This is a genomic window from Mesorhizobium sp. M0106 (genome assembly GCF_040322715.1).
In the GTDB taxonomy this organism is placed as follows: domain Bacteria; phylum Pseudomonadota; class Alphaproteobacteria; order Rhizobiales; family Rhizobiaceae; genus Mesorhizobium.
On record NZ_JAMYUA010000007.1, the window covers coordinates 173,015 to 215,491 of the forward strand.

Below are 42,477 nucleotides of genomic sequence, written 5' to 3' on the forward strand. Positions count from 1 at the left end.
GATGGACCTGAGGCTTGTCCACCGTGCCGAGGTGGTTTGTGGTCATCATCCGCTGCAGTGTCGCAGCGAATGAGCGTTGCGGGTCCGACAGGAAGGTGGCGACACGGGCGAGTGTCTTTTCCTCTTCGGCGTAGAGCACGTGCAAGATGGCGCCAACTAGGAGTGAATGACTGGTCTTCTCCCAATGGTTCCGCCGCTCCAGCGCGCCTTCCGGATCGACGAGAATGTCTGCGATGTTCTGAACGTCCCGGACCTCATTCGGACCTTTGCGCACTTCCAGCAGCGGGTTGTAGTGCGCCGATCTCGGATCGGTAGGATTGAACAAAAGGCAGTACGAGAACTTCGACCTCCAGCCAGAGGTCAGCTGCCAGTTCTCGCCTTTGATGTCGTGAATGACGGCCGAGCCGGTCCAGGAAAGAAGGGTTGGAACAACGAGTCCGACGCCCTTGCCCGAACGTGTCGGCGCAAAGGCCATGACGTGTTCCGGTCCGTCATGGCGCAGATAGCGATAATTCAGTCCGCCAAGGAAAACGCCGGCCGGCTGAAACAGCCCCGCCTTCTCGATTTCCAGCTTCATGGCCCATCGTGAGGACCCATAGGTGGTGACCAACCCCCGCTGCCGTGCGCGCCAGAGGGACCCAGCTATCGCGGCGGCACAGCCCAGGAACCCACTGGCTCCGGCAAGTATGCCAGCCTTGTCAAAGACCTCAGGCGCATAGGCGTCAAATTGGAACCACCATTCGAACAGTTTCCACGGCTGGTAGATCGGCCAGCCGACTGTCACAAACCATGGCGCGCCGAGTGGCGGCTGATAGGAGAGCATGTGGGCGCACCATTGGGTTGCAGTCCACACGCCAAGAATGACAATTGCGAATACGACAGCGATCTGCCCAATCAGCAACTTCGTGGGTGTCAATGGCTTGCTCCGCTCTTCTGGCCAGACGGACCAAACATCGCGCCGAGCGATGAGAATTCGAACGGCCGCTACGTGCGACTAGGTGCGATGACAAGGTTGATAGGCATTGTTCAGCTGCGAACAGCGAAAATCCCCCGCAGCAACCGATCGGCGGTGCCAGGTACGCGGTTTGGTCGCAGAAGATGTTGGGGCTTCAGGCGCCGGCACATTGAAGATGTGCTGACAGACAAACCTTTGGAGCCGACGCGTTTGTGCGAGTAGCGAGCTCAAAGGCTCGGCGAGAAGTCGTCGTTCTCAATCGGGCGACGGGGGATACATCGGCGAAGACGGCATAAGGCAGGATGGGCCAGACCGAGCCGACAGCAACGTCGTAGCCAAGGCCTTGGAGCGCATAGCGCCTGGCCGGGAGGCCGCCGCCAGTCAGGCTTACGCGGCGCGTCGTTGAGCGAGGTGAAGACCCGAACGGGCTCGACGAGGGTCCACGGCGGTCACAATGTTGTGGTGGTGATCGCAGTAGACGCGATCCGGCGAAGTTGGCCCAGCACAAAAACGATAACCGCCAGGTACAGAAGCGTCTTCGCTCACCGGGAAGCGGCACTGATAGAGGCCTAGCTGAATGAGGGGGACGTCTCTCGAAGTTGGTCTGATATTTTCAGGCATGATGGTTTCCTAGTTCGTAGCAATTACCGGCTGACGGCCGCAGTGCGACCCGTCGGGACGAGCTTCTCTCGTTTTGGAGGGCTATGGGTCACCATATGGTGTTGGTAGCACCATCAATGAAGCCCTACGCCCTGCTTCTGAAGCCAATAGTTTGCGACTTAAGGCCACACGCGCGAACGCATTAGCAATCTACCATCGTGTCCCCGAGCACTCGCCCGCCGCGGTTTGCCAGCGGCGGGGTCGCACTGGCTTGTAGGCCCTAGGCCCACTCGCGGCGCTCGCACTCGATCTCGGTGCGGGTTTCCCGTGTCTCATCGCCGTGTCAGCGCCTTGCAAATGAGCGAAACCAAGCTGTCGCGCGCTCGCTCGTGGAGTGCGCCTTTCGGCCGCCATGCAAGGAAATCATCAACGCTCATCCAATCAGCCGGGTTTGTATCGGCGTCTGGCTGGCTGAATTCCACATACAAATGCAGTTCGTCCGGCACGAAGACGACCCTCCATAATCCTTTGATGTCATTGGCAAGGTTGTAGGCGAGGACGGTCATGGCGGGGCACTCCTTTCGCCGTGGAGCGTGCCTATCTCACGGGAAAATTCCATCACCAGAAGTTAGTATTGACGCTCGCGCTTTCTCAGAAATCCAACGTCCGCGTGATGCCGAAAGGTGCAGCCAGCTTTTTGTGTATCTCGATTCGGAACACGGGACCGCCGCGAAAGTTCGGTGCACGCAGCGAATCCTCCCCTCCAGGTATTGCTGCAGATCGGTATCCCGATCGGCCCGCGCTCCCCGCAAGGGCGCGGGCCTCGGCCTGTGGTGCTCATGCCCTCCACATGGATCCGCAAGATGGAATATGATCTGGATAGAAGGACCCTCTCGGTGTGGTTCGTCGCCAGCGGCAAGCGGTACGAATTTGAGGGGGTACCGCCGGAAACCTTTGCCGCGTTCCGGGCCGCGTTCGCCAAGGGCCGCTATTTCAACGACCACATCCGCAACAATTTCCGCTACCGTCTGGTTGCGAGCGATAGCGACCCGGGATGACCTGACCTGCCGGCGGCTCAATCGTCCTGTCGCTCCAACCGGCGGTTGGTGGACGCGTTGCCGCTGTGGCGCTTAGGGTTGGTTACGGTCCGCGCTCACTTGGCAAGCCACCCCCCCGCATCCCCCCGCCTGGTGCAAAGCGTTTGATCGGTCCCGCCGTTCTGGCAGTGCGGCGGGACTTTTTTGCGGTCCAGGTGGAGCATCGGCGCGCGGGGAAGGCGCGGTGCACGCAGCACCCTTTTCTCATCCAACGTACGTCGGTGGCGCGCTGAAGGGGCTCAATGACGGTCTGCCGCCGGAACTCAACTAGCTGGACTATTGCTCGACCGGAAGCGGCTCGTGCTGCGGCTCAGCGTGGTGGAAGACCTGTCCAAGATCGCGCGCGTCGAACGTTTGGCCGCAGACTGGGCAGTAGATAAAGTGCTTCGATTCGTCCTCTACCGGCCCGTCATGCGGCCTGCCCTTATAGCCTGTGGCGATGTTGTCGGTTCTAATCCGCGGCATCGACAAGTGCCTTCCGTCGGTTTGGCGGCCGATATTTCTCGCTTGTCACGGTCGACCGTGACTAGTGGCCCGAGGTCGATCGTCGCGGTGTCCTCGTCGATGCGCGTGACCTCGCCTTTCAGGTCAATTTGCTGGCCTCGGTTCACCTTGGTGTGGTCGATGATGGAATGTGGAAAGTCGTAACCTGGGATAGAGACGCTTACGCGGTCCTCTGTTATCCGCCTTCGAACCGTGGCAGTAATCGCCACCTGGTCACCAATGCCTATTGCCCGAGCCATGCCATGGATTCTGGTGCGGGCAGTGTCTTCTTCAAGAGGCTTCTAATATACGCCGGCCATCCTAAGGCTGACCTACGACCAGAGTTACAAAAATTGAACTTCATCGGGGAACACTCCTTCTGTCTGCCTGTTCGATTTGCCAGGCGCATCCCGCGCATTCAGACAGGAGAAAGAAGATGAAACGCATCCTTTTGGCTTCGGCCGTGCTGGCGGTGTCGGCCGGACTTTCCTTTGCCCAGACGACGAGCGGAACTTCGAGCGGAACCTCGACGAGCGGAACCTCGACCACGACAACCATGCCCAGCACGACGGATCAGGGCACCGGCACGACAAGCAGCGGCACCAACATGTCCGGCGATCAAGGCACCGACACGACCACGACCAGCGGCACCACAAATCCGAACTCGGCCAGAGACTGCGCGCCCGGCCAGCAGACTGGCAGCGCTCAGCAGGCGGCGCCTGGTCAGCAGGACACGACAGCCAAGACCGCCGCGCCGGGCCAGGTGAAAAAGACCGACCAAGGTTGCTGATTGGCACATCGGCAAAGGTTGGAATCACCAGGTGTTGCTGGCCAGTCTCCCCCCGACCACCGCCTGAACTCAACTCGGCTGGCGAGCAAGTTGCCGCCAGCCGAGCATCAGTCCAGGAACGTTTGCGCTTGCTTGTGCTTTCAGTGGGGCACGCCTAGCTTCTGTTTGCTTTCGGTCAGATAGCGTCGCTGGCGTCTTCGGACTACCGGTGAAGCAAGTCCGATGTGCGCCTATCGCGACCCCGCTTCACCTGCCGTCCAGCCGTTCGCGCATTCGCGATCGTCGCTCTCGGCAACAGGCGGCGCGCGCGGCCAGGACGTGTCGCATGTGCGCGCTGTCGAAGGAGGCGCCCAGCAACATTGCGCGTGAAGGCACGCGGGCATCCGATCGATCGTTAACCTTTCTCTGCAATGAGCGCCTTGTCGCCTCCGGCTCTTACGCATTATGGAGATCACATGTTGGTCCCGGCACCCGATGCCGGGAGCAGGTCTGCTTCGGAGTGTCGTGACAGAACTGGGCGACATGGTTGCGGTGGAGTAGGCGCCGTCGCCCTGGATGAACAACAACTGTCGCATGCGGTGCATACGTTGTCGAAGCTTTCGGTCGGCCGCGGCCGCATCGACGACGGCCAACGGCATCAAGTCGTTGCTGAAAGCCCGCAAGGTATCGTCAAGACATAGCGCGCCGGCGAAGATCCGCCCTCGCGACAGGGATTCGTCAAGCCGATCGGTCGGCAACGCGACCGGCCAGATGAGCGAGAGCTTACCCTCGGTGCTGGTCTCGACCCGGCTCGTATAGAGTCCTGAAGGGACATCTCCAAACGATCATCGACGGTCGTCGATCACTGCCGACTACGAGTCGAGGTCGTATGGCTCGTGGCCTAGCTCGTTGTGATGAAGCGCCTCTGCCATACATGTCGAACGCTTGGCCGCACGCCGGCCAGAGGACGAAATACTCCTCCTCACGAAGTGGCGATGCATCGTGGTTTTGGGGGATGACGATGTCATTGTATTCGTCGGGGATTGGGTCCTCCGGCAACGCCGCCCGTCATGCTGGAACGCCTGCCGGCAGGATTTGTTTCAAAGTTACTGCGCTTAAGAAGAGGGCCGGAACGGGTGAAGCACAATGTCGGTAAGCGCAAGGCGACGGCGCCCGAAACTCATCACGTGAGCTGAACGACTGCTTTTGCCAACTCGATGCTCGAAACCTGCCGATCTGCTTAGGCCGGTTCCGGACATTCGTGACCGGCCTCATAAGTCATAAGAAGCGCCCACCACCTACGGGACTCAAGCCGACATTCCCCGAGCCTTTCGCCAGGCACGGACTCTTTGCCAACCGCACATTTGAAGCCTATGCTTCCCACATCGGCCGCCAGCGCGTCGGACGCAGCCGCCAGTAAGAGGTACGTGCTCTTGCCCGCATGGGAGAGAGAGCCATGCCCCAATCCCTTCTTCGCAACCATGTATTGAAAACCCTCTCCTCGGAGGATTTCGCGCTTTTGAGGCCGTCACTGCATCACGTCGAACTCAACATCAAAGACCAGCTGGAAGTCTCTTATCAGCCGATCGAGCGTGTGTATTTTCCAGAGATGGGCATCGCGTCGGTGGTCGCTACGATGACCGGAGGGCGGCAAAGCGAGGTCGGCATCGTCGGCCACGACGGCATGACAGGAGTTGCCGTTATTCTCGGCCAGGACAAGTCGCCCAATGAAACCTATATCCAAGTCGCAGGTAATGGCTGGATCCTCCCGGTTGAAGCTCTTCGCTCTGCGATTGCGGAGAGCCAATCCCTTCGCGAGTCACTGCTTCGCTATGCCCACGCGTTCCTCATCCAGTCGTCCCGGACGGCACTGGTCAACGGCCACTCCAAAATCGAGGAGCGCTTGGCCCGCTGGTTGCTGATGGTCCAAGACCGCGTCGAAGGAAATAAGATCTACCTGACGCATGAATTCCTGGCGACAATGCTTGGTGCCCAGCGCCCCGGCGTTACCACGGCCCTCCAAATGCTTGAATATCGGGGGCTGGTTCACGCCAAGCGCGGCGAGATCACGATTATCGACCGCGTCGGAATGATACGACTCACGCATGGTGCTTACGGGGAGGAGGAGCAAAGTCACTTCGGCCTAGCCTCCGCGTAACGGTCCTAAATCAGACAAACCCTTGCAAGCTACCGAATTCGTGCCGTAAATCGTGTGGGTCAGGGTTCAGGGAGGAATTCTCGATGACCACCACTTTTGACACAGTCACGGTTGAAAGAGCCGCCGAAGCCTATGTTCTCTCCAAAGGCAAGGCCCACTTCCTTTCGATAGCACAGGCAATCCGCGCCATCCGAACACTCATGCCCGCATGCAGGGCCACCGACCGCGAGCTGGAGGAGCTCTTGGCGGCAGCATCCATTATTCACGGTGTGCCAGTCGCGTTCGACTTAAAAACAGCCGTGGCCGCAGAATCACGGCTCCATTCATAGGGCCGGTGATGCCTGCGCTCGCGCAGACGCCTACCTTATCGGACGTTCGCCAAGCGATTGTCCGCCACCTGATCGACAACATCGGCAGCCCGAGCATTTCGATATCCGAGGTTAGCCACACCGTGAGGAGAATGCTTCCCTTTTGCGAACTCACGGACTGGCAACTTGGCGATCTCATTGCGCGAAGCGCGATCGATGCGGGATTCGCGATTGAAACCGACGGGGTGGGTCCCGAAAACGCATGTCGAGGCTCAATAGCGGAACAGCCGCTTTAGCCATGTGGCTCCCAATCACGGACGGTCAGGTTGTGGCCCACGTACAGCCGCCAGGCGGCAACGCGCCTGATATCGCACTTCGAGATCAACTCGGCCGCTTCCTGTTAGCCGAAGTTGCAAGCGGCCCCGCTAACAATCGTGGTTGCGCCTTTAGGGCATCGTGGTTCAGACCGCTGGCGGATTAGAACTCATGTTGGCTTTGCGATCGGCTCATCGCTGCCGACAATCGGTGACCTATATAAAGGGGCATGTCCACGCGCCGAAAAATCAATGCAACAGCGAAGCTAATTGGAGAGTGGCCTTTAACCCCGGCTGCAACGTTTGGATCGTCCGTCAGAGCGAGGGGTATTTTTCTCGAAATACGCGCCCGGCTTCCAACGGAGTTCAGGAAACTGCTCCATATCGAGTCCCGCGTGCTTACCCTGCGCCTGTCTGAGGGCGCTGAGAATGATGTGCAAGTGGTATTCGGGATCGTATCCAAAGCACTGCAGAATATCGAAGACCTGCCCGTAATCCCCCGTGAAATCGAGGACATTCTGACGATCTCGACGGCCGAACGGCACCGCTGGCTGAAAGATGGTCGCTTGCAGAGCGCCGGGACGAAAACGGTGAAACTCCGCGGGCGGGCAAGGAACATCACCTTTCACGTGTTCGACCCGCAGCACGTGGAGGATGTGCTTGACCGCGACCTGGTTACGGTCTGGCGCGAACAGGACGCAGCGACAGCTGCAGACAATAGGCGGCGAGCCGCGGGCAAGGCCGCTATGAAACGTGCTCAAAGAAGCGGTCGCGGAACTGCAGCTTCAGCTGGCCATGGCCCCGATGAGAACTCGCACTCCAGTTTGCGCGGCTGGGGAGATTTTGAGAATGACGGACTCCTGCGCTGATAGGCCGGGCGCACAGGCAGGTTAACACGTTTGCCTGCGCCGTGCGAGATGCGCAAGGAGGGCCGTCAAACGCATCGCGTTCAGGACCCGCTTCGCAGGGACACCGCCCTTGCGCGCCATCTCGACACCCCAATGCATGTGATCGAGCTCGCGGATCGAATGAGCGTCCGGATTGATGCTGAATATGCAGCCCTGATCGAGTGCCTTTTGATGCCAGCGCCAGTCCAGGTCGAGTCGCCACGGATGTGCGTTGATTTCGACAGCGACGCCGTGTTTCGCACACGCTTTGAGGACTTTGTCGACGTCGAGATCATAACCGGGCCGGCGCAACAGCTGGCGACCGGTCATGTGCCCGATGATTGTCGTCCGAGGATTTCCGATCGCCTCAATGATACGCTCCGTCTGTTCCTTCTTGGGCAACTTGAAGCGGCTGTGCACGCTCGCGACGACGAAATCGAACTGCTCCAGGATATCATTCGGGTAATCGAGCGAGCCATCTGCCAGGATGTCCGCTTCGATGCCCTTCAGTATGCGAAATTTTCCATTGTATGCCTTGTTCAGCCGGTCAGCTTCGCGGTGCTGTTCAGCAATCTCCTGCAACGAAAGGCCGCCTGCGTAGTGAGCGGACTGCGAATGATCGGCGACACCATAGTATTCGAAACCGCGCTTGCGCGTGGCTTCAGCCATTGCCTCAAGCGTTTCGGTGCCATCGGATGCGGTCGTGTGAGAATGCAGGATGCCATGCAGATCTTCATCCCGAATGAGGGCGGGTAGCTTCTGCTTTGCCGCCCGCTCAATCTCGTCCCTGCCTTCGCGCAATTCAGGCTCGATAAACTGCAAGTCTAGAGCTTGGTAGATTTCTTCTTCTGTCGCTGACGCGATCAGCTTTCTCCCGCGATGAAGCCCGTCGGCGTTTAGGGTGAATCCCTTGTCGGCCGCGAACGTCTTCAGTTGCTCAAGGTGGTCTGCCGAACCGGTTGCTTCGAGCAGGCTCGCGCCAAAGTGCTTCCTGTCCGTGACAACAAGCCTGAGGGTCGTGTCCTCGATTCCAGTCGACTTTCTGCCCTGCGCTACCAGGGCGAAGTCGGAAACGAGCTCGCAACCGCGCCGGAAGTCGCCTGCAATTTCGACGCGCGAAAACCCTGGATGCTCTTGCTTCACCGATATGACCGCATGTTCGAGAAGAGCGGCGGCCTTGTGCAGGTGAAGTTGCGTTTCGCCGCTTCGCACGATGGCCAGGTTCTGCAGCAGCTTTGTCTGAAGCGCGGCGCCGAGGCCTTTGACTGGGCGGATGCGGTCTTCTCTCGCTGCGGCCTCGAGCTCCGCCCGCGAGTTCACGCCGAGCGCCTGATGAAGCTTCAGTATCTTATCAGGACGAAGCCCGGGTATGGCAAACAGCTCCATCACGCCCGCTGGAACATCCTCGCGCAGCTTTTCAAGGCTCGGGTGCGTGCCGGTTTGGTAAAGCTTGGTCACGATGCCTGCGATCGCGTCACCGATCCCCGGGATCTTGGTGAGCGCGCCGGCGGCGATGATCCGGTCAAGCGGCTGCGACAGCGCCGTCAGACTGTCTGCCGCGCGCAAGTATGCCTTTATGCGATAGGGATTGTCGCCGCGCATAGACGCCCGTTGTGCGTATTCCCTCAAAAGACTGGCGACGGTCCTCGGATTTATCTTTGCCATGGCTTCAGCCAAACGAGGCCGATCTCCGCAGGTTCCGATCAGGCAAGGCCATGAGAGCCGCGTTGCCGTTTAAATCCCGACTTTACTGCCTTCTTCCCGCGTCGGCCGCTACAGATTGGGCAAGGATTGGTCAGCGCGACCCCGCCCCAGCGATTCAAGGATAGCGCGGAACTGAAAGGCAGCGGCGCGGACGGCCTCAAAATCGAGGCCTTCATCGGGGTCGAGGTCGAACACGAGGCGGTCGGCCTTTTCGACATCCGTATCCGGTTTCTGACATCGGCTTTAGAAGCCTGACATTCCGGTTCCGGTCCCCTTACCTCGACGTGCCCCATAGACGCCAAGTACCTCGCCCAGAGCAAGCTCCGATGCCAGTTTCAAGAAGTGCAAAATGGCCCATAAATGCGCCGACCAGAGAGAACGCTTTCGGATCGGGGTCCATTTCGAGCAGTGCGGCCTTGGTCAGCATTCGGACAGCCTAGCGGGTCCGTCCCAACATACCCATGGGCACCGGCCGCTACTCACGGAGGCTCCCTCGACGTGGCTGACCCCATTGCGAATGCCCGGACGTTTCGTCTTCACGTAGACCGGGGGAGAGAACCAGAGGGGACCCATAAGAGGGAACTTAGAGCGGGAAGAGCCCGCTGACCAACCCCGCTTTAGCCGCAGCTAAGGAACGATGTAGGCCCTCGCGGGTTTAGAGCTTGCAGCGGTCGATCTTCGTGGATGTGCAGCCGCTGTGGGGGGGTCCGTCGCCTCTCCCTCACCGGCGGCGGGCTCCTTTCGCGAGGGCGGTGTTGGTCAGAGGCACCTAGAACCTTGTACCGCATCCAATTTAGCTACTTGTCATGGGGGAGTAATGTTCCTCTTTTGCAGCAGCCAGGAATGCCTTGCGGGCCTCCTCAGGTTCCATCTCGTCGAAAATCACGGCCATGCAAACGCGCACCGCGAGGTCCCAGCAAGGGCCACGCTTGGTCCACTTCATCAGCTCCTCGCCGGCTGTCTCGGCGTTGTTGACGTTGCGGATGATCCCGGGACGCTCGGTCTTGACCGGGACCGGAGGGTTGAACCAGTGGAGAGCCATACGTCACTGTTTGTCGGCCCGATCAAGTTCCTCCAGCAAATACTTTTGCTCAGCCCAGTTCCCGTTCTACAGGCAGATTTAGCAGCTTGCGACGGTAATTGCGGATTACCTCTGACTATTGAAAATGACGCAGGACTGCGCGCTTCCGTTGCGATGCCACAGTGACTGAAGTTGGCTGACAGCTACTCGCGACCGTCGAAAGCCACGCAGAGGCCCATGGCAGTTGCTGCCTCGATGATTGCCTCGGTTAGTTCTTCGTCGGAGGCCACCAAATAAGGCGCAGCCTCCCGCGCTTCGCGTAGTGCCGCTTTGATCGAGACCGTATCGCGACGGTCCGCCCTGTTGAGGAGTACAGTGATTGCTTGCTCTAGAAGCGGACCGACCCTTTGCGCGACGCTCATCCAGCCCTCCCCAGGGACACGCCGAAGGGGAATCTACTCACTTCCTGACGGACATCAACGCCATGTACAAATCGTACAAATTGGCACGGTGCTAGGCCGCGACAGTCAGGAATCTTTGTAGAATTTCTGTGGTGGGGATCGGACACCAGCTCGCGAAGACCCTCATGCTCCTCCTCGATCCTATTGACGCGCCTCGAGCCGCCTTTCTCCCACAATCCAGGTCGGTCTGTCCTGACGTACACCGCAGGCGAGAACCAATGGGTTGCCATGAGGCTATTCGCGAAGATCGAACCCGACGAACAGGCCAAAGGCTGGGGCAACATTGACAATAAACTTCACCAGCTCGCAGCCAGTTTCCGCCAGATGTGGCCCGTCTCGGCGCACCGCTGCGATAGTCTCTTTGACGGAGATGATTTGGCCGCGACGGGCTTGTAGGATCAGCTCGTGAACAAGGTGTTTGGCAGTCACTTTGTCGGGTCGGCAGTTCGTCCAAACGTTCATACAAGGCCTCCCACCTCAGCGAGAACCCAAGGGGACATTCATGATCCTCTGTCGGGAAAAATCAAGAAGAAATGTTTGCCGGAATTTCTGAGCGGGAACCAGAGAAACAAGTACGGAGCGAGCCTCTGTACTCTTCCGCTTTGGCGCTCAGCCAGCCGGCTAGGGACCTTCTTCCGTCGGCCCCTGTTTGGCCCCATCAATAGCCGCAAGTAATGACTGTAGGGTTGGCGGCAGTTCTGGTTCGATCTCCAGATTTAAGAACGTTTGTACGTGATGACGATAGCCTTCGGAACGGATCAGTTTCCGAAACGCTTCGGAGACAGACTGATGGTCTGCTTTGTTGCTCGTTGTCATATTCGGGAAGTCCGTCCCAATGAGCCGCAACTCGCCCGCAACGAATGGGTTCCATCAGGAGGTCGGAATATTTGGAGAAATTTCTGAGCGGGAGATCGGATGACTGGCTCGCGCGAAGCCCCCGGTGCCCCTTCGTTTGCCGCAGCATTAATCCTCGCTCTTTGAACTGAAGATTCGTGTCGGTCTGGGTCGGTGAACGTTGGAATGCTTCTGTCCGATGTTTGCTCACGCTGTGATGTAGGGCAGGCTCTTGCGGGACGGTGCCGCAAGGCCGCGAAACTGAAACGCCGGCCCAGTTCAACCCGCGCGACGTCATTCAAAGCTGGGTGGATCGATCTCCATCAAGCGGTCTGCGGCCTCGACCGCAGTTCGTATCCTGCTGCACAGCGCGAGATTTTCGGCCAGCATTTCTTCAGTGCGTTGAAGCGCGAGCTCAGTCCGGTGAATGCGCTGCCTGGTATTGGCAACTTCCGATATCAAAATATCGGCCACCATCCCGTGGCCATGGGGTTCCATAGTGTCCATGGGTTTCTAATACATGGGGGCCGATATCGTTCCGTGATGTCGGGCGAAACGGCGGGCCGCAGAAAAGCGCGATGGGCCGCATGACCAATGCGCTCCCTGTCAAAACAGCGCCAGAAACAGCCGAACGGCTTCGGCCGCTCTACATCCCACGGGAGGTACAACGCAAGCGACGACACACTCAGGCGGCTGGTGATCAAGCACCGTCTTCACAATCAGACAATGCCCGGCGCTCCGTCGAGAATAAGCGCTCCCGGTTTGGTTATGGTGCTCGCCGGCGATGACGACGCGGTTGAGGCAGGACGATCGCGAGCACCCGGACCTAACTCGGTATTTCAAGCGGCTCGGCATCCCGCGACCCTGACTTGCTATCAAAAGTTATGGTCGCGGCTACTGTCTAGAGTAGACATTAAGTAGATGTCGCGGCCCGACAGGGCCCCACACAAGAGCGAACCGTTGCTGCCTTGCGCGTCGCCCTCTAGGCCGCCGGCGTCGAGTTCATCCCGGAGAACGGCAGCCGCGCCGGCGTGAGGCTCCGCAAACCTTAGGCTGTAGACTCGTTACTGCGCAGCCACACACCTGCTTTTCGCCATCGGACGAAGCGGTGGTGCGCGGCCCATAGCGCTGAGGCAGGTCGCGCCATGGAGCACCGGAGCGCACCACCCAGAACATGCCGTTCAGCACGCGCCCATCATCAACACGCGGCACACCTATTGGCTTGTTGGGTAGACGCTTTATTCCATTGCTGACCATTGTCCAAAAGCGCTGTTAACCAAATTTTCTCACCCGCCAATGCTTATTCGCGCGACTGAAGGGGTGAGGTGATCGATGTGTGATTCAAACATTAGCGCGTTTCCGCTGCATCGGCGGCGGAAGTTGGTCGAAGGGATCGCCCGGGTCCTGGAATCCAAGAACGGGGAGGACGCGAACGCCTTCTGGCGCAACACCGCCAAGGCAATTCTCGTTCAACTGTCCGAATCAGGAATTGCACCCGGGGTCGCCGAACAGGAAGTTGGAACGCTTCTTCATGCTGTCTTGGGCGATATCGCCACCCGCAGTGCTGCGAAACTTGCACAATAGCATCGGCTCACGATGAGGGATTGCCGCATAGAGACGCCCCGGGGCTCCACAAGCGTAGCACCACTGCATCCGTCAAACGCAGGTTTCTCACAGCGGATGAAAAGATAGCCGCGTTCGTCGAAATCATGCGCGCGTTATGCGACTTTCGAAGCACAAAAGGCGAACATGTGCGTTTATCCCTGGCTCCGTTCCGCCGCTCCGGCGAGTACTATTGATGGCGACGATAGGGCAGGCAGCGGACCGAGCTTTCGGAAACGCGATCGGAAAGCCGCCATGTTCATGGCCGGTCTACTCGGAAGTGCCACTGAGACGAGAACGCAATGCGAAGGATTGATTCACATCGAGGCGATTTTGTCTGCCGATCGACCACTGTTAATTAAGGATCTGTTGCAATGACCATGTTGGGCCATTGCAGATGTTTACTTTTCGCCGACCAACCGCAGCGATGCAGATGATCTTGCTCAGGCAAACTTGACTTTAGTCGAATAGTTACTCCCTAAGATCGCGGTGCCAAACATCAAATTTTCCGTCGTCTCGTCATCAGAAGACGCCATAAATGGCTTTTGGAGGTAACATGCGATTCAGGTTCTCTCCTGCTTGGTTCGAAGCGCGCATCCACGTTGATGATGAGCAACCGACAATAGATGCGGAAATCGCGCGATAATGCGGTCTGTCCCGTTAACGCGCAAATTCACGATTATCCCCGAGCCTTACCAACGCGAGGACGTGCCACTCGACGAGGTCTTGCCAAGCCTTGGACAAGGTGATCGTAGCGGCTGGGATAGCCTTGTCGGTCAATACCGAGTTGTCATCCTCGCCGATGCCGGTGCTGGCAAAACCCATGAACTGAGGGCGTCGGCCGAGCGCCTTGCGGCCGACGGCAAACCCGCGTTCTTCATTCGCATCGAAGATATTGGCGAGACTTTTGGAAAAGCCTTCGAGGTTGGAACCGAGGAGGCATTCAATGCCTGGCTTGTCGACTCCGGCGAGGCTTGGTTTTTCCTCGATTCCGTCGACGAGATACGACTGTCGGAGCAGCGCGCGTTCGAGGTCGCCATACGCGCATTCGCGGCGAGAATCCGTAACGCGCGCCATCGCGCACACATTTACATATCGAGCCGACCCTATGCCTGGCGAGCCGTCGTTGATCGTGCGCTCATCGATGAAGTTCTGCCGTTTGAGGCACAGCGCCAAGAGAACACCGGTGAGGCCAGTCAAACTGACGAAAAAGCGCTGAAGGTCGAGACTCAAAGCAAGTCCGGTGACACACCAAATCCACCGGCCTTCCACCTCTACATCCTCGCGGCGCTCGACGACGCCGACATTCGCCAGTTCGCTGCGTATCTGGGGGTCGGCAACATCGATGCCTTCCTCGACACGCTCGAACGCGGGGGCCTGCTGCCGTTAGCGCGCTTGCCCTTCGACCTCCAGGATCTCATTGCGACATGGCTCGAGACCGGAGCCCTCGCCAGTCGGCTGGCGATCCTGCAAGGCGGGGTCCGTCGGCAGTTCTTGCGTGACTGGGCCGCAGTCGGTGCGCCGGCGCTCAATTTCGAACGAGCCTCCAGCGCCATCCGCCTTATCGCGATCGCCGCGATACTGACCGGCGTCCCCAATATCCGGCTGCCAAGGTCAACCGCAACAGGGGCGCTCGACGCCGAAGCCCTGCTGCCAAGTTGGGAAAAGCCGGAAATCGAAGCGCTACTGACGACCGGCGTATTCGGTGACCCAATCTACGGTGAAGTCCGCTTCCGACATCGTGAAGTCCGCGAATTGTTAGCCGCCGAATGGGCGGCTGACCTGTTTGGCCGCGTGGGTGGTCGGGGGCACTTTGACGTGCTTCTTTACCGCACTCAGTATGGTGAGGACATCTTGCCGCCGAGACTACGAGCGCTTCTTCCTTGGCTCATTCTGTTCGACAGCGTAACACGCGACCGCGTCTTGGCAACGAACCCTGAAATCGCGATCGAAGGAGGCGATGCTGCCCTGCTGCCGCTTGCGGTCCGCCAAAAGTTGCTTGCGACGTTGATCGATCAGGTGATCGCGCCGACCTCCAGCCTGCGGGGATTGGACAATAGCGCAATAGCGCGAATTGCCCAGCGCGACCTCGAAGATCAGGTTCTCGCACTGATCGATCGACATAGAACCAATGATGATGCGCTCTTCGTACTGGGCCGTCTTGCATGGCAGGGCGAGATGGCTGGATGTGTCGATGCCCTGGCCAAGATCGCGTCCGATCCGGCGCGTGGCATTTATTCCCGCCTCGTTTCGATCCGCGCGGTGGCAAGGGTCGGGACAGCCAAGCAACTGTATCGGCTGTGGCGGGAGGTCAACGCAAATGAGGAGACGTTGCCCCGCCGGCTGCTGGCGGAATTCGCCGTCCATGCGCCGGCAGACGACGTTACGGTTCGACTTCTGCTCGCGTCAATCGAACGGCTCGAAGCTCGGACAGAATTCGAGGTTACCGGGCTTACCCAAGGGCTTAACAGCTTCGTGGGCCGCCTTCCTCTCGATACTGGCGAACCAGACAGTGGGCCACTTGCGTCACTCGTCGCCGGCTTTCAGCTGTTCCTCTCGCGCGAACCGCATATTGAACGCGGCGAATGCCGAGTATCCAAGGAATATCGGTGGCTGATGGGTCCGGCGCTGTACGGCATCGAGCGCCTCACAGTTGCGAGGTCGCCAGCCGCCCTGGCGCAACCATCGCTCGCCATACTTGCCGCTGCGCCTGCCTTGCGCTTCTGGCATTCAGACATCTACCAGGATCGCAAATCCTCGGTTGGCGAGCTCGTTCCGGCGTGGGCCGAACTGAATGATAGCCTCTTTTGGTGGACCGTCATTGAGTATCGTGCCGCCGAGACGGCTACCGGCGGGGTGCTTGACGATGACTGGCCGATCAGCTGGGTGGGTCATTTCTGGCTTTTCGATGCCTCGAGTTTTGCGCGAACACTTGCGTGGATCAGGCAACGCGATCTCGCCGATGACCGTCTTGTGGCACTTTCGCGCACGTTCCGGACCTATGAACAGAATGGTCGCCCTCCTGTCTGGCTCGGCCAACTCCGAGACGCGGTGGCCGGCGATCCGGTGCTTGAGGCGGCGCTCGAGGCAAGGCTCAACCCACCGATTTCGGAAAAATCACGCAGCCACCAGGAGGAAGAGCGTAAATATCGCATCGAGCGCGAGAACCGCGACCGGACGCTAGCAAGCAACAGGGCTCGTTTCGTGGCCGAGGTCATCGCCGATCCCGAAATCATTCGTGCTCCGCCCGGCGTCAGGCCAGGGAAGCTGAGCAATGGTCAATATAATCTGCTGCGGATGATCGAGGGCGACGGCATGAGCGGAAGCCGGGCCCGCGGAGCAGACTGGCAATCTCTGATCCCAGAGCTTGGCCCCGAGGTGGCCGAGGCTTATCGCGATGCAGCTGTTGCCCAGTGGCGCTCATATAAGCCCGGCCTGCGATCAGAAGGTGGCAACACCACTTCGATCCCCTATGCTCTCATATTTGCCATGGCTGGCCTCGACATCGAACTTGGCGACGATTCGAAGCCGAAACTCGAGCTGCGCAACGCTCGCCGTGCATTTCGCTATGCCATATGGGAGCTCAACGGTTTCCCGCGCTGGTTCGAAGCACTCTACCGTGCCTGGCCCAAGGTCGGCCGCGCTTTCATCTGGAAGGAGGTCGAATGGGAGCTTGCGAACAGCCCCGCCGACGAGCCGCTTCATTATGTCCTGAGCGACCTGGTGTACTATGGCTCCTGGCTTCACACTGAAATCGGGCCGCTGCTGTATAACTGGCTTGAGAACCATCATCCGCCGAACCAGGACTGCCTTCGCTACTGCCGTACCATCATCGTCGGCGGTGGGGCCACGCCTTCTGAGTTGGCGGCGCTCGCTCGCCGCAAGATCGGCGACGTCACGGTTCCGGAGAGCCAGCAACCAACCTGGTACGCGGTGTGGGCGGACTGCGAACCGGCGCCGGCGATTGCTGCGCTCGCCAAGCTTTTGGCATCTGGCACCCTTGCAGACCGGACGCAGTTTGCGCTTGAATTCGTCGTCGGGCTGCTCGGCGGCCGCCGTGAAAATAGCGCCATATTCGGGAATTTTCGCGCCCCGACCTACTTAAAGGACCTTTATCTGGTCATGCACCGCGTCGTCCCGGTCGCCGATGACATCGATCGAGCCGGAAAGGGGGTCTATTCGCCGACACTTCGTGACGACGCGCAAGATGCGCGCGAGCGTCTATTAGCGATGCTGACGGAAATTCCCGGCGAGCTGACTTACCGGGCGATTCTCGAGATCGCCGAGCTTCATCCCGAGCCGCGCTACCGCGATTATATACGCGCTCGCGCCTTTCAACACGCAATCACTGATGGTGATCTGCATTCCTGGACGCTCTCGCAAGTTGTCGATCGCGTCCGGCAGTTCGAGGCGATGCCTTCTTCGGATCGCTCAATTGGCGGGTTGGCAAATGCAGAGAATTGACCGCCCCGAACAAGCCCCTCTGATCCTGCGCTCTCAAGTAGCCGACGACGCGCGGCGACGGATGCGCGAGTTTTGGGCGCTCGAACGACAGCGTCGCTCCCAGACGAGCGTGCCTGCACCAAGCATACCGGCGAACGACGAACAGGTCGTCGATGCGGTGAGCGCGTTGACTGGGGGTCGCTGCGCCTTTTGCGAAGCGAGCGACAAGCTTCTCGTCCATCGCTTCCGCCCAGCGGGAAATGCGCTGCCGCTGCCCTCGTCGAGTAATGCACATCTCTACTATCTCTGGCTCGTCGATGCCTGGCAGAACCTCTACCCGATCTGCACGGGCTGTATTCCGCCAGAGCCGCAATTTCCAGTCGTTGCTTCTCGCGCGCCTGTCCCGGTGCTTCGGCAGATCGACACCTATGTCAAGAATGCCAACGGATTGTGGCCATCCTTTCCGCCCAAGGAAGATATATTGCTGCTCGATCCGTGCCGCGATCGTGAGTTCGAAAAGCATCTTTTGCCCAAACTCGACGGCGAATTGATCGGCGAATCGAAAAAGGGCGAGACTACGGTCCTCGTCTTTAATCTGAACCGCTCTGATCGTCGCAACCAGCGCTACCACGCCTACCAGATGCTGATCGGTCGGTTGACCCGGCTTATTGCTTCACCTGACCTGCAAAGGGAGCATCCGGACTGGCAGGAGCTGTTCGACTTTGCAGCAACGGAATTCGGCGGCACCTGGTTCCTCTTGCTGCGCCGGCTCGCGCGCTGGATCGGCGGTTCGAGCGGCGTGCGTGTGCGCAGCTCTCGAACGCAGATCCGCGCGTTCTTTCTCAGGATGGCCAGTGAGCCCGACGCCGAGCAACGTCTCGAATCCGCGCTCGAAGCGATCGCGCGGGAAGACAATGGCCTGCGTGCCGGTCGTTGGACGGTCGAATCAGTCTATTCTGTCCGGGCACCGATTGCTTCTGTCCAAATCACCAATTTCAAGGCGATAGAGCAGCTCGAACTGAGTTTCGCAAAACCGGTCGAGACACCTGAGGGTATGTCCTATCGGCGGGCACCATCGCTCATCATTCTCGGCGAGAATGCGACCGGTAAAAGCTCGATCCTCGAGGCGATCGCACTTGCGGTCACCACGCCGGCCGCGCGCACCGCACTTGATATTTTATGGTCGCGTTTTGTGCTCGACCCCACACAACTTGGTCAGGAGCGCACGCGCGGCGGCCAAAGGCACGCCAGGGTCCAGGTCGCGCTCGCGACCGGGCAATCCGTTAGTCTGGCGATAGAACAGGGAGCCGCTGTCGTGCGCAGCGAGCTCGGAAACCAGCAGGTGCCGGTGTTCGCCTATGGCGCGTTCCGACGCTTCCACACGGCCAGCAGGCGGCCGGCCCCACACAAGCATATCCGAAATCTGTTTGATGGCAGTACACTGTCTAACCCCGAGCCCTGGTTGAAATCGCTGCCGCAAGATCGCTTCAACATGGTCATTCGAACGCTGCGCGATCTTTTGTCGATCGAGGGCGATTTCGACGTTATCCAGCGCGAGCGCGGTACGCGCCAACTGCGCATGGTCACTTCAATCACCGAACCGAACGGCCAGATCCGCTATAGCCGCGCCCCGCTGCAGTCGGTTTCGTCAGGCTATCGGTCGATGCTGGCGATGCTGTGCGATATCATGCGTGGCTTGCTCGACCCACAAGTCTATGAGGGGTTCGAGAGTTTCCAGACAGCTCAGGGCGTTGCGCTGATCGACGAAATCGAGGCGCATCTTCATCCGCGTTGGAAGGTTCAAGTCATGACTAGCCTGCGTGCAGCACTCCCCGGCATGTCGTTCATAGTCACGACCCACGATCCGCTTTGCCTGCGAGGCATGGGCGAAGGAGAGGTGGTCGTACTGCAACGCGTGGCCGCCGCTGACAGCAGCCGCGAAACCCAGATGCCAATCGTTGTGGAAAAGGTAGAGGGACTACCGTCCGTCGCAGATCTAAGGATCGATCAGTTGCTGACTTCCGATTTCTTCCAACTTCTGTCCAGCGACGATGCCGCATCGGACCGTCGGCTCGCGCAAATCGGAGATCTCATCAGGGCGAAAGCTGAAGGTGAACGGCTTACCGATAGCGACCAACAGATCCTTCGGCAGTTCGAGACCGACATAGCTACAGCGATCCCGGTCGGCTCAAGCGAAGTTCACCGAATAGTGCAGGAGGCGGTCGCGGAATACCTCCAGCGTCGACGCATTGCCAGCAGCGTGACGCTCAAACGATTGCGCGACAAAGCCAAGGCCGAAATCCTCGCGGCGCTCGAGGCGCTCTGATCGTGCGGCGCGTCAAAAGATCAGCGGTCGACACCCCGAAATCGCTACTCCCGGGTGCGGCGGGAGAGGAGGAATTGGAGGCCGCCAGAGCGCATCGGGATAATCCCGACCCCGAAAAGAAGGCATTCAAGTATCGCGTCTACAAGAGAGCCGATGTCCAGGCGGCGCTCGAGGCGCTATTCCACGGCAAATGTGCGTATTGCGAAACCTCATACGCTGCATCCGCGCCCGTCGATGTTGAGCACTACCGACCCAAAGGCGCCGTTGCAGAAGACGAGGCGCATGGCGGCTATTGGTGGATAGCGATGGACTGGGAGAACCTTCTTCCAAGCTGTATCGATTGCAATAGGCGAAGAGGACAGAAGCTATTTGTCGTCTCGGAAAGTCTCGCTGCTTCAGCCGCAAATGCCAAACCGGTTGCTGGCCAAGCCGGAAAGAAGGACAGTTTTCCACTGGCGGCGATTGGCGCGCGCGCGGTCTATCAGGCAACCGATTTCACCGGTGAACACGCTCTGTTGATCGACCCCTGCCGCGACGATCCCAAGGCCAGCCTTATGTACAGCTTCGATCCGGCGCACCCTGCTGGGCTAATCGTGCCTAAGGGTGACGCCGGTCAGAAAGTGCGCGGCGCGACATCGATTCAGATATACGGCCTTAATCGACTGAAGCTGGTTCAAGATCGGACCCGTTTGTTAAGACGGCTTGAATTCCTTGGTGATTTGGTACTTGAACTCGCAGGCTCAATTGAGGATTTGGAGGCGCTGCCTGTGGCCACTGCCCTTGTTGGCACTCCGGCGGAAGGCATTGCATCGAAACTAAGACTACTGCGAGATCGCACGTTGGCCGAACTAAAAGCTGCGACAGGCGATGGCGAAGCCTATTCGTCGATGGCTAATGCTTGGCTAGAACAGTTCAAAGCGCGGTTTCGTGACGCCGAATGATGGATCTGCTGCACCCACATTGTGCAACGACGGCTCACCGTTGGGGTAGGGCTTTCAAGCCATGGTGTTGACGAGGTCTTGCAGCATGCCGCCGCGTGATCGAAATCCGAAATGTCTGGTTTTTAGGCAACCTCGAAATTGAGCTCTTTTGGTAGAGATGCGGCGCAAGCACGCCGTCTTGCGCTACCGGCGCCAGCCGAGGCGGCCAGGACCAGAAAGTCGGAACACGAGGTGGCAATTGAGTTTGAAAAGGCGACATTGTGTTTTCTGCGGCCAAGCGGCAGCGAACAAAAATCGGGAGCATATCCTTCCCAAATGGCTACTCAAACTGACGGGTGACCCAAGTCGAGTCGTGACGATGGCTTTCGAACCGCAATCGGGTGAACCAATCAAGTTCGCCTGGTCCGCTCTGGTCATGCCTGCCTGCGAGGTTTGCAATGTGGAATACAGCACACTGGAAAGCGCGGTTAAGCCAATTTTGCTGGTGCTGCTGGAGCGGCAGCCCCTCACATCGCGCCAATATTTCTTGCTTCTCGATTGGCTCGACAAGGTTCGTGTCTGCCTTTGGCTGAACCAGCTGATTCTGCAGAAGGCAATGGAGGCCATCGACCCTCACCTGCACGTTGGTAACCGGATCGGTACGAAGGATCGCCTGCTCTACCTCTACACTCTTGATGGGCAAGGGAGAGGGCTGAATGCGTTCGGCATAGAGAGCTTGATTTTCCAGCACCAGCCGAGCTGCTTTGCGCTCAGGGTAAACGACATTATCCTGTTCAACGCGTCGAGCGACTATGCCTTCTCTGATGGCTGCGGCTTTTGGCATCCAGAGCAGATCGACCGGTACGTCGATGGAGAACTCGCCGGGCGTGTGGCGTTTCGGGGTTATGCGATGACGCGCAAAATTGCGCACCCGATTGTGAACTACCCTCTCCTAAAGGCGGCCGTTCGCGTCATCCAGCCGATTGCTCAACGCGGCGAGGATGGTCAGTTCTTTGGGCCGCTTCGGCAGAACGACAGCTATCACATTGGGTATATGTCCGACCCGTCACGTGGAGCGGGAATCCTCTTCCGGCAACTCGATGAGAGAGTTCTTCCCATCCGCAATCTCGACGAGCCGATCGAGTTCGAGGGCGTGGATGCTGTTAACAACGGCAGCGCTGGCGATATCGTGGCGCAAGTGTATCGTTACCAAGGCTATTTGTTGCAAAAGGACATGAAATTCGTGGGAAGCGAACCAGCAATCGCGCACGCCAGTTCGATGTCCAATATCCTGACGACTACCAATGAGATGAGAGCCGTCCTAACGGAGAGAGGACAGAGGAGCGATCAGGGACGGGATTCCGTGACGCTCGCGTTCCGCGATGCAATGGCGGCGGCCAGGCGCCCCGCTCAACCGAAAGGGTAAGCAAATGGGGAGGCCTATTGCGAGCCTGCCGGTCAGTTGGTTTGCCATCGAGATGCGCCCTCGCACGCTCATCTGAACCTGCCGGCGCACACGGCGGCTATCTACCGTGGTGATGGCGAGCGGCACCTTGCCCTGCCGGGGGAGTAACCCGCTGGGCTGGACCACGAGGGCATATTCTGACCCCAAAATGTCGCGGCTGACGATAGGTGGTCGTGCTGCAGCTGCGTACTTGGCTCTATCTCACCAAGCCGCAGGGAGAGCTGCTGCGTGCGTTCCGGGCTGGATCGCTCGTCGCCGAGCCATCAGATCAGAGAGGATGATGCCAATCCAAGCAGCCAGACAGCTGCAGGAATTCGGGGGATGGGAAGACATGTACCGCCCGGACCAACTCTGCAGGGAGCGGCCGCTTGATGTTGTCTTCGACATCGATCGAGTTCGGACTCCGCGTTCCCTGGGCGATGATGTATCTTTGCCCAATGTTCATCGCCAGCCGCAGGCCGCGATTGCGACCACACCACGCGATGGGGATTTCCGCTTCGACGATTGCGGGCCGCCCGATCCCCGCGATGACCTTGCCCATTTCCGGGTGACGGTCATGCGAATTGTAGACCGCTTCGCCACCCCAATAGCGGACAAGATCTCCGATACCGCCCTCGCCCGCGCGAGCTGGGATGAAGAAGCAGAACCACAGCATACCAGCACGGTATCGCTCAGCGGCTTGGTTGACTGCCTTTAGGCGCTCGCCATGGTTCGACGAGATCAGTTCGTGCCGGATTGCCGCATCGATTCGACGGGACACGAGATCGACATCGAGCAGTGCCATGCCGTCGGCTCTGATGTCTTCGATCTCGTGATCGGCGAGACGCGTGCAATGCCAACCGAGGACGCTGTAAGGCTGCAACGCCTCAACCACCGCGTAGACCGCAGCATCGAAACGGTCACTCAACGGACCTCTCTCACGCGAGCGGAGCGCATCGCGATTGGAAGTGAGCACGTCAAGGAGATCGGAGGGCCACGCCTCGGGCCGATCGAGCTCGATCGTCGGGCGTCGAGCGTCACTCATTCCCGTTGGCTTCCAGCGCGGCGCCGGCGGCCATGACCCTCTCCCCCTGATGCCTAGCCATCATCACGGCTAGAATGGTCATGGAGGTCAGTCGAGAGACGCGGAAGAATGCATCGCACACTTCGTAGTACACGCTCTCATCCTGCTTGGGATCGGTGCCGCTGATCGCCATAGTCGCCATCTGTGTTGCCGCATCGGTCTCGGTGATCGCTGTAAACAGATGGCGAAAGCTGAGGTGAACGAAGTCGGACGTCTGCTCGTAGAGCGGCTCGATCCAGGGATTATCCTCGGCGAGTTTCTTCTTGAGGAAGGCATCGGTGAGGCGCTCGGCCTTACCGCCCGGGACGACGGGACGCGACATCAGGCGGTCGAAGGTGCGTTCGCCCTTGAAGATCCGCTGAACATCCTCGTCGACGTTGCTCATCATCCTGAGGCCATTGATCCGCATGGCGGTATCGATCTGCGTACGCAGGAGGACCGTTGCCGAAGGAAAGTTGCGCGCCTTGATCAAGGTCCGGAAGGCGGTCGACTGCGAAAGCGTGCGCTGCGTGGCACCGAGGATGAAGAAATCCACGACGTTGACTGCACCCTTCGGAAGGATGGCATGCGCCTTTTCGACGAGCTCTGTCTCCAACTTCTCGATGGCGCTGAGCCGTTGCGTCAGCGTCATCGGTGTTTGCGCGCGTTCTTCGCCCGACATGTTGGATTCCTCAAAGCGACTTGTGACAGCGGCTAGTGGAGCGGCTCTTGGAAAACCGCGTCGGCATCAAGGAGGCGGAGGTTCCAAAATGCGATCGCCTCGTGAATGTCCGGCATCACGAGACGGCCCTCGGCGTTCCTGAGCCTCCGGGCATCCATGGTCGTCACAATCGATACCATATCGGGCATCGAAGGATCAGCCACAACGGCCGGCGACTCGAAGGCGTCATCGCGTAGCTCAAGGCCACCTTTGAACTGCTTGACCAAGTCGTTGCGCGTGGGTTCAATGAAAGTTTCGAAGATCGGAGCCCGTTTCCACTCTTCCCACTTGGCATCGGCCCATGTTTTGCGTTTGGGGGTGTTGCAGTCGACCTTCTCGAAGACATGCCCGACGGACCTCAGAAGGGTGATGATGGCGATATACTGCGATTGGAACACGATGATGGGCTGCATGATATTGCTCGACCGCTCGAACTGCGCGACGAGGGTCTTGATGAAATCGAGTTGTGCGCGGGCAACCAACATGGTCACAAGGCCCTGAAGGCGGATTCGACGTCAGCGACAGGCGTGCCGTTGTCGAAACTATGAAGGACGGCGCCAGTCTGGGTGCGGTCTCTGATCTCGATCTTCTCTGTCTCGTGGTTGTAGGCAAACACGTAGGTATTCCCGCCGATCTTGGCCCAGAGCATATTGGCGGGGGTGCCGGCGAAGCTGCGAATTCGGATGGAATCGGGTTCGCCGCGCCAGATGATCCCGCCCAGGATGGCGAGCGCGATGCCCTTCACCGCACCGGCATGATGGTCGGCGCGGCCCATGACGCCCTCGGCGTAGGTATGCAGTTCCTCGACGTCTTTGGCAGTGATGGCCAATATGTCCTCCCGTTCGGTCAGCGTGGTCGATTGGCGCCCCGTCAACGTCAGCGTCTACTGGCGGATGAAGCGACCCGGGCGATTGCCACGATTGTTGCAGATGTAGGTGTTGCCGGTAGCTTGGCTCGACAGCATGACCGAGCCGCGCCGGGGCTGAAGGACAGCCGCTACAGCCGCCGTAAAATCGGACCATGACATGCCACGCGGACGCTCGATCACGAGCGAGGTCTTGTGCGGCAGGACATGCGCCTTAAGCCCCAGCCTGCGCAACATTCTCGCCGCGATGCGGATGTTGTCGCGGATGACCCGGTTGAATTCTCCGAAGTACCTCATCTCTCACTCTTCCTCTTCGTCATCGGTGGCAAACGAGATGGATACGGACGCAAGTCCGTTGATTGGACTGAAGCCGACAAGCACGCCCTGGCGTGTCAGGGCCTTCCTGATAGCCTTTAGTGTTGCAGGCCGGCCTTCCCGTCCTCGCTCCACATTGGAAACCGTCGCCGCGGACACGCCAGCGTATGCTGCAAGCGCGGCTTGGTCTAGCCCGGCCAACATGCGGGCTGCGGCATAGGTTCGGCCGCGGGCTTCGGCGTTCGTCAGGCTAAGCGGCATCGCTCATGTCTTCCGCCAACGTAGTTTAGATTTACATTTTTTTAAATATACAACAATTTATATGAATGCAAGCTATTTAATATCGCGTGTATTCACATCGATCGGCTCCGCCGTCAATGTCGGGTCGACGAGATCGCCCGGCCTGAAGCTCTTCGTCACGCTGCGTGGATCTAAGCCGGGTCCACCATGGTGAGCTTCATCGCCCCTGACGTGTGGTGCGCGATGCGTTCTGGCTGTATGCCGTACCGGCCGACCGATCGCGACCGTGGCGTTATGTCTACGGCCTGGCCGATCAAGGCCGCGACGACAAGTCTTGCCCGCTTACGCGTGTAATACCTGTCGCCGCTTGAGATCGGCTTTACGGGCTCGACCAAGCTCTTCCCGAGCCGTGCCCGCACCAAGCGCTGCCAAGAACCACGGCCAAATCGCTGATCCGATTGTAGTTGACGATCCGGCTATCAGTCGTGATCACGGGGAACCTGCTGATGACGCGATGCTCGATTCTGTCGAGCCCGAGCCTGTCTTTGAGAAGCTGTTCTCGCCGCTCCTCCTTAGCCAAGGCTCTAATGTAGTAGTTGGTAAGCTTGCGATTGTAACGGACATAGAGGCCACGGTTTGACTCGACCTTGCCCAGGTCGATCCAATTATTCTTGCACTGGAGGTTGTAGATGACGTCGTGACGGGTCGCTACGACGTCGAACTCCTTGCGATTGATCCGCTTGATTTCGGTAACGGTAAGGCCGAGCCTCTCAACGTCTCGTTTCACCATGTCCTCGAAGATGAAACTGGCATGGATCTGGAAACGCCGGCGGCTCCCTAGATGGATGTTTTTGAAGGCGTAGAGAAAGCGGGACAGCAGATTGACGTTTGAGACGTCGGCTTTGCCCACATCGATGAAAGGCTCGAAGGCATTGGTATTGGGCGCGTAGTCGCTGGCCGACCGGTTTACCAGCAGCCGCTGGAACTCGTTGGGAAGCAATGCCGCCTTGGGACGTCAGGAGCGCCCGTAGCTTGTCCTTGCCGATGGCAATGACGTAGTCATCTGGCACCGGCGCGAGAGGCTGGTGACCACCGCAGCCATCGCCGCAAAGTCCGAATCCTTCAATCCGAATGCTTCATAGGTCGCGCTGAGCAGCTTGACGCTGTTCCGCAGTTCTGCAGCGGAAAACACCTTCCTGGGATTGATGACCTCAAGCTCGGCCGGAGCGATCGGGTCGCGGCGAAGCTCATTTATGGTCATGATTGAGGCGCGTTCGGGATCGAGGTACCCCGCATCGAGCGTCTGTAGCTAATGGCTTCCGAGCGCGCCCGTGTCATCGACCTGAAGGGTGAATTCGGGAAGTGCGTCGATGAGCGCGAGCTGCAGATAGAGGCCGGTGATCGTGGTGCAGCTGTGCTCGACATGGGGGAGAAAGACGTTAAGGGTGTCGAGGGCTACCAGCTTTTCTGTTCCCTGGCAGGCGCTGGGCATGAGGTAAAGCAGGGCCACAAAATGGCGACGGCGGGACTGCAGGTATTCGACGGCATTCCCGACTGTATCGAGCGTGATGCCAGGCTCAAAACTGCGTTGACCGTGCATGAGGAAGCCTGACCTGATGGCGGCCAGCTGAACCATCAGTTGACATATGCGGTCCACCGTTCCGCCATCGACATGGATATCAAGAGCTGCCTTCACTTGCACCCAGACCCGGGCGGGGTTTCGAAGAAGTGACTCGTCGAGCCTCACCGACAGCAACCATTGAACGACATCGTCATCGTCGATGCAAACAACGGGACGTTGATGAATTCCTCGATGGCACGAACAGTGCCGTGCCAGACGCGTATGGCGTTGCCCCGCTCGTATTTGCGCAGCACTCCCAAAAGGCCACCGTTGTGCGCCTCGATCTGAGCCATGATTAGTTGACGCGCCTCATCGTCTGCAACGGTGCGGTTCGCGCCGGGATATTCATCGCTCATTGAGTGGTCTCACTGGATTGCATCACCTATCCTCGAACCGCGGTGCATCCGAGCGCTGAGTCAACCTGTTCGGCAACTTCGGCTTCGTTTTCATAGTGAAGGTGGGTCCGATACAGGCGCTCGGACCATTCTAGGTGACCATTGGGACCGTTGCCCATTGCCGGCTAGACGAGGCAGAGGGGAAGGTCGTTTGGAAGGCTATTCCGCAGTGACCCCGGTGCTGCAGGATGGACAGACCAGCCTGTCGTTCTGCCTCCTGGTGCCGCCGTAGTAGGGATCACGGATCCAAGCGGGATGTTCGTGACCGACGACGAGGTCAGGAGGGATTGCCGTGGCGAGGGTGAATGTGAAATCGCGCTCAGGCACCCAATCCGGGCGATTGACCTTGATCCGGGTCCACTCTTGCAGGAGCGCTCGGGCGAGTTCGTCCCGGGTGCCGGAGGTCACCATGTTGAGGGGGAGATCCACCAGGACAATGGTCGGGTAGCCCCACTTCAGCAGCGCATTGTGGGCGCCGAAGCCCAGGATGCATTGCATCCATTCGCTGCCATAGAGCAGGTAGTGCCCCGCATCATTTGTCTGCGTCCGGTCGTCGAGCGCGAGATGGACCTGGCCGCTGTCGCGGTCGCGATTTTCGAACTGGGCAATCATCCGGTCAATATTCGGCTGATAGAACGCCAGCCCTTCCTCGGTGAAGACCAAGGCCCTCAGATTTGCCGCGAGCACGCTTGGATCGTTAAGCCGAAGGCCGTTTTGATGGTACGACCCGGGATCGGCAGTGCGGCAGCCATGGAAAGCCCTCACTCGGGCGAAGGATAAGGCGTCCGAGAGGATAGCGGTGACGTCATCGACGTCGTCATCGAGCACCCGCTGGGTGAGCTTCAGCCAATCGGAATCATCCCACGCGAGATCCTTTTCACCGAGCTTCTGCAGATGGCGGATGCCCTTCTTGTTTAGTCCGGGACGCAACCAAGTCGAGAGCGACGACACATATGAGGCCGGTCGCTTCCACTCGATCAGCGTTCGTTGCCACAGCTTGCTCAAGCGCTTCTCATTGTTTTTCCATTGTTTCGCTTCGAGCACAGAACATCCTCCGGCACGACCGGTCTTGCAACAAACAGCGGACGGTGAAGCGTCGAGGTCTCCGCCGCTCTTGGGGCTTCATCGACGAAATGTTGCGCGGAGGGGCCATTCTTGAGCACCTCCGGCAGTGGCAGGCTATGGTGGAGCGGATATCGCGATCCTGCGCTTGTCGGCCGCGCTGATTGCAGCGCATATCAACAAGACTTGCTATTCCAAGCCCGTCTGCGTTCCTGGAACATCTTTGTCTAGACCTTTCACTGGGGCAGAATGCCGAAAATAGACGACAGCATCGACAAGGTCCGCTCCTCGAGGGCCGGCCATACGTTCCACGAACGTTGGGCCGCACGGCGTGCCCTGCAGCTGATTTTTCCTAAGGACCGGCTCTTCGCAATTGCCGTTGAAGGCATTTCGTCAACCGAAACAGCGAACCCCGGTGCCGAGGCCGAAGATGTAGCGGACCTGGTCCTCTACTACGGCGAGGGAAACGAGTTCGCCTCGTGCGATAGGCAGGAGACCGTCCAGTTCAAGTACAAGGAGAGGGGGGCCCCGGTTACGGCGTCCTATCTCAAAAAGACCATCGTGAAGTTCTGCGGCACCCTTGTCGGCTACGAGAAAAAATTCTCACGCGACGAGGTCGAGGCGAAGCTTTCGTTTTCCTTCGTCACGACGGCTGAATTCTCAGACGGCTTATGGGAGGCGATCGAGGCTCTGCAGGTGGGGCGGACGTCAGCCGATAGCACCGATGCTGAGCCAATCCGGTACCTGATGTCGCTGTGCAAGGCTCACAAGGTGGAAGATTCTCGTCGTCTGTTCTCGAGAATCGACTTCCGGGCGGGTGAGAAGAGCCTGCCGGGACAGAGCAACACCCTGCGCCGGATCCTGACGGATTGGTCCAGCGGAGCCGACGGGCCTGCAAGATTGCGATTGTTTGGCCTGCAGGAACTCATCCTGAAAAAGGCTGGCCCGGGCGGACAGAACAACAATCTTATTCGGCGTGAGGACGTTCTCGATGCCCTGGACTGCGAACCAGAGGATCTGTTCCCGGCCGATACGCGCTTCATTGATGTGGGTGCCGTTGTCGAGCGCGCCGAGCTCCGCGTCGTAGGAGAGCTGGTCAGAAATTCGACGCTGCCGGTCTTTGTCCACGCCGAGGGTGGTGTTGGAAAGACAGTGTTCATCCAAGGCTTGGCGGCAAGGCTGACAGGGCAATTCGAAGTCGTCGTTTTCGACTGCTTCGGGGGCGGCGCCTACCGGTCGGAAGATCAGGCACGGCATCTGCCCACTGTCGGACTGGTGCAGATTGCCAATGAGTTGGCCTCGCGGGGCCTGTGTGATCCGTTGTTGCCCGGCGATAGTGACCGCATCGGCCTCGTCAAGGCTGCGCGTAAGCGCTTCGCTCAGGCCGCGAAGGCAGTGAGGGAACAATCCAACAAGAGCGGGATTCTGATCGTTATCGACGCCGCCGACAACGCACAGCTGGAGGCAGACAACCGAAAGCAGGATGCCTTTCCGAAACTACTGCTGTCATCACTCGACAACGAGGCACTCGAAGGCGTGAAATTGCTCCTCACGGCGCGGACGCACCGTATGCCCGATGTCGTGGGTCGGACAAAGGTCGAGCCATTTGAGTTGGGGCCGTTCTCCGAGGCTGAGGCGCGCCAGTTCCTCGAGGACCGGCGTAAGACCCTCTCCAATATCGAATTCATAACCGCCGTGGCGCGATCGGGCCGCAACGCACGGGTCCTCGACTACCTTGTGCAAACTTGGGAGAGCAATGTGCGCGGTAATGCGCCCAAAACCCCGATTACCGTGCGAGAAATTATCGCGCAGCGATGCGACAAGATCTTCGCCGACCTGAGGATCGCTGGTTGGCGGGACGCCGAGGTGGTCGAGTTCTTTGCTGCACTCTCGCTTCTGCCCCCACCCATCCCGTTGGAAGAGCTCGCGACCGCGCTCGGGTGGCCAAAGTCTCAGGTGAGTACGGCGGCAGGCGATTTGGTGCCGATGCTGGAACTCGTCCCGCACGGTGCCATATTTCGCGACGAGCCGACCGAATCCTATGTGCGAGAGCAATATTCGCGTGAAACGGCCGCACAACAGGCAATCGCCGAGCGGCTGCTAGGAGCGCAGAGCACATCAGCCTACGCCGCGGAGGCGCTTCCGCACTTCCTCGTCGTCATCGACGATAGCGATCGGGCTTTTGCGCTAGCGGATTCCAACCAGTTCCCGACCACAATACAATCCGATTTTGGCCGTCGGCGGCTGACGCTCGCAAGACTCAATGCTGCCTTTCGACTTGCGGTGAACGCGAACGACATCGATCGCGTATTGGGACTGACCATGCGCTTGTCGCAAATTGCCGCGGCCAATGTCCGGGGTGACCAATTTATTCGCCGTTCGCCGGCGCTCGCGACGATGTTGGGCGACCCGGACGCCTATCGTCGGCTGTTCAATGACCGATCGGGCTGGCGTGGTGCCAGAAATGCACGGCTGACGGTCGCGCATGGTTTTGCTGGCGAAGAGGCAGAGGCGCTCATTCAACGGGAGAGCACGATCCGATGGATTAGATGGCACTGGGAACAGGCCCAAGAAGAGGGGAACAGGGATCGTCAGGCCCCTTCCGCCGCTGATCTCGCTGCGGTCTTTTTTCAATGCGTGCTCGCCGGTGAATACGGTGTCGTCGACCGCAACCTGTCACGGTGGGACAACAGCTTCTCCGTGTCGGTGTCCCGCGAAATTATAGAGTTGCTGAACCTGTACGAGCGCCACAGCGGCGATGTTGTATTGGACAACTTCATAGGGTTCGCATCGAGCGAGAAGTGCAACGCGTTCGCGCTCAAGGTCTCGCTATTGGCTAGACAGAATCGGCTGAGCGCAGCACAGGCGAAGTTGCTCGCGCGAGCTGCTGCCCCTACCCCCAAACAACTGGAGGTGACAATCAGCGAGGTGGAGGATGAACCTGGGCAGGCGATTGAGAACGACGCAGTCCAGGCCGCCTTGACCGCGCTATTGTTTAGTTCTCGCGCAGCCGCTGGGCGCATTCTCAGTTCGTCGATCGCGGCGCGCCCGTCAAGTTACGAGTACGGGGAACGCTACGGACCCTCGAAGGCATGGGGGCCCATCCTGCGAGCCTGTGTGCGGGCGTGGTCACGCGGCAAGCGCGTTCGCTACCACCACCTTCTGCCCTCCGAGGTAAAGGTAACGCGCCAGGCCAAGGCCATTGAGAGCCAAAAGGATCTGGTTGCCTTCCTCGGTCAGCTTCGTGCGGCGCAGCCCCCAGACGCCCGGCGCGGTCGGGCCAAACAACGTGCGAAGTCGCGTTTCACCGAGCGGGAGCGTGACGGGATCGGCAGCGGCATCGGGCTCGTGCTCGCGCTGATAGGGCCGATCGAGGATGCGGTACTGACGAGGACGGGTGTCTCGGCCAAAAGTGTCAGTAGCTTCATCGCGATCTGGAAGGAACGGCTCCGCACCGATGTGCATCGCATGGCCGAGCGCCCGACGGACTTCATGTCCCGTACAATTGGGATTGGGTGCGCTCGACTCTTGCTTAGGCATGCCGACGACGTGCTGGCCGACGATGCCCAAGCACTGATCGAGCTGATTTCCAATGACCGCTTTTTCATTGGTCAGAAGACTGGAGTGCTGAGCCTTCTCGCTGAGCGTTCTAATCTGCACGATCTCGCCGGCCGGTTCGCGCGCCACATAGCCGAGCACATTGGCAAAGATGACAATGTGGAGCAGCGAGGGGAATCCTACGCCGAGCTCGCCTCGTCGCTGGTTCCAATGAGTCTGGGAGAAGCGCGGCATTACTACCGCCAGGGTCTAGCGCAGCTCGACCAGATGGGTGGCGAAGACCACGACAGAATCTACTCGCTGCTGCACTATGCCTCTGTCCAACGGGGAGGGTTCGTTCGACCGGACCTGGCGCAGCGCATGATGAATCTGTGCCAGACGGTGGTGCATCAAGACTCTGGTAAATTTGGGTGGCCACTATTCGCGCGCGCGGCAGCGAAGTCGATCGGGCTCGCGGCGGCACACAAACTCTTGCGGTGGGACGATCAAGACGTTGCCGACTACTCGTACGGCCTGCCGCAACTGGCGTGCTTCCTTGCCAAGAATGGGGCTCTCGACGCACGACGGGGCGCGGTCCTTGTTTCGATCTGCGAGGATCACGGGTGGCATGAGTGGCAGGTTGGCGACGGCCTCGGTGACCTCCTTGGTGTCGCCGAGCTAGGTGATCGGCGACCAATCCTGCTGACCATTCTCAACAAACTCAAGGCAGAACGGCCCTTTGGTGCCTGGCCATCTCTCTGGGAGAGTATTCTAAAGGCTGGTGACCGGTTCCCCGGCAGCCTCGATGAAGTAGATCGGGCGGCGCTGTTACTTCTCAAGTCCGACGACGCACGCAAGCAGGACGAATTCAATAGCCGGAACAGCTCTGAAGAGAGATCGGTACTGGCAGTTGCAAGGGGCAAGAGCTCGGACGCTGAAGTCGATAGCCGTATCGCCCAGCTCGTCGACGCCTGCGATCCGACTTCCGCGCTCGCGATCGATGAAGCCTTACGAAAAGTCGCGGACGACAAGTCGCTGCCCTACTATGCGAGGAAGCGCTTTCTCGATGGCCTTGTTGAGCGGTGCCCGTTTGACGACCGTTTGAGCTTTGTGCTCGCCCTTTGCGAGTGCTCTGAACTCGAGTTTGACCGCACGACCGATTTGATCGTGGCGTCCGTCGCCTTATGGGACGAAGCCGTTGCTCACCTGCGCACAAGTGCAAAGCACGTTGTCGAGAAGCTATTCGAGTACAAAGGATCGGAGCTTTTTGATCTTAGATTCTCGAATGTCACCCGCCATATCAGCACACTTTCGAACTTCTGCAAGGACCCTGGGTTCGTCTTGGGTCAGGTTCTGCGCACCGTGGCCCGGGAGCAGCTCGAACTTGACGGCGATGAATGGCTTCAACTGGCAACCGGTCTCTGCCGGGAGGCCTCCGCCAAGGCAAGTCTGGACGCACTGGAGACCCTCTTGTCCGGATCGTCGGCGCGGATGGCGGATGAGATTGGCGAGGGCGCTTGGCGAGAGGAATTCGAGTCAGGAAACAACCAGGCAAAATTCATTGGCGGGATCATCTGGCATCTGCTCGGGGATGACGACGCCTATATCAGGTGGGCAGTGGCGAGAAGCCTGGGAACGTTGGCCGATCTGGGCCTAATCGAGGAGTTCAACGTTCTTCTCGACGGCTTTGATCAAACCGAGGTCGCGGCACTGGTTTCCCCGGAAACCAGACTATCGTTTCAGAATTCCCAGCAATGGTTCCTGATGGGTTTGGCGCGAGCGGCTCTCTCCCATCCAGCGAAGCTCCGCCATCTTCGACCCAAGTTAGTGGCGCTTGCCATGCGGCCCGACATCCATGTGGTGCATAAACTCCATATCGCCAGATGTCTGGAGCACTTTCGGGACAAAGGAGCACAGGACCTGGAACTCGACGCGCTAAGGGAGGCGATAGACGGACCCTCACACGGCTTCATCGAGAGGGATGACTGGCCCGCCGCCGTGGAGTCCAAGTCGGGATTTTCATTCGACTATGACTTTGCTAAGTCGGAGGTTGCCCGTCTGGCCAGACTTTTCGGGTTGGCAAACGAGGCAGTCACCGACGCTATCGCGGCAGAGATAACGAAGCGATGGCCGAAGGCGACGAGCCTGAACTATTTCCCAGGTCGCGACCGATATGGCCGGGACGGAGACGAGCGGTATGAGTTCTACCGGGAGCATATCCAAAGACATGCCTTATTTAGTGCGGCTACCACCCTTGTCGCGACTTTGCCGATTGTGAAGCATCGTTACGATGACGCAGATGATGGCTCACCTTGGGCAGACTGGCTACATCGCTACGACATCACCTTTGCGGACGGATCCTGGCTTTCGGATCGAAAGGATACAGTCCCAGCCGCTGCGAAAGCGAAGCTGCTCGGCCGCAGGATTGGCCAGCAGGAAACGCTTAAAGACCAGGGCACCCTGCTGCAGGGTCTGGGACTCGTTACCGAAAGGGTTGAAGGTCTCGTTCCTATCTATGGGAGCTGGGTCTCGTCAGACGGCGTGTACGTGCGCATCGTATCTGCACTGTCGCCGCGCCGAGGATCCATCGGCAGATGCAAGGCGTTTTCCAAGCTGAGCGACCATGAACTCTGGCTGCCAATGTTCTGGGACCAGGGCCGGTACGAGCGCCGGCGCAGCCATTTAAATCCCTTTTTTCCATTTGTCTGGGCACCGGACGCCCATGGCCTTGGCATCGACGCCGGAGACAAGATCGCGGCTCAAGGCCCTGCCGGAAGGCCGCGGCTTGGCATCGAGCTCACCGAACAGCTTGGGTTAAGGCTCACTTCCGATGCCCGAGAATGGTACGATAGGGATGGATACCTCGCGCTCAGAAGTCAGGTGTGGGGCAATTGGGAGCCGGCTCCAGGGCAACGGCAGGTCGACCATCACAATGACGGCGAGATTCTGTGGGCCGCGCCCGCGTGGCTCGACCGCACACTTTCCCTGCTTGGCAAGCGGCTCGTTTACTCAATCAAGTTTTCAAAATACGGATCGACGCAGGAGTATGATGAAACAACAGGTGTCACGGCGGTGTTCGTCGGCCTCAGGACCGACGCAGCCGAACCTCGCACCTGGTACGCCAAGAAAGCCTCACGCCAAGAGAACTGAGCCCGACCTCGCAAACCAAGGCATGCTGATGCCTTCATTCGCGGAAGCTTGAACGTCCTCTAGCGATGCTCGCTGTCCAATTCTCCCCAGGCCGCGTCCCACAAGTCCTCGCTCTCGACCGCAACCACAGCCGTCGTTTTTCGATATTCGGCGAGCACCTCCGCTGCCGGCCGTCGCCGGTCCGTCACCGCATCCGCGTAACCTGTGTGTTCATGGCCGTCAGGTTCGAACCATTCCATGCGTTCGACGCTCGCCATGGGATCGCCCTTCGTCCCGCGCGAAATCCTGATGATAGCCGAGCCGCCGAAATCCATAATGTCCGCATCCATAGCGACACGTCGCCACCGCCTAGCCATCTAACTCTCCACACCCATCTTGTTCCACGGTGGCTGGATCATTTTGATCAGCCCGGCTTCTAGCCCAGCGGCCGTGATCACCGGCAAGCCGTTCCACTCGAGCGCAGGGGGCATCGCGATGTAGATCTCGACGACTGTGCCGGCTGTTACGTGTTCGTTGATGGTCTGGTTCACGCGGGCGCTGGTTTTTTGTCCGGCCTGGCCGAGCCGGTAGTTTGACATGCGGCTGCGGATGCCAGCCCGACTCACGCCGATGTACTTGATGAGACCGTCGACCACGAACACGTAGACGCCGGCGTCACGCGGTGCGGAGGTGTCGAGCCCGATGCCGCCTGCGCCGTCGGCCACCCACATACCCAGACGCTCGAATCCGGCGTCCGCGAGCACGTCGATCGCGACATCGGCGCGAACCTTCGGGATAGGCTTTGACTTGGGAACAACGACGAGGCCGCGCTGGAGGCCGCCTTCGATGCCGGCGTCGACGGCCACCTTGCGGACGTGTTGGTACCGGATGTTGAGGAAGTCCGCGACCTCCGTCCGCATGTAGCCTTCGTGCAACAGCGCGCGGATCTTCTCGCTCTTGGTCTCCAGCCCTGCGATGACGACAGTCATTTCACGCTTCATTGGCGGAGAAGCTGCGAGATCAGCTCGTCTATGTCAACTGCTTCCACGGATGGCGTTGGCGGCAGCTTGTGTATCCGGACATGCCCAGCTTCCCTAGCCTTTGGCTTGCATGCATCAGCGCGAGTTTGACGTCGAGAACCCTTGGTTCACCGGCACGACAATGTGCCAACATTCTCGCGAGAGGAAATCCTGGCGACGAAACTGCGAGCGCTGCTCCAGCGCGACAAGTGTCGCGATCTATACAACCTTGCTCATGCGATGGGAACATTTGAAGGGCTGGATGCCAAGCATGCTATCGAGCTCTTAGGCCAATACCTTGGGTCGTCTGCTCAGGCGATTTCTCGGGCTCAGGCAGAGGAGCGTATGCTCGCCAAACTCGCAAACCCGCGCTTTTGACAGACACCTCGACCAGGACCTGATTCCGAGACGTGTTTACCAAATTTATCGAGTTGATACCTGGGGCGCCTGGGCTCGCACGGGAGACGACAGCCGTGCGGCACGTCATGGCACCTTGTCATAGGCAAACTGGCAATCGGCAAGCGCGGTCGTCGGTTGATACTCTCCCCATCCGCCGCCCCGCTGCCGACCGCGCTCCGAGAGCAAATGCAGGTTTTTTCTTGCTCTGGAGCCGATGACATAAAGTAGCTTGCAGGCGCTCTCAGCGGGAGTCGGGTCGTTAAAGTTTGGCACCATGCCCTCAAGCAGCGCATAACTGATCACAGTGTCGTACTCCGCTCCCTTTACGCCGTGGATCGTCGAGACAGTGATGCCTTTCCGCCCTTCAAATACCCGCTTGAACGTTGCAATCTCGCCGATATATTCCGCGCCTTCCGTCTGAAGTCGTTGAATGCGAGCGCGCGAGCTCTCAAAAAACGCATCATGATGCTCAGCCAGGGCCGGAAATGCCCTGAAATCAACGCCGATAGTGGCGAACAAGGCGTCAAAAAACTGTTCCAGATAAGCGAGCCCGTCCTGCTCGCCAATCGTGATTGAATTACACGTCCTCAGCAGGGATTTTCGGGTAAGCTTTCCAATGTCTACCCCGGCATCGCCCAACGCGCCCAACACGTCGCCAATCCAGCGAAAACGGCGGACATACATGTGAGGCGATGCTTGGGTTAGGACGATCTTCGAGAGCTTGTACCAAAAATTGTCGATGTCGCGCGCGAATGGCACCATACCCGGTCCATCGAACCCATACTCCGGCAAGGCCGCGACGAGTCGCCTGGTCATGCTGGCTAGATGGACCCATTGAGGCGCGAGAATGCAAATCTCGTTCGGCGCGATTCCCGCCGTTTCAATACTGTATCGGACCAGCCGGACCAGCTCCTCTTCCAGACCATCTCGGGCCGTCACCGGGTCGAACGATATCAGACTGGCATATTGCCTATCCTTGCCCTCAGCGGAGATTTTCGTGGCGTAGACATTGTAGTTGCCGAAATATCCAACGATCCGCTCCGAACTTCGATAATTGCGCGACAGATCCATCTCTTTGAAATCGACCCCCGCCATCTCGCTAAATTCAGCGGCAGTAATTGCGTATCCTCCAAGCGATCCGTAGATCGCCTGGTTTGGATCCCCAACGATGAAGGCCCCGACCTTGCCTCCGCCAGCCCTCAGGATCGAGGCGAGAATTGCGTACTGGATTTCTTTCGTGTCCTGATACTCGTCGACCAGGATGTACGAGAAAAGTGAACTCAGGAGCTTGCTGATTGTCGGCTGACTTATGATCAGCTCGTGCGCAAAGTGCAGGATAAGTTCGAAATCTATCTGGCGATTTTGCAGAAGCAGCGCGTGATACTGATCGAGCGCCGAGGCCACGTTTACGCGCCTGGGGGCGTGGCACGTCAGAACACGGCCCGCGGGAGTGTAGTAGTGATTGCAATCCCAATGGGTGATGTTCGGGTAACGATAGGGGGAACAGACCTCGGACAGAATTCGTTCCGTATCGTGCGAGTTTATCACCCGAAACCCATACTTCAACGCATCGTGATAGATGGCGTAGGGTTTCAGGATCCACTCCAGGCAGAACGAGTGAATCGTTCCGATCCAAAGCTGACTAGTGTCGACCCCAAGGTTCTCGATGCGTTCGTGAATTTCATCCGCCGCTCGATGAGTATAGGTGATTGCCACGACCCATTGCTTTTCGGATTCGAGTTTTGACAGCTGGCTGGCAATCTTATAGGTAAGCGCCCGCGTTTTCCCGCTGCCCGGACACGCGACCAGAAAGACATTCTTCTCTTCGTTGACCGCAGCTTCCTGCTCGTCGTTAAGATCGCCTTTGTTCCAGACGAACACGATTCACACCCCGGCAAGAATGTTGTTGATCTCGTCAGCCGGAAAAGCTTGCAGCATGGCAGCGCGAACGCCTGGGAAGTCCAGCCCCCCGTCGCGGAATGCTTGGAGATTGTCCCGGAACGTTGCGACAGCGGCCGCATCAACGCCGTCACTCTTCGCGATGTGATCGATCCGATGGCTGAGAATATTGAAAGCCACAGGCTGGCTGAGCGAACCTTGTGCGAAGAAAAGTGCCTTTAGAAGATAATCCGGGATAATTGTGTGGTGATCGATCACCCTGCCGACGCGAATGGCAAACCAGCCTTTGCCAGCGTTTCCAGCCATCGTCAAAACGCGCGAGCCAAATGCCGCGATGTCATTTGATTCAAGTTCTGCCTTGGCTAGCGTGATCGTTGCGGGGTCTTTGTAGACTTCGTTCACCACCGAGACGACCTTGGCACCGTTGCCGGCGGCAACAAAGTCGACCTCAAAGGTATGCGAGGCGAAGAAGGGCTTGACCCAAGGATTGTCTTTGGTGAACTCGCCGAGACCAGCTTTCCTCGCAATGCCGGCTTTTTGCGATCCCAGAGCTCGCTTCTTAGCTGTGGCCAATGCTGGAGCATCATCCGGATTCGGATTCGTGTCGATGAAAGCAGCATCGAGGTCGGTCACAATACTACATCGCTTGCGGATGCGCTGATCATGGAACAGAACGGCGACGTTTTCGAACCCGGTGCTGCGGATATTGATCAGGCTCACTCCAAGCTCGTCCAGACTGACGCCCAGCACCTTTTTGATGATGATCGGCATCAAGATTTCTTCGGCATCGCCTTCGACTAAGATCACGCTCTTGGCAAAAAGCAGGTTGCTGCGAACCGCATCGAGATACCGTTGGATGTTTCCCACCTCCAAAGGCGTCAACCTTGTGGCAGGCTGAAATGCCTCGCATCGGCCGCCTACCCGGCCGAGGATGTTAATGTTCTCGACGTTGCTGACTTCGGAGATATGCGGCGAATGGGTCGAGTAAATCACCTGTGTGTTGGGATAATTGAGCTTGTCGAACAATGTCTTCTGAATATGCGTGTGGATATGCGCTTCCGGTTCTTCGATGAGCAGAAAGTTTGCAATCGACTGCTTGACCCTCTGGTATTTGAATTCAAGCAGCTTGAGGGTCAGGTAGATAAGATTGGCGCCGCCCAGACTGAGCTCCTGGATCCCGCCCTCGTAACCCTCTTCAGATTCGCCAACGAACAGTTTCAGGGATTGAAAGAGCCGATCCGCTTCGTCAGATAGATCGGAGCGGATAGAGAGGGATGTTGGCGAATAGGTATCGCCGACCGTGTCGTTTATCGTCTTGCGGATATCGGAGCGAACCTCCCTTACGTCCGAGAGGCCCTCGATTGCTGTGTTGAGATCCTTCACCTGCGTGGTGATGGGCGCAAACTCTGCGGGATTAATCTCCCCGCTCTTGCTCTTCAGCAACGTCAGCAGGGGGTTCGTTCTATTGTTGTGGAAGTCGGCGACGACATCGCGCAAGGCCTGCACGAAGGTAAAAGAGACTTCTCTCGTTATCGAGAAAATGCCCGGGATCTTGCCGCCGATTTCTGGTGGATCGAGATCCGCGCTGAATCTGACGTTTTCAAAATCACCGACCAGGGCGGTGTAAACAGCGGGATCGGTAAAATCGGCCGTGCTTTTGCCGGTAAGGACGGTCTCATAGTCATCGGTTGTGAGGGTCAAAAGAATGGCGTCCAGGCCGGCCTTATCCCCCTCATCAAGCTGAGACAGTCGGCTGCGAACCACGGCCTTCGGCCGAAATATCAAATTGTAGGTTGCCCGACCGATCGCTCCGTCTTCGATATTCCCCGATCCATGTAAGAAGAGGGTTTGTATCGTCTCGTCGTCGGAGACTTCGTCGAATTCTAGACTGACAATAATCCAGTGGCCACGCCAGTTGGCCAAACCTCGATGAAAATCTCGCTCCTCTAGCCGCAGCGCAGAGCGCAGCATACTTTCGTCGAGAAGAAGCCGAATAGCCCGAAAGAGATTGGTCTTTCCCGACCCGTTCTCCCCTATGATCGTGTTGATGCCTTTCCTGAAGACGATGTTTGCCCTCTGAAAATTGCGATAGTTCACGAGCTGAAGTTTAGATATGTGCACAGTGCCCCCCGGACTTGTTTTTGCTCTGCCTTATGACCGGTCGGAGAACCTATCGTAGGCGGTAATTTTGCGTCTCTTTATATCAACTTCACGCCGGTAAATCTCCGTACGCAAATACGAGAGTTCCGACTCCTTCGCATCGTCATCGACATCGATGTACCAAGAGCGTGGGCTCTGGCTGCCCTCGGCATTCCACCGATAGCCCCGCGCTTTCAGCACGTCCTTCAGACCGAATGGAGAATTCTCGGCCCATATCCTCCAGTTTGAAAGGCGCGCGCGCTCCAACAAGCGGCTCATTGCGGGCATTGCCGCCTTTGGCAACGATAGTGAGAGCAGCTCAACCGCGGCCGCACAGTCCTGAAAGGCGCGGTGGCGCTCGTAGAAAAAGCCGGCACCCGTCGCCAGGTAAGCCAGCTTCGTACCTTCGAACCCTTCCCCTGCCCAATCAATTTGGGTCATTGAGCAGGCCCACGGTTTGGTGATGAAGGCGTCGCTCAGTCGTTCGAGAAATCTGCGATCGAAGGCAGCATTGTGTGCAATTACAAGCGATGCCGGGCTCACGAACGCGGCCACCTCCGCTGCAGCAATCGCATTCCCAGCCACCATCTCGTCGGTAATTCCCGTCAGCGCCGAAATCGCCGCTGGGATAGGTTGGCTCGGCTCGCGGAACTGCTGAAATGGCATCCCAACATTGAATATCGTTCCGTCGAGCCCATAGGTGAAGGGCAACATGGCGAGTTCGATAATCTCGTCACTGGTCGGATCGAGGCCCGTTGTCTCGACATCCACGAACAGCCCGATTCGCGTTTCAGTGCCTTCTGGAGGTACTGCGGCCAATCTCGGCTCGAGCCGACGAAGCACACGATATCGGCCACTCGAATTCAGGGCTTTGGCCATCGCCTCCAGTTCAGTGTTCTGGTTCCGATCCGATCCATCAGGCTTGCCGGTCGCTGAAAAGAGAGCCATCAGCTACATCCAAATTGTCTTGGGCGATATCGAGATGGACCTTTTCTCATCCAAATCGTCGATAAACGCTGACCATCGTTCCCGTCCCATCCTCATTGAGGCATAGCCGGCCGCCATGGCGGAGAATGACTTCAACACATCCGCTAGGTCGTGGATGAAGCCTTCCAGAAGCCGCTCTACGGATTTGCCGTAAGCGAGAAATATGGCGTCGCGGTAATTTGCTTTTCCACGATATCGAGAGGCCTGGTGCAGGAATGCTAGGCCCCGCTTCGCGTACCACGCATCACGTATCTGCCTGGCGGGGAGGGTCCGAAAGTTGTCGACGCCCAGCGCCTTGAACTCACGATCGTCCACTAACCTCTCTTGAATATTCCACTGTTCCCAACCCGCGGTGCCAGATAGGTACTCGGCGCAGCAGCCCCAGGCTTGCTCAGGCGTGGCCGGTACTGTTGTCAACGAATGCTTCCCGCGAGCCCTGATAGGTGCGAGCTCGCGCTTCAACGTGCTTTCCAACAGGTTGGAGAGGCGGTCTCCGAAAGGCGCCATAGCGAGACCGTTTGCTGGAAACTGGCGATCCCACTGTTGTGCGGTTGCGGCGTGATTATCTGGGAACGATCCATCGCATGCCGCGATCATCGCCGATGCTGCTCCATAGACGCCGTAGTACCAAGTCACTATTCCTACCCGAGCGACATCCGCCTTGTTCGGAACATCGTAAGCGCGAATTTCCCCGCACCTTTTGCTGTTGAGTGCTCTGATGCATGAGGTGTCCACCAAAATAGGTGGACACCTTGTGATG

38 protein-coding genes and 1 pseudogene (1 of these 39 running past the window's edge) are annotated in these 42,477 nt (G+C 58.6%); 12 read left to right on the forward strand and 27 right to left on the reverse strand.

Annotation, left to right across the window (positions count from 1 at the left end):
• Positions 1 to 916: the beginning of a conjugal transfer protein TraG gene (locus NKJ55_RS09995; RefSeq protein WP_352449746.1), read on the reverse strand. Its footprint begins 1,112 nt before the window's first position; 916 of the gene's 2,028 nt are visible here — the first part of the coding sequence; it begins with the start codon at positions 914 to 916; its stop codon lies off the left edge, out of view.
• Between the two features lie 971 nt (positions 917 to 1,887).
• A complete protein-coding gene (locus NKJ55_RS10005; RefSeq protein WP_352449748.1) occupies positions 1,888 to 2,121 on the reverse strand; it encodes a hypothetical protein in 234 nt (77 codons plus the stop codon).
• 273 nt (positions 2,122 to 2,394) lie between these two features.
• Between NKJ55_RS10005 and NKJ55_RS10010 the strand changes: the two genes are divergently transcribed.
• A complete protein-coding gene (locus NKJ55_RS10010) occupies positions 2,395 to 2,613 on the forward strand; it encodes a KTSC domain-containing protein (RefSeq protein ID WP_352449786.1) in 219 nt (72 codons plus the stop codon).
• 315 nt (positions 2,614 to 2,928) lie between these two features.
• Here the strand turns inward: NKJ55_RS10010 and NKJ55_RS10015 are convergent, their stop codons facing one another.
• Positions 2,929 to 3,117, reverse strand: coding sequence for a hypothetical protein (locus tag NKJ55_RS10015; RefSeq protein ID WP_023718729.1), 189 nt, complete (start codon positions 3,115 to 3,117; stop codon positions 2,929 to 2,931).
• 454 nt (positions 3,118 to 3,571) lie between these two features.
• Here NKJ55_RS10015 and NKJ55_RS10020 point away from each other — a divergent pair, with 454 nt between their 5' ends.
• The 4 genes from NKJ55_RS10020 (at position 3,572) to NKJ55_RS10035 (ending at position 7,553) form a co-directional block, all read left to right on the forward strand.
• The gene (locus NKJ55_RS10020) at positions 3,572 to 3,925 is read left to right on the forward strand and encodes a hypothetical protein (RefSeq protein WP_352449749.1); all 354 of its coding nucleotides are present in this window, start codon (positions 3,572 to 3,574) and stop codon (positions 3,923 to 3,925) included.
• A gap of 1,435 nt (positions 3,926 to 5,360) precedes the next feature.
• Positions 5,361 to 6,062 carry a Crp/Fnr family transcriptional regulator gene (locus NKJ55_RS10025; RefSeq protein ID WP_352449750.1) on the forward strand — a complete coding sequence of 234 codons (702 nt, stop codon included), beginning with the start codon at positions 5,361 to 5,363 and terminating at the stop codon, positions 6,060 to 6,062.
• An 83-nt stretch (positions 6,063 to 6,145) separates the two neighbouring features.
• Positions 6,146 to 6,391, forward strand: coding sequence for a hypothetical protein (locus NKJ55_RS10030; RefSeq protein ID WP_352449751.1), 246 nt, complete (start codon positions 6,146 to 6,148; stop codon positions 6,389 to 6,391).
• Positions 6,392 to 6,914: 523 nt separating this feature from the next.
• Positions 6,915 to 7,553, forward strand: a complete 639-nt coding sequence (locus tag NKJ55_RS10035; RefSeq protein ID WP_352449752.1) for a hypothetical protein — start codon at positions 6,915 to 6,917, stop codon at positions 7,551 to 7,553.
• Between the two features lie 21 nt (positions 7,554 to 7,574).
• Here the strand turns inward: NKJ55_RS10035 and NKJ55_RS10040 are convergent, their stop codons facing one another.
• The 7 genes and pseudogenes from NKJ55_RS10040 to NKJ55_RS10070 all read right to left on the reverse strand — a co-directional run.
• Positions 7,575 to 9,236 (reverse strand): DNA polymerase/3'-5' exonuclease PolX, encoded by a 1,662-nt coding sequence (locus NKJ55_RS10040; RefSeq protein WP_352449787.1) that lies wholly within the window; start codon positions 9,234 to 9,236, stop codon positions 7,575 to 7,577.
• Between the two features lie 108 nt (positions 9,237 to 9,344).
• Positions 9,345 to 9,470, reverse strand: coding sequence for a hypothetical protein (locus NKJ55_RS10045; RefSeq protein WP_352449753.1), 126 nt, complete (start codon positions 9,468 to 9,470; stop codon positions 9,345 to 9,347).
• Between the two features lie 598 nt (positions 9,471 to 10,068).
• Positions 10,069 to 10,317: a DUF982 domain-containing protein gene (locus tag NKJ55_RS10050; RefSeq protein ID WP_352449754.1), complete on the reverse strand. Its 249-nt coding sequence runs from the start codon at positions 10,315 to 10,317 to the stop codon at positions 10,069 to 10,071.
• Between the two features lie 182 nt (positions 10,318 to 10,499).
• Positions 10,500 to 10,718 carry a hypothetical protein gene (locus tag NKJ55_RS10055; protein ID WP_352449755.1) on the reverse strand — a complete coding sequence of 73 codons (219 nt, stop codon included), beginning with the start codon at positions 10,716 to 10,718 and terminating at the stop codon, positions 10,500 to 10,502.
• Between the two features lie 273 nt (positions 10,719 to 10,991).
• Positions 10,992 to 11,219, reverse strand: a complete 228-nt coding sequence (locus NKJ55_RS10060; RefSeq protein WP_352449756.1) for a hypothetical protein — start codon at positions 11,217 to 11,219, stop codon at positions 10,992 to 10,994.
• Between the two features lie 666 nt (positions 11,220 to 11,885).
• Positions 11,886 to 12,098, reverse strand: a complete 213-nt coding sequence (locus tag NKJ55_RS10065) for a hypothetical protein (protein ID WP_352449757.1) — start codon at positions 12,096 to 12,098, stop codon at positions 11,886 to 11,888.
• 562 nt (positions 12,099 to 12,660) lie between these two features.
• A pseudogene (locus tag NKJ55_RS10070) lies at positions 12,661 to 12,848 on the reverse strand (transposase); the annotation flags it as partial.
• Between the two features lie 75 nt (positions 12,849 to 12,923).
• Between NKJ55_RS10070 and NKJ55_RS10075 the strand changes: the two are divergent.
• The 5 genes from NKJ55_RS10075 (at position 12,924) to NKJ55_RS10095 (ending at position 22,308) form a co-directional block, all read left to right on the forward strand.
• Entirely contained in the window at positions 12,924 to 13,175 is a 252-nt protein-coding gene (locus tag NKJ55_RS10075) for a DUF6074 family protein (RefSeq protein ID WP_352449758.1), read from the forward strand.
• Between the two features lie 663 nt (positions 13,176 to 13,838).
• Positions 13,839 to 17,657 (forward strand): NACHT domain-containing protein, encoded by a 3,819-nt coding sequence (locus NKJ55_RS10080; protein WP_352449759.1) that lies wholly within the window; start codon positions 13,839 to 13,841, stop codon positions 17,655 to 17,657.
• The gene (locus tag NKJ55_RS10085; protein ID WP_352449760.1) at positions 17,644 to 19,962 is read left to right on the forward strand and encodes an AAA family ATPase; all 2,319 of its coding nucleotides are present in this window, start codon (positions 17,644 to 17,646) and stop codon (positions 19,960 to 19,962) included. Before NKJ55_RS10080 ends, NKJ55_RS10085 begins: the two co-directional genes overlap by 14 nt.
• Positions 19,963 to 20,036: 74 nt before the next feature.
• Complete coding sequence (locus tag NKJ55_RS10090; protein WP_352449761.1) at positions 20,037 to 20,903, forward strand: HNH endonuclease family protein; 867 nt, start codon at positions 20,037 to 20,039, stop codon at positions 20,901 to 20,903.
• 358 nt (positions 20,904 to 21,261) lie between these two features.
• Complete coding sequence (locus NKJ55_RS10095; RefSeq protein ID WP_352449762.1) at positions 21,262 to 22,308, forward strand: hypothetical protein; 1,047 nt, start codon at positions 21,262 to 21,264, stop codon at positions 22,306 to 22,308.
• A gap of 307 nt (positions 22,309 to 22,615) precedes the next feature.
• Here NKJ55_RS10095 and NKJ55_RS10100 read toward each other — a convergent pair whose 3' ends face one another.
• The 11 genes from NKJ55_RS10100 to NKJ55_RS10150 all read right to left on the reverse strand — a co-directional run bounded on the left by NKJ55_RS10100 (position 22,616) and on the right by NKJ55_RS10150 (position 28,590).
• Positions 22,616 to 23,221 carry a hypothetical protein gene (locus NKJ55_RS10100; protein WP_352449763.1) on the reverse strand — a complete coding sequence of 202 codons (606 nt, stop codon included), beginning with the start codon at positions 23,219 to 23,221 and terminating at the stop codon, positions 22,616 to 22,618.
• 142 nt (positions 23,222 to 23,363) lie between these two features.
• The gene (locus NKJ55_RS10105; RefSeq protein ID WP_352449764.1) at positions 23,364 to 24,071 is read right to left on the reverse strand and encodes a hypothetical protein; all 708 of its coding nucleotides are present in this window, start codon (positions 24,069 to 24,071) and stop codon (positions 23,364 to 23,366) included.
• A 32-nt stretch (positions 24,072 to 24,103) separates the two neighbouring features.
• On the reverse strand, positions 24,104 to 24,595 hold the full coding sequence (locus tag NKJ55_RS10110; protein WP_352449765.1) for a hypothetical protein: 492 nt from the start codon (positions 24,593 to 24,595) through the stop codon (positions 24,104 to 24,106).
• A 2-nt stretch (positions 24,596 to 24,597) separates the two neighbouring features.
• Positions 24,598 to 24,939 (reverse strand): Vch_cass14 family protein, encoded by a 342-nt coding sequence (locus tag NKJ55_RS10115; RefSeq protein WP_352449766.1) that lies wholly within the window; start codon positions 24,937 to 24,939, stop codon positions 24,598 to 24,600.
• A 54-nt stretch (positions 24,940 to 24,993) separates the two neighbouring features.
• A complete protein-coding gene (locus NKJ55_RS10120) occupies positions 24,994 to 25,272 on the reverse strand; it encodes a hypothetical protein (RefSeq protein ID WP_352449767.1) in 279 nt (92 codons plus the stop codon).
• A 3-nt stretch (positions 25,273 to 25,275) separates the two neighbouring features.
• A complete protein-coding gene (locus NKJ55_RS10125; RefSeq protein ID WP_352449768.1) occupies positions 25,276 to 25,551 on the reverse strand; it encodes a helix-turn-helix domain-containing protein in 276 nt (91 codons plus the stop codon).
• Positions 25,552 to 25,909: 358 nt separating this feature from the next.
• The gene (locus NKJ55_RS10130) at positions 25,910 to 26,530 is read right to left on the reverse strand and encodes a hypothetical protein (RefSeq protein ID WP_352449769.1); all 621 of its coding nucleotides are present in this window, start codon (positions 26,528 to 26,530) and stop codon (positions 25,910 to 25,912) included.
• A gap of 15 nt (positions 26,531 to 26,545) precedes the next feature.
• On the reverse strand, positions 26,546 to 26,791 hold the full coding sequence (locus NKJ55_RS10135; RefSeq protein ID WP_352449770.1) for a hypothetical protein: 246 nt from the start codon (positions 26,789 to 26,791) through the stop codon (positions 26,546 to 26,548).
• 48 nt (positions 26,792 to 26,839) lie between these two features.
• Positions 26,840 to 27,277: a hypothetical protein gene (locus NKJ55_RS10140; RefSeq protein ID WP_352449771.1), complete on the reverse strand. Its 438-nt coding sequence runs from the start codon at positions 27,275 to 27,277 to the stop codon at positions 26,840 to 26,842.
• Entirely contained in the window at positions 27,274 to 27,507 is a 234-nt protein-coding gene (locus NKJ55_RS10145) for a hypothetical protein (protein ID WP_352449772.1), read from the reverse strand. The genes NKJ55_RS10140 and NKJ55_RS10145 overlap by 4 nt, the downstream gene beginning before the upstream one ends.
• 198 nt (positions 27,508 to 27,705) lie before the next feature.
• Complete coding sequence (locus NKJ55_RS10150) at positions 27,706 to 28,590, reverse strand: hypothetical protein (RefSeq protein WP_352449773.1); 885 nt, start codon at positions 28,588 to 28,590, stop codon at positions 27,706 to 27,708.
• 267 nt (positions 28,591 to 28,857) lie between these two features.
• On the opposite strand from NKJ55_RS10150, the gene NKJ55_RS10155 reads away from it, so the two are divergent.
• The gene (locus tag NKJ55_RS10155; RefSeq protein WP_352449774.1) at positions 28,858 to 35,295 is read left to right on the forward strand and encodes an NACHT domain-containing protein; all 6,438 of its coding nucleotides are present in this window, start codon (positions 28,858 to 28,860) and stop codon (positions 35,293 to 35,295) included.
• A gap of 59 nt (positions 35,296 to 35,354) precedes the next feature.
• Here NKJ55_RS10155 and NKJ55_RS10160 read toward each other — a convergent pair whose 3' ends face one another.
• Complete coding sequence (locus tag NKJ55_RS10160) at positions 35,355 to 35,609, reverse strand: hypothetical protein (protein WP_352449775.1); 255 nt, start codon at positions 35,607 to 35,609, stop codon at positions 35,355 to 35,357.
• Between the two features lie 42 nt (positions 35,610 to 35,651).
• A complete protein-coding gene (locus NKJ55_RS10165; RefSeq protein ID WP_352449776.1) occupies positions 35,652 to 36,263 on the reverse strand; it encodes a GIY-YIG nuclease family protein in 612 nt (203 codons plus the stop codon).
• Between the two features lie 174 nt (positions 36,264 to 36,437).
• Here NKJ55_RS10165 and NKJ55_RS10170 point away from each other — a divergent pair, with 174 nt between their 5' ends.
• Positions 36,438 to 36,671, forward strand: a complete 234-nt coding sequence (locus tag NKJ55_RS10170; RefSeq protein ID WP_352449788.1) for a nucleotidyl transferase AbiEii/AbiGii toxin family protein — start codon at positions 36,438 to 36,440, stop codon at positions 36,669 to 36,671.
• 105 nt (positions 36,672 to 36,776) lie between these two features.
• On the opposite strand, the gene NKJ55_RS10175 is transcribed toward NKJ55_RS10170, so the two are convergent.
• The 4 genes from NKJ55_RS10175 to NKJ55_RS10190 all read right to left on the reverse strand — a co-directional run.
• Positions 36,777 to 38,573, reverse strand: a complete 1,797-nt coding sequence (locus NKJ55_RS10175; protein WP_352449777.1) for a UvrD-helicase domain-containing protein — start codon at positions 38,571 to 38,573, stop codon at positions 36,777 to 36,779.
• A gap of 3 nt (positions 38,574 to 38,576) precedes the next feature.
• On the reverse strand, positions 38,577 to 40,712 hold the full coding sequence (locus tag NKJ55_RS10180; RefSeq protein ID WP_352449778.1) for an ATP-dependent nuclease: 2,136 nt from the start codon (positions 40,710 to 40,712) through the stop codon (positions 38,577 to 38,579).
• A gap of 30 nt (positions 40,713 to 40,742) precedes the next feature.
• On the reverse strand, positions 40,743 to 41,678 hold the full coding sequence (locus tag NKJ55_RS10185; RefSeq protein WP_352449779.1) for a 3'-5' exonuclease: 936 nt from the start codon (positions 41,676 to 41,678) through the stop codon (positions 40,743 to 40,745).
• Positions 41,679 to 41,681: 3 nt separating this feature from the next.
• Positions 41,682 to 42,477: hypothetical protein (locus NKJ55_RS10190; protein ID WP_352449780.1), on the reverse strand; the 796-nt coding region annotated here is incomplete at its 5' end.

Excerpts from the sequence above, each read along its gene's own strand:
- NKJ55_RS10005 (WP_352449748.1), bottom strand. The coding sequence starts at position 2,121 with ATGACCGTCCTCGCCTACAACCTTGCCAATGACATCAAAGGATTATGG.
- NKJ55_RS10010 (WP_352449786.1), top strand. The coding sequence starts at position 2,395 with ATGCCCTCCACATGGATCCGCAAGATGGAATATGATCTGGATAGAAGG.
- NKJ55_RS10015 (WP_023718729.1), bottom strand. The coding sequence starts at position 3,117 with ATGCCGCGGATTAGAACCGACAACATCGCCACAGGCTATAAGGGCAGG.
- NKJ55_RS10020 (WP_352449749.1), top strand. The coding sequence starts at position 3,572 with ATGAAACGCATCCTTTTGGCTTCGGCCGTGCTGGCGGTGTCGGCCGGA.
- NKJ55_RS10025 (WP_352449750.1), top strand. The coding sequence starts at position 5,361 with ATGCCCCAATCCCTTCTTCGCAACCATGTATTGAAAACCCTCTCCTCG.
- NKJ55_RS10030 (WP_352449751.1), top strand. The coding sequence starts at position 6,146 with ATGACCACCACTTTTGACACAGTCACGGTTGAAAGAGCCGCCGAAGCC.
- NKJ55_RS10035 (WP_352449752.1), top strand. The coding sequence starts at position 6,915 with ATGTCCACGCGCCGAAAAATCAATGCAACAGCGAAGCTAATTGGAGAG.
- NKJ55_RS10040 (WP_352449787.1), bottom strand. The coding sequence starts at position 9,236 with ATGGCAAAGATAAATCCGAGGACCGTCGCCAGTCTTTTGAGGGAATAC.
- NKJ55_RS10050 (WP_352449754.1), bottom strand. The coding sequence starts at position 10,317 with ATGGCTCTCCACTGGTTCAACCCTCCGGTCCCGGTCAAGACCGAGCGT.
- NKJ55_RS10055 (WP_352449755.1), bottom strand. The coding sequence starts at position 10,718 with ATGAGCGTCGCGCAAAGGGTCGGTCCGCTTCTAGAGCAAGCAATCACT.
- NKJ55_RS10060 (WP_352449756.1), bottom strand. The coding sequence starts at position 11,219 with ATGAACGTTTGGACGAACTGCCGACCCGACAAAGTGACTGCCAAACAC.
- NKJ55_RS10065 (WP_352449757.1), bottom strand. The coding sequence starts at position 12,098 with ATGGACACTATGGAACCCCATGGCCACGGGATGGTGGCCGATATTTTG.
- NKJ55_RS10075 (WP_352449758.1), top strand. The coding sequence starts at position 12,924 with ATGTGTGATTCAAACATTAGCGCGTTTCCGCTGCATCGGCGGCGGAAG.
- NKJ55_RS10080 (WP_352449759.1), top strand. The coding sequence starts at position 13,839 with ATGCGGTCTGTCCCGTTAACGCGCAAATTCACGATTATCCCCGAGCCT.
- NKJ55_RS10085 (WP_352449760.1), top strand. The coding sequence starts at position 17,644 with ATGCAGAGAATTGACCGCCCCGAACAAGCCCCTCTGATCCTGCGCTCT.
- NKJ55_RS10095 (WP_352449762.1), top strand. The coding sequence starts at position 21,262 with ATGGCTTTCGAACCGCAATCGGGTGAACCAATCAAGTTCGCCTGGTCC.
- NKJ55_RS10105 (WP_352449764.1), bottom strand. The coding sequence starts at position 24,071 with ATGTCGGGCGAAGAACGCGCGCAAACACCGATGACGCTGACGCAACGG.
- NKJ55_RS10110 (WP_352449765.1), bottom strand. The coding sequence starts at position 24,595 with ATGTTGGTTGCCCGCGCACAACTCGATTTCATCAAGACCCTCGTCGCG.
- NKJ55_RS10120 (WP_352449767.1), bottom strand. The coding sequence starts at position 25,272 with ATGAGGTACTTCGGAGAATTCAACCGGGTCATCCGCGACAACATCCGC.
- NKJ55_RS10125 (WP_352449768.1), bottom strand. The coding sequence starts at position 25,551 with ATGCCGCTTAGCCTGACGAACGCCGAAGCCCGCGGCCGAACCTATGCC.
- NKJ55_RS10135 (WP_352449770.1), bottom strand. The coding sequence starts at position 26,791 with ATGACCATAAATGAGCTTCGCCGCGACCCGATCGCTCCGGCCGAGCTT.
- NKJ55_RS10145 (WP_352449772.1), bottom strand. The coding sequence starts at position 27,507 with ATGAGCGATGAATATCCCGGCGCGAACCGCACCGTTGCAGACGATGAG.
- NKJ55_RS10155 (WP_352449774.1), top strand. The coding sequence starts at position 28,858 with ATGCCGAAAATAGACGACAGCATCGACAAGGTCCGCTCCTCGAGGGCC.
- NKJ55_RS10160 (WP_352449775.1), bottom strand. The coding sequence starts at position 35,609 with ATGGATTTCGGCGGCTCGGCTATCATCAGGATTTCGCGCGGGACGAAG.
- NKJ55_RS10165 (WP_352449776.1), bottom strand. The coding sequence starts at position 36,263 with ATGACTGTCGTCATCGCAGGGCTGGAGACCAAGAGCGAGAAGATCCGC.
- NKJ55_RS10185 (WP_352449779.1), bottom strand. The coding sequence starts at position 41,678 with ATGGCTCTCTTTTCAGCGACCGGCAAGCCTGATGGATCGGATCGGAAC.